Raw genomic sequence first — 53,651 nt, 5'->3', positions numbered from 1 at the left:
GAAGGCGGCGGTCAGCGGGGTACGGATCATACCCGGACAAATCGCGTTACTGCGTATCCCCTCCGCCCCCCACTCCGCGGCCAGTTGTTTCGACAGCAGCAGCACGCCGGACTTGCTGGCGCTGTAGGCCCCGCTGTGCGTCTGCGGGAACACCGCGGCGATGGAGGCGATGTGCACCAGGCTGCCACCCCCCTGTGCCAGCATCTGCGGCCGGAAGGCGCGCGCCACCAGCAGGTAGCCGGTCAGGTTCACCGCCAGCACCCGGTTCCAGTCGGCCAGCTCGACATCGGCCAGGCTGCCGGAACGCATCATGCCGGCATTGTTGACCACGCCATGACACGGCCCCAGCTCGCGCGCCACGCGCGCTGCCGCCGCCTGCACGCTGTCCTGATCGCTGGTATCGCAACCGATGGCCAGTGCAGTAAAGCCCTGATTTAGCAAACCATCTGCCACTTTTTCGGCTTTGTCGGCATCCAGGTCCAGCAGGGCAACCCGGGCGCCGGCTTGCGCCAGCGCGGTGGCCACCGCGGCACCGATGCCGCTGCCGGCCCCGGTCACCACGCAAACGCGGCCGGACAGGCCCAGCCAATGGGGAGCGAAATCCGCCATGAGAATCTCCTTCTGTGTGTGTGCTGTAATTACCGGTCGTCAAGGCCGGTTGCGTGCTGCCCAGCGGCCGCCCAAGGTTGGCCGCAGCGGGTGGCAAAGCCGGGCTGCGGCGCCAGGAGCGGGATGGGCGCGGTCGCTTGGTATGTGCAGCCGATTCTACGGTTCGACCCGTGGCACAGAAATTGACAATCCAAGCCATCATTCGGACAATTCGTGCATCTTTTCCGTGGGCCACAGCATGCAAAAGCACATTCCCAGCTATTCGCTGTATGGCGATCAGCCACTGTCGGCGTGGAACCACTATTTCAATTTCGAGTGGATTCCGGAGCGCTCCGGCCCCAACGACTGGCTGATCCAGCCGCACCGCCACAGCGGGCTGCTGCATATCCTGCTGCTGCAGCAAGGCGGCGGTGATATCCACATCGATAACGCCCGCTGGACGGTACAGGCGCCGTGCCTGATCCTGGTGCCGGCGCAAACCGTCCACGGTTTTCACTGGCTGCCGCATACCGACGGCCCGGTGGTGACCGCGGCGCAAAAACCGCTGGAATCGCTGGCCGGCATGCTGATGCCGGAGCTGCTGCAGATCATCCGCAAGCCGGCGGTGACCGAGCTGCCGGCGGCCTCGCCCCACAGCGACATGCTGATGCCGCTGTTCTATGCACTAGAAAGTGAATCGCGCATGCATGACACCGGCGAAAGCGCCGCCGGACTGTCGCTGATGACCGCCTTGCTGGTGAAGATTTCGCGCCTGCACCGCGAGCTGGCACCGGCGGTACAGGGCCAGTCGCGCCGCGCCGCACAACTGGAGCGCTTTCGCAGCCTAGTGGACGAGCAGTTCCGCCAGCGCCAGCCGCTGGATGTCTACGCGCGGGAACTGGGCATCACCGTCGGCCAGCTGTCGCGCTTGTGCCGCGAGGCGCTGGGCATGTCCAGCCTGGATGTGATCAACGCCCGCGTGATCCACGAGGCGCAGCGCGACCTGGTCTATACCTCCAAGAGCATCAAGCAGGTGGCCGCCGCACTGGGCTTTGACGACGAAGCCTACTTCGGCCGCTTCTTCCGCAAGCACACCGGCCTGACGCCCAGCGCGTTCCGCACCCAGGCCACCGCCGAACTGCAGACCCCGGATGGCCCCACCGCCCTGACGGACTAAAGCCGCAATCCGGTACAATCGCCCCCCTCGCCCGTTGCGGCCAACCTTTGCCAGGCTTCTTGCATGACTCACACGCCCCCCGCCTCCCACCGCGCCATCGTCATCGGCGGCGGCCCGGCTGGCCTGATGGCCGCCGAAGTGCTGCTGCAACACGGCCTGCAGGTCGAGCTGTTCGACGCCATGCCGTCGGTGGGGCGCAAGTTCCTGCTGGCCGGCGTCGGCGGCATGAACATCACCCACAGCGAGCCGCGCGCGCCGTTCCTGGCGCGCTACGGCCTGCGTGAAGCCGAGCTGACGCCCGTCATCGACGCTTTCGACGCCGACGCGCTGCGCAGCTGGGTGCACGGTCTGGGCATCGACACCTTCGTCGGCAGCTCCGGCAAGGTGTTTCCCACCGCGATGAAGGCAGCGCCGCTGCTGCGCGCCTGGCTGGCGCGGTTACGCGACGCCGGGCTGCAATTGCATGTGCGCCACCGCTGGCTGGGCTGGGATGACGCCGGACGCTTGCGCTTTGCCACGCCGCAAGGTGAAGTGCTGCGCGATGCCGCCCCCACCGTGCTGGCGCTGGGCGGCGGCAGCTGGGCCAAACTGGGATCGGATGGCCGCTGGCTGCCGCTGCTGGCGGCACGCGGCGTGGACCTGGCGCCGTTGCAGGCGGCCAACTGTGGCTTTGTCTGCGGCTGGAGCGAGCACTTTGCCGCCAAGTTCGCCGGCAGCCCGCTAAAGAACGTGGCGTTGAGCTTCGAGGACGTGCACGGCCAACCGCTGCGCCGCCGCGGCGAGATGGTGCTGACGCAAGATGGCATCGAGGGCAATCTGGTGTATGGCTTTGCCGCCGCCATCCGCGAGCGCATCAACCGCGACGGCAGCGCCACCATCCGGCTGGATCTGGCACCGGACCGCGATCTGGAGCGGCTGCGCAGCGAATTGCAGCGCGGCCGTGGTGCCGCCTCGCTGGCCAACCATCTGCGCAAGCAATGCGGCATCGACGGCGCCCGCGCCGGCCTGCTGCGCGAGCTACTGGACAAGGACAGCTTCAACGATATGGACAGTCTGGCCGCCGCCATCAAGGCACTGCCGCTGACGCTGCACGGCACGCGCCCGCTGGACGAGGCCATCAGCACCGCCGGCGGCGTGCGCTTCGAGGCGATGGACCAACAACTGATGCTGACCGCACTGCCCGGCGTGTTCTGTGCCGGCGAAATGCTGGATTGGGAAGCGCCGACCGGCGGTTATCTGCTCACCGCCTGCCTGGCCAGCGGCAGGGCCGCTGCCAGCGGCCTGCTGCACTGGTGGGACCGCCAGCGCTGAAAACGCGGTTCAGTGCGGCGCGGCCTGCAGCTGCGCCCAGCTGACGCGGAAATACTGCTGGTAGAACGCATCCAGCTCGCCGGTGGCCATCTTGCGCTCGGCCTCGCGCTCCAGCCCGGCACGTAGCCAGGCCAGCCCCGGCCGCAGGCTGAAGGTCTCGTGGTAGCTGCCCACCAGGCCATCCAGCCGCTTGACTCGTCCTCCCAGCTGGTGGGCGATATCCAGCGGCGTCTGATAGTCATCAAACACCACATCCACCCGCCCCCCTGCCAGCATGGTGAACGACGCCACGCTATCCGGCGCCGTCACCCGCTGCCAGCGCGTCTGCTGCACCAGCTGCCGCGGGTAGTCATAAGCGGGCACCCACGCCACCCGCAGGCCGCGGAACTGCTGCAGATCGCGATATTGCTGCTCGACTACCCCCGCGCGCACCCAGGCATACAGCGGCCAGTACACCATGGCCTTGCGGGTTTGCAGCCAGCCGGCCGGGCTTTCCGCAGCGGTGGCGAAGGCAATGATGTCGGTACGCCCCGCCGCCGCCTGCTTGTAACAGCCGCTCATCGCCAGAAACTGGTAGCGCAGTGCCGCGCCGCGCTCGCGGGCGGCACGCTCCAGTGCCTCCACCGCCAGCCCGCGCACCACGCCGTTGTCGGCGCGGTAGATAAACGGCACCCAGCGCTCGGCGCACACCGTCAGCGTCTGCGCCTGCACCGCGCCTGCCAGCAACATCGCCAGCCCGATGCTCCGCTTCAGTTTGCTCACTACCGTCACCATGCGTGTCAGGGTGGATACCGCATTATCGGTAGCGCGCGGGTATTGCTCAATAAATTACCGCCACGCTTGCCACGGGCGGTGCGGCACTCAGCGCAGCAGCCAGTCCACAGCGGCGGCGGCATGCAGCGCGGTGGTATCGAACAGCGGCAGCGGGCTGTCCGCCTGCGTCAGCAGCATGCCGATCTCGGTGCAGCCGAGGATCACCGCCTCGGCACCCGCCGCCTGCAGCTGGGCGATGATGGCCTGGTAGCGCAGCCGCGAGGCCGGCAGCACCTGCCCCAGGCACAGCTCGTCGAAGATCACCCGATACACCTCGGCGCGGCCTGCCTCGTCCGGCAGCTGCACCTGCAAACCGGCTGCGGCCAACCTGTCGCGGTAAAAATCCTGCTCCATGGTGAAGCGGGTGCCCAGCAGCCCGACGCGGCGCACGCCAGCCGCCTGCAGCGCGGCGATGGTGGGGTCGGCAATATGCAGCAGCGGCACGTCCACCGCTGCCGCCACCGCCGGCGCCACCTTGTGCATGGTGTTGCTGCACAGCAGCAGGCCGGCAGCCCCGGCCTGCACCAGGCCCTGGCCGGCGGCGGCCAGCTGCGCCCCCAGCACCGGCCAGTCGTCGGCACGCTGCCGCGCCGCCACCGGGGCAAAATCCACGCTATGCAGCAGCAGCGGCGCCGAATGCAGCCCGCCCAGCCGGTCGCGCACGCCCTGGTTGATCAGCTGGTAGTAATGCAGCGTCGATTCCCAGCTCATGCCGCCCAGCAAACCCAGATAACGCATCACCACACTCCCGAAATCGTCAGTTCATCCCACAGCAGATAGCCGGCAGTGGCCGCCATTGCCAGCGCCATCACGCCATTGAACAGCCGCCGTACCTCAGCACGCGCCAGGTGGTGGCGCAGCGCATCGCCCATGCCGGCCCACACTGCGATACAGGGCAGGTTGACCATGGCGCAGATGCCTGCCAGCAGCAGCGAATGCTGGGCGGTGGCATCGTGCGGCAGGAACAGCACACTGGTATTGACCACCATCACCCAGGCCTTGGGGTTCACCCACTGGAACGCCGCCGCGCCGATAAAGCCCAGCGGTCTGGCGCTCTGGCGCCCCTCCGGCGCACCGGCGCGCCACACCTGCCACGACAGCCAGAACAGATAGCTGCAGCCCGCCAGCGCCAGCCACAGCCGGCCATGCTGCAGCAGCGCCAGCACCCAGCCCAGCAGCAGCGACACCAGCAATATCTGCAGGCCGTGGCCACCGGAAATGCCCAGCATGTGCGGTACGGTGCGGCGCCAGCCGAAGTTGACCCCGGATGCGGCCAACATCAGGTTGTTGGGACCGGGGGTGATGGACATCAGCGCAACATAACTCATTAGCGGCCAGCTCAGCATGGCAGTCTCCTTGGACAGGTGGGGATAGAGACATGCTAGCCGCTGGACAACGCTGGTTACAGTCGCACAGATTTGCTATTGTCACGGTGACAGTCTGGCTGCTCATGCAACTGTCACCATCGTTTTTAGCCCACGCTGTCACGAGACGCCGATGAATACTGCCACGCTGTACCAGCAACTTGCCGACGACCTGTCCTCCGCCATCAATCTGGGCACCCTGCCGCCCGGATCACGCCTGCCGTCGGTGCGCAAGACCGCCAGCAGCCGCCAGTTGTCGCTCAACACCGTGGTGGCCGCCTACCGCGTACTGGAAGACCGCGGCCTGATCGAGGCGCGGCCGCAAAGCGGTTACTACGTACGCTCGCGGCTGCCGTCGCCGGCGCGCGGCGCCAGCCACCGTCCGGGCCCGGCACGCGGCACCGACGGCGCGGTGCTGGACCTGATCGGCGCGGCGCTGAAGGCGCAGCAGACCCCGGGCTACATCGACATGGCGCTGGCCTGCCCGCGCGGTGGCGACTTCTACCCGTCGGCCAAGCTGGCGCGGCTGATGGGCCAGGTGCTGCGCAAACAGCCAGGGCTGGTGGGCAACTACGCGCTGCCACCGGGCTCGGAGCGGCTGCGCACCCAGATCGCCCGCCGCGGGCTGGAGCTGGGCATGGCACTGCAAGCCGACAACATCATCCTCACCCACGGCGCCATGGAAGCGCTGCAGCTGGCACTGCGCGCCATCACCCGCCCCGGCGATACCGTGGGCATCGAATCGCCGACCTATTTCAACCTGCTGCCGCTGTTCAACAGCCTGGGGCTGAAGGCGGTGGAAATCCCCACCGACCCGCAGCACGGCCTGGCGCTGGACGCGCTGGAACTGCTGCTGCAGGAACAGCGCCTCAACGCCATCATCGCCATGCCGAACGTGCACAACCCGCTGGGCTGCAGCATGTCCACCGACAACAAGAAAAGGTTGGCCGCACTGGTCAACCGCCATCGCGTGCCGCTGATCGAGGACGCGCTGTACGCCGAGCTGCAGTTCGGCGACGCGCTGCAACCGGCGGTGAAAGCCTTCGACCAGGACGGCTGGGTGCTGGTCTGCGCCAGCTACACCAAGACGCTGGCGCCGGACTTCCGCGTCGGCTGGCTGGAAGGCGGCCGATTTGGCGAGGAGATCAAGAAGCTGAAGTTCGCCAGCTCCATCGCCGAGCCGCTGGTGCTGTGCGAAACGCTGGGCGCATTCCTGGAGTCCGGCGGCTACGACCACCACCTGCGCGCGCTCAAGCGCCGCTACGCGCTGCACGTGGACAAGGTACGCGCGCTGATCGCCGAGCACTTCCCGCCCGGCACCCACGCCACCAACCCCAGCGGCGGCTTCCTGATCTGGGTGGAATTGCCGGAAGACTACGACACCGTGGCGCTGTTCCACGCCGCCATCGCCGAGCGCATCAGCATCTCGCCCGGCCCGCTGTACTCGCCGGGCGGCCGCTACCGCAACGCGCTGCGGCTGTCCTGCTGCCAGCCGCTGGACGAACGCTACGTCGGCGCGCTGCAACGGCTGGGCGAGCTGGCACGCACGGTTGCGACCCGCCCCTGAGCGTGCCGGCAGCGGGTGGCACTTTTCGTCACGCCGCGATTAGCGCATAAAGACAACCATGCAGAGCAACCAAGCCAATAACGGCACGCCGGACAAGCGAGCCGAAGCGAGGGTCAACATGATCGCCAGCCTCACACCTGGCCCACAGCGGGAGCCACGTTCATGAACGCGTCGTTACTGCTGTGGGGCGTCGTCGTCAGTTCAGTCGGCTTCGGTTATTTCATCTACGGCAAAAAACAACGCACGCTGCTGCCGCTGCTGTGCGGCATCGCACTGATGGTCGTGCCCTATCTTATTGCCAGCAGCTGGCAGCTGGTCGCCGCTGGCGCGGCAATCGCGGCGATTCCATACTTTGTGAAAATGTGAGCGCCACGGCAGGGGCATACCTCAGCGATCCGCCCCACTTGGCGCGCCGTCACGCGGGCGCGACTCGTATGGAAAAACTGGCAGCCAAGCGCGATGGCCAGCCATGTCGTACCAGCCGGGCAAACGGCCCGAAATTCTTAGGAGATAAAAGCCGCTGGAATGCCGATTCCATAATCAGGGCAAGAATATGGCTTACTATGGCACCATCACCCGCTGGCTGGATGACAAGGGTTACGGCTTCATCCAGCGCCAGGACACCAAGGAAGAAGTCTTCTTTCACATCAGCGACTGCCCGGCCAGCGGCATCCGCCCGCAGCTGGGCTGGCTGGTCTCCTTCGAGCTGAAACAGGGACGGGACGGCAAAGCGGCAGCCTGCCAGATACAGGGCAAAGGTTTCGCTGCATCCCGACCCGGACGCCCTGCCCGCCAGCCCGCGCGCCCCAAAACCAGCTTCAGCCACATGCTGCTTGCTGCCGCAGTAGTCGCCGGACTTGGCTATTTCGGCTATCAGCGCTACCAGGCACACGTCGCGATAGCGGCAGCAGACGCCATCCTGTCACAGCAGACCAGCCCGCTCGAGCCAGTCAGCCAGCAACAATTCAGTTGTGACGGCCGCCAGCATTGCTCGGAAATGCGATCCAAAGAAGAGGCGTTGTACTTTATCCAGCACTGTCCAAACACCAAGATGGATGGTGACGGCGATGGAGATCCGTGCGAAAGGCAGTTCTAAGCACCGGAGCATGATGCTGCCAAGGTGAACGGCCCAGCGCCTGTTGTGCCAGTAGCGGCGCAAACGTTGGCCGCAGCTTGGCGTCACGCCCGGATGAGGCCTCCGCCCTAGCCTGCGGCCAAGCAACAAAAACGGCAGTCAACCGCATGCGGTGACCGCCGTTTGCCGACAAGCGCGTACTTACAGATAGCGTGCTTGCAAATGGGCGCGGAAATGCGCCGGGTTCAGCGCTTCGCCGGTGGCGCGCTGCACCAGCTCGGCGGTTTCCCAACGGCTGGCCTGCGACCAGATGTTGGCATCCAGCCAGTCCATTACCGGCGTCAGGTCGCCAGCGGCGATGCGCGCATCCAGGTCCGGCACGCTGCGGCGGATGGTGGCGAAGTATTGCGCCGCGTACATGGCGCCCAGGGTGTAGCTGGGGAAGTAGCCGAAGCTGCCGTCGGTCCAGTGGATGTCCTGCAGGCAGCCGTCGCGGTAGTTGCCGCGGGTGTCGACGCCGAGATAGGCCGTCATTTTTTCGTCCCACAGCGCCGGGATGTCTTCCGCCTCGATGTCGCCCTCGATCAGCGCGCGCTCGATCTCGTAGCGCAGGATCACGTGCGCCGGGTAGGTCAGCTCGTCGGCATCGACACGGATGAAGCCGGGGCGCACACGGGTGTACATGCGCGCCAGGTTGGCCGCATCGAAGGCGCCCTGCTCGCCCAGGTGTTTCTTCACCAGCGGCGCGATCAGCTGCAGGAAGGCCGGGCTGCGGCCCAGCTGCATTTCGAACGACAGGCTCTGGCTTTCGTGGATGCCCATCGAGCGCGCCTGTCCCACCGGCAGGTGTACCAGCTCGCGCGGCAGGCGCTGTTCGTAACGGGCGTGGCCGGTTTCGTGCACGATGCCCATCATGCTCTGCATGAAGTCGTCGTCGCGGTAGCGGGTGGTGATGCGCACGTCCTCGGCCACGCCGCCGCAGAACGGGTGCACCGACACATCCAGCCGGCCGGCATCGAAGTCGAAGCCGAGCAGGCCCATGATCTCCACCCCCAGCGCGCGCTGGCTGTCCACCGCAAACGGCCCCTGCGCCGTGAGCAGCTGTTCGCCGGCCTGCTTGTCCATCACCTGCCGGATCAGCCCCGGCAGCCAGGTCTTGACGTCGCCGAAGATGCGCTCCACTTCGGCGCTGTTCATCCCCGGCTCGTATTTGTCCAGCAGCGCGTCGTAGCGGCCCTTGCCGCTGGCGTCGGACAGCAGCTGCGCCTCTTCGCGCGACAGGCGCAGCACCTCGCGGAAGTTCTGCAGAAAGCCCTGCCAGTCGTTGGCCTTGCGCTGCTCGCGCCAGGCGTGCTCGCAGCGGCTGCCGGCCAGCGCCTTGGCTTCCACCAGCGACGCCGGCAGCAAGTTGGCGTGCTGCCAGCTGCGGCGCATTTCGCGCAGCGAGGCCTGCTGCGCGGCATCCAGCTCTTCCTGCCCGGCGCTGGCCAGCCAGGTATTGAGTTGCGGATCGGTCAGCGTGGCGTGCATCAGCACCGACAGCTCGGCCATGGCGGCGCCGCGGGCGTCGTTGCCCCCCGGCGGCATCATCGCCGCTTGATCCCAGCCGGCGATGGCGGCCAGATGCTGGTAGCGGTACAGGCGGGTAAACACGGATTCCAGCTGCTGATAGGCAGAAGCGCTCATGCGGTACTCCAGGTCAAGTCAAGGTTGGCCGCATGATGCCATTGGCAACGCCGGGGGCTCAATTGGCCATCAGGGCAGCTCAGAGCGGCTGGGCGGCACCGAACTGGCCACGTACGTCGGCATCGGGAAACGACAGCCAGTAGTAGAAGAATTCGCGGGCGATGGTGAGGAAGGTTTCGCTGGCGAAGCTGTCGGACAGATGCAGCAGCATGGCATCCACCGCCATGCGGTAGCTGTCCGGGTGATGCGGCTGGTCGTGCAGCAGGAACAGCAGCGGCTTGAGCAGCTCGCCGCGCTCGCCCAGCACGTCTTCTTCCGAACCCAGCTCGTACAGCTGCCCCAGGTACAGTTCCAGCGACGGCGGGAAGCTGTCGAAGCCGGCATCGCTCATGCGCTGCTGCAGGTCGTCGAACGAGGCCAGCACCGGCAGGCGCACGTGACGGGTGGTAAAGCCGGAGCGGGCGTTGAGCTCGGTAACCTTTTTGACGTCACCGATCCAGAAATAGTAGTACTCGCGCGCAGCGGTCATCGCCCCCGGGCGGTCTTCCGGCGCGCACAAGGACAGCAGTGCATCCACCGCCGAGCGGAAAATGGTGGTGGTGCGCGGCTGGCCACGCACGATCAGATTGAGCCGGGTCAGCACCCGACGGCGCAGCGCCAACACCTCGCTGTCCGCTCCCTTGCTCTCCAGCAGGCGCAGGTAGGCATCCAGTGCGTCCTGTGCATCCCCCTTTTCGCTTTTAGCGCTTTTTTCGGCTCTACTCATCCGTGGCCTTCTCCTGAGTGCAGACCGGCTGGTTCTGCGCGGTCTGCAGCATAGCGGTTCATGTGTTATCCGACAATTCGCCGGGCGCGCCAAGCGCGAAATCAGTCTGGCCGCGGACGCAGCGTCAGGCGCAGGTCGCGGCCAACCATGCGCAGCTCCAGCACCTCCAGCGCCAGCTTGTCGTCCAGCGACGTCAGCGCCGGCCAGGCAAACAGCCCGCGGGCAGCATCGCCGGCCAGGTACGGCGCCAGGTACAGCACCATCTCGTCCACCAGCCCGGCCTGCAGCAGCGCGCCATGCAGGCCGGCGCCGGCTTCCACCATCAACTCGTTGATGCCGGCGCTGGCCAGTTCGCGCAACAATTGCGCCAGATCGACATGGCCAGCTGGTGCCGGCAGTGCCAGCACCGTCACACCACGCGCGCGGTATGGCTGCAGGCGGGTTTCATCCGTCACCGTGGTGGCCAGCCATACCGGCGCCACGCCGGCATCGTAAATGCGGGCGGTGGGGGACGTCGCCAGCGCGCCGTCCAGCACCACGCGCGTAGGCTGGCGCAAGCAGGGTGTGTCGCGCACCGTCAGCTGCGGGTCATCGGCCAGCACGGTGCCGCTGCCGGTCAGGACGGCACAGTTGGCCGCCCGCAGCGCGTGCACGTCGCGGCGGGCATCGGCAGCGGTAATCCACTGGCTGACGCCGTTGAGCAAGGCAGTCTTGCCGTCCAGCGTCGCCGCCGCCTTGAGCGTGACCCACGGCCGCTGCCGGCTCACCCGCGACAGAAAGCCGCGATGCACGCGGCGGGCCTCGGCTTCCAGCAGGCCGGCCTCGGCCGGGATGCCGGCGGCCTGCAGCATGGCAATGCCGCGGCCGGCTACTTCGTGATACGGGTCGACCATGGCGGCCACTACCCGGCCGATTTTTTCTGTGATCAGCCGGCCGGCGCACGGCGGGGTGCGGCCGTGGTGGCTGCACGGTTCCAGCGTGACATAGGCGGTGGCGCCAGCCGGGCTCAGACCGCGGGCGTAGCAATCCTTGATCGCCTGGATCTCGGCATGATCGCCGCCCACCTGTAGCGTGGCGCCCTCGCCGATCACGGCACCGTCGCGCACCAGCACGCAGCCGACGCCCGGATTGGGCGCCGCGCGGCGGGTGGCGGTTTCAGCCAGGCGCAGCGCCTGCTGCATGTAGCGGTGATCGTCTGCGGAAAAGTTCATGGCGCCGCGTTCCATTCTGGCGCCAGCAGGCTGTAAATGCGGGCATCCCAGTGCCGACCGCGGATATACAGATAGCCGCGCAGCACGCCCTCCTGCTGGAAGCCCATGCGCTCGGCCACGGCGCAGCTGCGCAGGTTGGCCGCGGCGGTGATGATCTCGGTACGGTGCAGGCCCAGCTCCTGGTAGGCGATGGACAGCAGTTGCTGCAGCGCCTGCGGCAGGATGCCGCGGCCAACGTAGGCATCGGCCAGCCAGTAGCCGATGGCGGCGCGGCGGTCATGGTGGCTGATGCTGTGCAGATCGCACACCCCCACCGGCTGACCATCCATTTCGATCAGGCAGGTACGCGATGCGCCCAGGCGCCGCTCGCAGGCGCGCAGCTGCAGAAACTCACGCACCTGCGCCTCGGTCTGCGAGGTCTCGACCCACGGCAGCCACTGCCCGAGCGCATCGCGGCTGGCATTGACCAGCGCAAACAGCTGGGCCGCATGCTGCTCTTCGGCATCACGCAGGGTGATAGGGGAAGTCGTCATCTGCTGCCTCCACGCCCGCACCGGCCAGGGCGGCCGGCCGACAGGAGACTGCCCTGCCTGCGCGCCGCCGGCAGGCATCAGGGTTTTTTCTGGATTTCCTTGATGGCATCGCTGAACTCGGCGATGTCCTGAAAGCTCTTGTACACCGAGGCGAAGCGCACGTAGGCCACCTTGTCCAGCTTGGCCAGCTCGTTCATCACCATTTCGCCGATCTGGCGGCTGGACACTTCGCGCTCGCCCAGCTGCAACAGGCGCTGGCAGATGCGGTCGATGGCATCGTCCACCAGCGGGGTGGATACCGGCCGCTTGTGCAAGGCGCGCAGGAAGCTGGTACGCACCTTTTCCACATCGAACTCGGTGCGGTGGCCACCGGTCTTGACCACTTGCGGCATGCGCACATCGGCGGTCTCAAAGGTGGTAAAGCGCTTTTCACAGCCCAGACAGCGGCGGCGGCGGCGGATGGTGCTGCCATCGTCACTGACGCGGGAATCCACCACCTGAGTATCGATACCGCCGCAGAAAGGACATTTCATTGTTATACGTCTCGCTTGCTTGCCATAGCCGGATGTTATCAGCAAACCCATCGTCAATTTAAGCCTTGCCATCAAGGATGGCGGCAATTTGCCGCTTTCACGGCCGCGGACAGCAAAACGGGCTGCCCAAGGCAGCCCGTAAACGTGCTTGCGGCCAACTTGTGGCGGCTTAGCGGCTCATCAGCCAATCCACGTAGCGATCCACGCCCTGCTCGACGCTGAGCATGGCATCACCGTAGCCCGCTTCGCGCAGCTTGCCGATGTCGGCCTGGGTAAAGCTCTGGTACTTGCCCTTCAGCGCCTCCGGGAAGTCGATGTACTCCAGGATGCCCTGCTGCACCAGCTCGGCCAGCGTCAGCGCCGGCTTGCCTTCATGGCGGCGGCAGGCGTTGACGGTGGCCACCGCCACGTCGTTGAACGGCTGCGCGCGACCGGAGCCGAGGTTGAAGATGCCGTTCTGCTCCGGGTTGTCGAGGAAGTACAGGTTGACCTTCACCACGTCCTCCACCGACACGAAGTCGCGGCTCTGGGTGCCGTCGGCGTAGCCGTCGTAGCCGCCGAACAGCTTCACCTTGCCGGTGTCGCGGTACTGGTTGAAGTTGTGGAACGCTACCGAGGCCATGCGGCCCTTGTGCTGCTCCTGCGGCCCGTAGACGTTGAAGTAGCGGAAGCCGGCCACCTGCGCGGTGAGGCCCTCGCGCATGCGACGGCGCAGCACCTGGTCGAACAGGAACTTGGAGTAGCCGTAGACGTTGAGCGGGCCTTCGTGCTGGCGCTCTTCCTTGAACACGCTGCCCTTGCCGTAAGTGGCAGCGCTGGAGGCGTACAGCAGCGGCACTTCTTCGGCCTGACAGAATTCGAACAGCTCCAGTGTGTACTGGTAGTTGTTCTCCATCATGTACTTGCCGTCGTGATTCATGGTGTCCGAGCAGGCACCCTGATGCAGGATGGCGCGGATTTCGCCGTCGAAATCGCCACTGCCGATCAGGTTGATGAAGTCCTGCTTGTCCAGGTAGTCGCTGATTTCGCAATCCACCAGGTTGACGAACTTGTCGCCACGGGTGAGGTTGTCTACCGCCAGGATGTCGGTCTCGCCACGCGCATTCAGTGCCTTGACGATATTGGAGCCGATGAAACCGGCGGCGCCGGTGACGACGATGGTCATGTGTATTCCTTTTCAGGCGGGCCGGCCTCTGCGGCCAATCCGGTATCGATTCGATTAAAAGCTGCTGCCCGGTTGCTGCAGGAACGCCAGTTCCTCCGCCGTACTGGCCCGCCCCAACGCCGCATTGCGGTGCGGAAAACGGCCAAAGCGGGCGATGATGTCGCGGTGACGGCCGGCATAATCCACTACGCCGGCGTAGCCCGGGCTGTCTGGCGGCAAGGCAGAGAAGAGCCGCACACACTCGTCCTGATCTTCCAGCCGCTCGCTGTGCTCCAGTGGCAGATAGCAGAACCAGCGCGCCACCGGCGGCAACTGCTGGTCCAGCCCTGCGGCCAACATGCCGTGTGCCACCTGCTGCGCCAGCGCATCGCTGGCAAAGGCGCGCGCTTCGCCGCGGAACAGATTGCGCGGAAACTGGTCGGCGACCAGCAACCATGCCAGCGCCTGGCGGGCATCATCCGCCACCGGCAGCAATGTGCCGGTCTGCAGCGCCGTCACCAGCGCCAGGAAACGCTCGCGGATGATGCCGTCGAACACCGCATCCTTCTTGAACCAGGCATCGCGCGGGATGGCCAGCATCTCGTCGCTGCTGCCACCAAACCAGAACTGCAGGACTTCCTCGTGCCACAACATGCGTGCCTCGCTTTCCTGCTGCAAATGGGTGCTGCTTACAGAGCAAACAGCTCGCGCTGATGGCAGACGGCCGTGCCGAGCTTGGCCACCACGATGCCGGCGGCGGCATTGGCCAGACTCATGGCCAGCGGCATGTCCAGCCCGGCAGCCAGCATCAGGCCCAGAGTGCCGATCACGGTATCGCCGGCACCGGACACGTCGTACACCTCTTTCGCCAGCGTCGGTTCATGCACCGCGCCGTCGGCGCGGAACAAGGTCATACCTTCCTCGCTGCGGGTCACCAGCAAGGCGTCCAGCTGCAGCGCTGCGCGCAGCGCTTCGGCCTTGGCGCTGAGCTGCTCCTCGGTCTGCCAGCTGCCGGCGACCTGACGGAACTCGCTGCGGTTAGGCGTCAGCAGCGTGGCACCGGCGTACTTGCTGTAGTCGTCGCCTTTCGGGTCGATCAGCACCGGCTTGCCAGCCGCCCGCGCCAGCGCGATCATGCGCGCGACGTGGGTGAGGCCGCCCTTGCCGTAGTCGGACAGGATCACCACGTCGTGTTCGGCGACGATGGCGGCGTACTCGTCCAGCTTGTCGGCGAGGATTTCATGGCTCGGCGCGTCCTCGAAATCGAGGCGGATCAGCTGCTGCTGGCGCGCCACGACGCGCAGTTTTACCGTGGTGGAAATCTCCGGATCACGCTTGAGCGAGGCCTGGATGCCGTCGGCGGCCAGCAGGCGCGCCAGCGCGGTGGCGGCTTCGTCGTCGCCGACCACCGACAGGATGGTGGCCTGGCCACCTAGCCCGGCGATGTTGCGCGCCACGTTGGCCGCACCACCGGCGCGCTCTTCCATGCGGTTGATGCGCGCCACCGGCACCGGCGCTTCCGGCGAGATGCGGCTGACATCGCCGAACCAGTAACGATCCAGCATTACGTCGCCCACCACCAGCACGCGGCTGGCGGCCAACTTGCTACCCAGGGTTTCGGGCGCCAGGCCCAGTTGCTGCAACAGGCTCATGTTTGTCCTCCGCCCGTTCAGGCCTGGCTTAGCTGCCAGGCGCGGATATCGGCATTGATGCCGCTCAGCACCGCCAGCGGGTCCACCGCCTTGGTAATCGGACGGCCAATCACCAGGTAGTCGGCACCGGCCTGCAACGCGGCGACCGGGGTCATCACCCGGCGCTGGTCATCGGCGGCGCTGTCGGCCAGGCGGATACCCGGCGTCACCAGCTTGAAGTCCTGGCCAAGCTCGGCCTTCAGCAGCGGTGCTTCCTGCGCCGAGCACACCACGCCGTCGAAGCCGCTGTCGCGGGTGAGGCGCGCCAGACGCAGCACGTGCTCCTGCGGCGGCACGGTGATGCCGATTTCGGCCAGATCGGCGGCTTCCATGCTGGTGAGCACGGTAACGGCGATCAGCAGCGGACGCTGGCTGTAGTTGGCCAGCGCCTCGGCCGCGGCGCTCATCATGCGGCGGCCGCCGGAGGCATGCACGTTGACCATCCACACGCCGATGTCGGCCGCCATCTTGCAGGCATGCGCCACGGTGTTGGGGATGTCGTGGAATTTCAGGTCCAGGAACACCTGGAAGCCGCGTGCGGCCAACTGCTCCACCAGTTGCGGGCCGGCAGCGGTAAACAGCTCCTTACCCACTTTCAGCCGGCATTGGCTCGGGTCCAGGCGGGCGGCAAAGGCCAGCGCGGCATCGGCGGTGGAAAAGTCCAGTGCCACCAGCACCGGCGAGGCCACGTTGGCCGTGGCATTTTCAAGGATCAAAGGATTCATGCTTGGTCGTGTCGGTGAATTCAATTGGTTTCCGAGCGGTTGGGCGTAAAGCTTTCCCACTCGCCACAGGCCGGGCAGTGCCAGAAGAATGCCCGCGAGCGGAAGTTGCAGCGCTTGCAGCGGTGCACGGTCAGTTTCTGCGCGTGCTTCATCACCAGCGCGCGCGCCACTTCGGCATCCATGCGCCCTTCCGGGCTCAGCTCGTCCATCTGTGCTTCGATCAGGCGATACACGCCCAACAGGTTCGGCCGGGCGTGCACCGCCTCGCGCACCGCCTCCAGCGCCTTGGCTTCGCCTTCGTAGGTCGCCACTTTCTGGTACAGCAGATCGGTCAGCTCCAGCTGCGAGAAGGTACGCTGGTAGCCGCGCAGCAAGGCAATGCCTTCCTGCGACTTGCCCAGTGCCTCGTGGGCGTCGAACAGCCGCTCGGCCACCATGGCCAGGTATTCGTAGTTCTGCTTCTCGATTGCCTGCCACGCGGTGATGGCAGCCTCCAGCCGGCCTTCCGCCACTTCGATATCGCCCAGTAGAATGCTGGCGCGCACGCACTTGCGGTTGGCCGCAAACGCCTCTGCCACGTAATGACGGGCCTTGTCGTAATCGGACTGGTACAGCGCCGCCTGCGCCAGCTCGCAGAAAAACTGCGCTACTTCATGCTGGAAGGAATGCGCATCGCTGCGCAGCTCGCGCGCGGTGGCAATAGCCTTCTCCCAGTCGCGGTCCTGCTGGTAAATGCTCAGTAGCTGCTCGCGGGCCGACTTGCCCATGTGGTGGCTTTTCAGCAGGGTCAGCAGCAGCTCTTCGGCCCGATCCACCAGGCCGGCCTTGTGGAAGTCCTGCGACAGCTCGAAGCGCACCTGCGATTTTTGCTCTGCCGTCAGGTCCGGCAGCTCCAGCAGTTTCTGATGCAGGCGGATGGCGTGATCGTTCTCGCCGCGACGGCGATACAGCTTACCTAGGCTCAGCTGCACATCCAGCGAATCCGGGTGCGCGCGCGCCACTTCGGCCAGCGAGCGCGAGGCGACGTCGGTACGGTCATCGACCAGCGCATCCAGCCCCTTGTAAAACGCGGCCGGCACTTCCTTGGCCTGCTTCAATACGGCGCGCATGTCCACGCGCGCGGCCAGCCAGCCCAGGCCAAAGAAAGCCGGGAACAGCAACAGCCACCACAGATCTAGATCCAACATTCAACCTCGGATAGGGAAAACCGCCGGCTCAATCGGCCAGGGCATCGCTCGGATCAGTCACCACCTTGCTGGCGGCCTGACGGGAACGCAGTTCCTTCTTGAGCTGCGACAGCTCGCGACGAACGCGCAGGGAATAGGCAAACGTGGCCAGCAGGCCGATCACGGCGCCAGCAACGAAGAAAATCAGCAGCAACAGAATCAGCGGCACTTGCCAGCTGTGACCGAAGAACAACTTGAACTCGACCACGGTGCTGTTCTGCACAGTGACCGCAACCAGCAACACGAGCAGTAGCAGCTCAAACAAGCGGAACAGGTAACGCATGGGACTCTCACTTGGTTCGCAACACAGACAGGTTGCCGATGACATCATGCCAGCGACAAAACGACCAGCCTCGCAAGTTTAAACGAAAGCACGATGGCTCCCAAGCGCGCATGGCATAAAAAAACGCTGCGACCGGTGGTCGCAGCGTTTTGCTAGACAGACAACAAGCAACTTATTGGTCAGCGCCGTCCTCGAGATCAACTCGCTCGCGCAATTCCTTGCCTGCCTTGAAGTGAGGCACGTATTTCTCAGGAACGACAACGCTGCTGCCAGACTTGGGGTTGCGGCCAACCCGCGGCGGACGGTAGTTCAGATCGAAACTACCGAAGCCGCGAATCTCGATTCGCTGCCCTTTTGCCAGGCTGCCGGCCATCGCATCCAGAATGGTTTTGACGGCCAGCTCAGCATCTTTGGCGACCAACTGAGGATAACGCTCGGCAAGCCTCGCAATAAGCTCAGATTTGGTCATGTCCATAAATTACTCGTTGCCGCCGGACAGTTTGGCTTTCAGCAGCGCGCCCAGGCTGGTGGTACCAGCAGACACGTTGGCATCGGAGGATACGGCTGCCATGGCAGCTTTCTCTTCCTGCATGTCCTTGGCCTTGATGGACAGGCTGATGGAGCGGGACTTGCGATCCACAGCGATGATCACGGTTTCAACTTCATCACCCTCTTTAACGTGGGTGCGGATGTCTTCAACGCGGTCGCGGGATACTTCGGAAGCACGCAGGTAGCCTTCAACGTCGGCTTCCAGCTGGATCACGGCGCCCTTGGCATCAGCGGACTTAACGATGCCCTTCACCAGGGAACCCTTGTCGTTCATGGCAACGAAGTTGTTGAACGGATCACCTTCCATCTGCTTGATGCCCAGGGAGATGCGTTCTTTTTCCACGTCGATGGACAGAACCAGCGCTTCAACTTCGTCGCCCTTCTTGAACTTGCGCACGGCGTCTTCGCCGGTTTCGGTCCAGGACAGGTCGGACAGGTGCACCAGACCATCGATGCCGCCCGGCAGGCCAACGAACACGCCGAAGTCGGTAATGGACTTGATCGCGCCCTTCAGCTTGTCGCCCTTCTTGAAGTTGTCGGCGAATTCGTTCCACGGATTGGCCTGGCACTGTTTCATGCCCAGGCTGATACGACGACGCTCTTCGTCGATCTCCAGGATCATCACTTCAACTTCGTCACCCACCTGAACTACCTTGGACGGGTGTACGTTCTTGTTGGTCCAGTCCATTTCGGACACGTGTACCAGACCTTCGATGCCCTGCTCGATTTCCACGAACGCACCGTAGTCGGTCAGGTTGGTTACCTTGCCGAACAGACGGGTGCCGGACGGGTAGCGACGGGACAGGCCCACCCACGGATCTTCGCCCAGTTGCTTCAGACCCAGCGATACGCGGTTCTTCTCTTGGTCGAACTTCAGGACCTTGGCTTCTACTTCATCGCCAACAGCCAGCACTTCGGACGGGTGCTTCACACGACGCCATGCCAGGTCGGTGATGTGCAGCAGGCCATCGATACCGCCCAGGTCAACGAACGCACCGTAGTCGGTGATGTTCTTGACGATACCCTTGATCACTGCGCCCTCTTTCAGGGTTTCCAGCAGTGCCTTGCGCTCTTCGCCCAAGGTCTCTTCCAGCACGGCGCGGCGGGAAACAACAACGTTGTTACGCTTGCGATCCAGCTTGATAACCTTGAACTCGACTTCCTTGCCTTCGTACGGAGTGGTGTCTTTCACCGGACGCACGTCAACCAGGGAACCCGGCAGGAAGGCGCGGATGCCGTTAACCATAACGGTCAGACCACCCTTAACCTTGCCGCTGATAACGCCGGACAGAATCTTGCCAGCTTCCAGCGCTTCTTCCAGGTCAACCCAGGCAGCCAGACGCTTGGCTTTTTCACGGGACAGCTTGGTTTCGCCGAAACCGTTTTCCAGGGAGTCAATCGCTACGGTCACGAAGTCGCCGATTTGCACTTCCAGCAGACCGTTGTCGCTCTTGAATTCTTCAACCGGGATCAGGGATTCGGACTTCAGACCGGCGTTAACGGTCACGAAGTTGGAATCAACGCCAACCACTTCAGCGGTGATCACTTCACCAGCGCGCATTTCCTGCAGGGAGAGGCTTTCCTCAAACAGCGCGGCAAAGCTTTCCATTTCGAAGGTAGTCATTCGTATACTCACATAAGCGTGCCTTGCGTCACACGGGTCAAGTTGAAATACGCAGCCAGCGCAAGGAGTTACAAGCTGCGTTTACAAAAAATTAATGGCCGGGCCACGGCATTGCGGTCATCGCCGGCGGCCTGAAAAAATCAGACCGCGGCGAACCACGCCAGCACCTGATCGACCGCCTGGTCGATAGTCAGGGCCGAGGTGTCCAGCAAGCGGGCATCCGGCTCTTGTCGCAGCGGGGCAACCGGGCGCGCCGCATCACGTGCGTCACGCTCAGAAATATCCAGCTGAATCTGAACGAGATTAGCAGATTCCCCTTTTGCGATCAACTGCTTATAGCGTCGCTCCGCCCGAACTTCCGCGCTGGCGGTCAGGAAAACTTTCAGTTCGGCGCGCGGAAACACCACCGAACCCATGTCGCGGCCATCCGCCACCAGCCCCGGCGGCACCAGGAAGGTACGCTGGCGCGCCAGCAGCGCGGCGCGCACTTCCGGCAGCGCCGCCACCTTGGAGGCGCCCATGCCGATATCTTCGGCACGGATCGCCGCGCTGACATCGTGGCCATCCAGCCACACCTTGCCATCACGGAATGCCGCCGGCAGCTGTGCGGCCAACCTGGCCACACGCTGCGCATCTTCCCAGCTCACGCCCTCGCGCAGCGCATACAGCGCGGTCAAGCGATACAGCGCGCCGGAATCCAGGTAATGCAAGCCCAGCTTGTCCGCCACCAGCGCAGCCACGGTACCCTTGCCGGACGCGGACGGGCCATCGATGGTAATTACAGGTTTCAACGTAGGCATGTCACATCGCCTTGAATCAAAACCGAACATTGTAACGCAGCTGCCCTTGGCACTGCAGGTTTGCGTCGCAGTGCACAAAAACGGTACAGTCGCTGCACGAGATCACCCCGCGCGGCGCCCTGCCGCACGCCAAAAAGACAAGACCATGGAACAACTCACGCTACACCCGATTCCCCGCCTGGCCGGCACCGTGAAACTGCCGGGTTCGAAGAGCATTTCCAACCGCACCCTGCTGCTGGCCGCGCAGGCCGACGGCCCGACCCTGGTGCGCGACCTGCTGGATTCCGACGATATCCGCCGCATGCTGGAAGCCCTGACCACGCTGGGCGTGCAAGTGGAACAGCAGGGCGACAGCCGTGATTTTCTGGTGCATGGCACCGGCGGCGCGTTCGCGGTGAAGGACGCCGACCTGTTCCTCGGCAACGCAGGCACCGCCTTCCGCCCGCTCACGGCGGCACTGGCGCTGATGCAGGGCAACTATCACCTGCACGGCGTGGCGCGCATGCACGAGCGCCCGATCGGCGATCTGGTGGATGCGCTGCGCGTGGCTGGCGCCGATATCGCCTACCTGGGCAACGACGGCTTCCCGCCGCTGCAGATCAAGCCGGCCAGCATCAGCGCCGGCAAGGTGATTCCGGTGAAGGGCAATGTCTCCAGCCAGTTCCTTACCGCGCTATTGATGGCGCTGCCGCTGACCGGCGAGAGCGTCACCATCGAGGTGGTGGGCGAGCTGATTTCCAAGCCGTATATCGAGATCACCCTCAACCTGATGGCGCGCTTCGGCGTGAACGTGCAGCGCGACGGCTGGCAGCGTTTCAACATTGCCGGCGGCCAGCACTACCAGTCGCCGGGCGAAATCCACGTCGAGGGCGATGCCTCCAGCGCCTCCTATTTCCTGGCGGCCGGCGCGCTGGCCGGCGGCCCGGTACGGGTGGAAGGGGTTGGCCGCAGCAGCATCCAGGGCGATGTGAAGTTTGCCGACGCGCTGGCACTGATGGGCGCCGAGATCAGCATGGGCGACAACTGGATCGAGGCACGCGCGCCGCAAGGCGGGTTGAAGGCCATCGACGTGGACCTGAACCACATCCCAGACGCGGCGATGACCATCGCCGTGGCCGCGCTGGCCGCCAACGGCACCACCACCATCCGCAACGTGGAAAGCTGGCGGGTGAAGGAAACCGACCGTCTGGCGGCGATGGCCACCGAGCTGCGCAAGGTCGGCGCCACGGTGGTGGAAACCCAGGACAGCATCAGCGTCACCCCGCCGGCCACGCTGATTGCCAACGCCGAGATCGACACCTACGACGACCACCGCATGGCGATGTGCTTCTCGCTGGTGGCGCTACTGGGTACGCCGGTGATCATCAACGACCCCAAATGTGTGGCCAAGACTTTCCCGGATTACTTCGAAGTACTGGGCAAGCTGGCGGCCGGCTAAGCACTGCCGCCCGACCACCCTGGCCGCTGCCCTTGCAGCGGCTTTTTCATGCCCGCGGCTTGCCAAATGGCAAGGCTAAACACAAAATATTGCGACTTAATACACACAAAACACAAGATGAGCGATCCCTTCACCCTGCGCCGCGACTTCATGCAGCGCTTCGACATGCAGCTTCCCACCCAGCCGCAATATCACGCCGAGGCGCTGACCATGTGGCAGAACATGCTGCAGGAGGAGTGGCAGGAATTCATGACCGCGTTGCAGGACTACCAGCAACTGCCGCAGGCGGATGCGGCCGAACAGACCCGGTTGCGCGCCGAGCTGGCGGCCGAGGGCGTGGATGTGCTGAATGTGCTGATCGGCCTGCTGCTGTCGCAGGGCCTGCCGCTAGAAGACATGTTCGCCGCCATCCATGCGGCCAACTTGGCCAAATGCGTGGACGGCAAGGTGTTGCGCCGCACCGACGGCAAGATCCTGAAGCCGGCCGGCTGGCAACCGGCGGACAAGGAAGGCGTGATCCGCGCCAGCGGCGGTTGAGAGCCTGCTTACGATCTGCTGCGCGCCGGCGATACGGCATGAAAAACGGCTTCGGGACGCCCGTTTACCCTTAGTAACCCGTAACCCCTGCTTCCTCAGCCGTTTTCGCCTTGTTTCGCTCTAGCGCTGGAGCGCAGACAGACCCTAGGCAGCTGCGCTAACGTTTTGCGGCCAACTTGTGCAGCAGCTTGTCCAGCTGCGCAGCAAAAGCAGCGCGGTCGCGCTGACTGAAGGCGGATGGCCCGCCGGTCTGCACGCCGCTGTCGCGCAGCTCGGTCATGAAGTTACGCAGTGCCAGCGCCTCGCGGATGGTGGCATCGCTATACAGCTCGCCGCGCGGATTGAGCGCCAGCGCGCCCTTGGCCACCACCTGTGCCGCCAGCGGAATGTCCGCTGTCACCACGATGTCGCCTGGCTGCGCCTGCTGCGCGATGTGGTTATCGGCCACGTCGAAGCCGGCCGGCACCTGCAGCGCGCGGATATGTGGCGACGGTGGCACCCGCAGCAGCTGGTTGGCCACCAGCACCGTGGCGGTGGCGGTGCGCTCGGCGGCGCGAAACAGGATGTCCTTGATCACCGCCGGACAGGCATCGGCATCCACCCAGATAGTCATGTATTGCCCCGATTGAATTTCTGCTGCCAAGCCTGGCGGGCCAGCCGCGCCCGCTCGAAGCGGGTAGTCATCGCCGCCGCATCACCGGCGGCCAGTTCCGCCCGCAACGCGTCCAGCGTGTGCTGGAACGCGTCCAGCTCCACCAGCAGCGCGTCGCGGTTGGCCAGCGCGATGTCGCGCCACATTTCCGGATGGCTGCCGGCAATGCGGGTGAAGTCGCGAAAACCGGTAGCAGCAAAATCGAAACAGCGCTCGGCATCGGCCTTGCCGACAATGGTATCCACATAGGCAAACGCCAGCAGATGCGGCAAGTGGCTGACGGTGGCGAACACCGCATCGTGTTCGGTCGCGCTCATCTGGTACACACGGGCGCCGCAGGCCTGCCACAGCTCACGCACCAGCTCGGCGGCGGCGGTGGCGGTTTCCGGCAGCGGTGTCACCACGATGCGGCGGTTGTCGTACAGGCCATACTGTGCGGCGGCGGCGCCGGACAGGTCGGAACCGGCAATCGGGTGCGCCGGCACGCACTGCGCCAGGTGGGCAGGCAGATGCTGGCGCAGCAGCGCCACCACGTCGCTCTTGGTGCTGCCGCCGTCGGTCACCACGCAGTGGGCCGGCAGCTGCGGCGCGATCTCGGCAAACACCCGCCCCATCTGCCCCACCGGCGTGGCCACCAGTACGATATCGGCCTGACGCACCGCCTCGGCGGCGCTGTGGCTGGCGGCGTCGATCACCCCCAGCTCGACCGCCCGCTGCAGGTTGGCCGCAGAACGGCCGACACCGATCACCCGCGCCACCTTGCCGGCGCGCTTCAGCGCCAGCGCAAACGAACCGCCGATCAGGCCGACGCCGATCACCACCAGGGTCAAACCGCCCTCACCCACCTGCATGCTGCTGTCCCGTGCCATTAAAGAAGGAGCGGCTATCATAACCTTATTTTTGCGCTGCAAAAGGAACCGCCATGCCAGCTTCGCTATATGTGTACTACAGCGTGAGCGACAATTTTCTGCCAGCACAGCATGCCGTGATGGCACTAATGGAAGAAATTCAAGAAAAAACAGGAATTCAGGGCAGATTATTGCAACGTCGCGATGACACGCACACCTGGATGGAAATCTACGACGCCATCACCGATGCCGATGGCTTCAATGCCGCGCTGCACGCCGCCGTCGCCGCGCGACCAAGCTTGGCCGCCCTGCAGCGGCACGAGGAGTGGTTTGTCGCGCTGACCTAACCCGGCGCCGCTCAGCTGCCGCCCTGTAACGCCAGCTGCAGATGGCGAGTCAGCGGCCAGTCGTGCCAGTGCCGTGTGTGCAGCTGCCGCAGCGGCCAGATGCCGGCCAGGCTGTTGCAGACAAAGGCTTCATCCGCCGCCAGCACCTCGTCCGGCAGCAGCCGCACCACGCGCGCCGGGATAGCAAGGTTGGCCGCGGCATCCAGCACGCTGGCACGCATGGCGCCACTGACGCCGCAGCGGTCCAGCGGCGGGGTCAGCAGTTCGCCGCCACGCACGATGAACAGATTGCTCATGGTGCCTTCCACCACGCTGCCGGCCATGTCCAGCATCAGCCCTTCGGCAATGGCCGGGTCGCGCCACTCGCTGCGCGCGAACACGTTCTCCAGCCGGTTCAGGTGTTTCACCCCGGCCAACAGCGGCTGCAGCGCCAGCCGCGTGTCGCACCAGCGCGCCACGATGCCCTGCGCCGCGCGCTCGGCCGGGTAACCGCCCCAGGCGCTGGCGCTGACGATGCGCGTCGGGCTGCAGCCATCGGGCATGGCATAGCCGCGCTGGCCGCCGCCGCGGGTCAGCACGATCTTCACCACCGCGCGCTCAAGCTCGGCCGCAACGCTGGCGATCTCGCGCAGCAGCAGTGCCTCGTCCGGGCACGGCAGGCGTAGCTGCGCGCAGTCTGCGGCCAACCTTTGCCACTGCCAGTGCCACAGCAGCGGTGTGCCATGCCGGGCTTCCAGCGTGCGGTACAGGCCGTCACCATAGGCCAGGCCGCGGTCGCTGGCGCTGATGCTGTCGCCGGGCAGGCCGTTGATCAGCATCAGGCCTCCACGCCCAGCGCGCGCAGCAGGCCACGCGCCTTGTGACGGGTTTCCTGCAGCTCGCGCTGCGGATCGGAGTCGGCGACGATGCCGCCGCCGGCACGGAAGCGCAGTTGCTGCCCCTGCTGCATGAAGGTGCGGATCAGGATGTTCACATCCAGCGTGCCGTCGCGGTTGAGGTAGCCCAGGCTGCCGGTGTAGGCGCGGCGCGCGCTGTTTTCCAGCTCGCGGATGATCTGCATGGTGCGCACCTTGGGGCAGCCAGTGATGGTGCCGCCGGGGAACAGCGCGCGGAACACGTCCACCGTGTCCACGCCGGGGCGGATGCGGCCGCGGACATTGGACTCGATGTGATGCACGTAGGCATAGCTGGCCACCGCCATCAGCTCGTTGACTTCCACCGTGCCCGGCTGACAGATGCGGCCCAGGTCATTACGCTCCAGGTCGATCAGCATCACGTGCTCGGCGCGCTCCTTGATGCTGCTGATCAGCCGCTGCTTCAGCGCGGCATCCTCGGCGGCATCCGGCGAGCGCGGATGGGTGCCGGCGATCGGGCGGGTATCCGCCCAGCCGTCGTGCACGCGCACCAGCCGCTCCGGCGAGGAGCTGACGATGTGCGCATCGCCGAAATCGGCCAGCGCCGAGAACGGCGCCGGATTGGCGCGGCGCAGCGCGGCGAACAGGTCCACCGGGCGCACTTCCTCGCCCAGCGTGGCGCGCCAGCCGCGCGAGATGTTGACCTGGAACACATCACCTTCGTAGATGTAATCCTTCAGTTTCACCACCGCGTCGGTGTACCAGTGCGGCGGGTCTTCCTCCAGCCCTTGCAGCGTCACCGCGCGCGGGCTGAACGGCACGGCGGCCTGCAAGGCGGCCTTGAGCTCGGCCAGCTGCGCAGCGCTTTCCGCCAGCAGCCAGCTTTGCCTGCCGGCGCGGTCGTGGAGGATGGCGGCCGGAATACGCGTCAGCGCCGCCAACGGGAAGCTGTCGCTGATGGCCGCCGGCACGCTGGGTTCAAACTCGGACAGCAGGTCGTAACCCAGGTACACGAACCAGCCGCCGGTAAACGGCAGGCCATGCGGATTGGCCACCGCCTGCGGCGCCGGCAGCGCACGCACGTCGGCCAGAAAAGCGGCGCCTTCGCCCTCGCGGTAGATGCGCGTCGCTACGGGCAAGGCCATCAGGATGTCCCAGCCGATGTCGCCGGACGACTGCAGTAGGTAGGGAAAGCGCGCCCGGTCGGCGGCGTGCAGCGCCAGCAGGTCGGGGGTATGGTTCAGCAGTTCGAAATGCATGGGTTCCGCTCCAACGCGCAAAACGTTGGCCGCAAAAGAAAAAGACCGCGCGAGTTTATCGCAGCGGTCTTGGCTGTCAATGTCGCCTGCGCGACCGGACATGGCTTATACGCGCTTGAACACCAGGGTACCGTTGGTACCGCCGAAGCCGAACGAGTTGGAGATTGCCACATCGATCTGCATGTCGCGCGCGGTGTTGGCCACGTAGTCCAGATCGCAACCGGCCTCGAAGTCCTGATCGTGCAGGTTGATGGTCGGCGGCGCCACTTGGTTGTGCACGGCCAGGATGGAGTAGATCGCCTCCACGCCACCGGCGGCACCCAGCAGGTGACCGGTCATCGACTTGGTGGAGTTCACCGCCAGCTTCTTGGCGTGCTCGCCAAACGCCAGTTTCAGCGCATTGGTTTCGTTGGCATCACCCAGCGGGGTGGAGGTGCCGTGCGCGTTGACGTACTGCACCTGGTCGGCATTGATGCCGGCATCGCGCAGCGCGTTAGTGACGCCACGGGCTGGGCCTTCGGCGCTCGGTGCCGTGATGTGGTAGGCATCGGAGCTCATGCCGAAACCGATCAGCTCGGCGTAGATCTTGGCGCCACGTTTCACCGCGTGCTCGTACTCTTCCAGCACGATCACACCGGCACCTTCACCCATTACGAAACCGTCACGCCCCTTGTCCCACGGACGGGAGGCGGTGGCGGGGTCATCGTTACGGGTGGACAGCGCCTTCATGGCGGCAAAACCGCCTACTGCCAGCTTGGTGACCGCGCCTTCAGCGCCGCCAGCCACCATGATGTCAGCGTCGCCGTACTTGATCAGGCGCGCGGCATCGCCGATGCAGTGTGCACCGGTGGTGCAGGCGGACACGATGCCGTAGCTCGGCCCCTGGAAGCCCTTGAGAATGGACACGTGACCGGCGATCAGGTTGATCAGCGAGCCCGGGATGAAGAACGGGCCGATCTTGCGCACACCACCTTGTTGCAGTGCCACGCCGGTTTCCTCGATCAGCGGCAGGCCGCCGATACCGGAACCGATGTTGACGCCAACGCGGGTCTTGTCCAGACCGGGGATGTCATCCAGGCCGGCATCGGCCACGGCTTGCAGCGCAGCGGCAATGCCGTAATGAATGAACGCATCCATGCGGCGGGCATCTTTTGCCGGAATGTACTGGGTGATGTCGAAATCTTTGACTTCACCGGCGATCTGGCAAGCCACATCGCTGGCGTCAAAACGGGTAATGGCAGTGATGCCACTCTTGCCGGCAAGGAGATTGGCCCAGCCGCTGGCGACATCGTTACCGACCGGGGACACATGCCCAAGGCCGGTCACTACTACTCTGCGTGTAGACACAGGGTATCTCCGTGAAATGTGGGAGCCTGGCTCCCGTTAGCCCCGACGCGGGAAACAATGCTTTACAGCATTGAATCAAACACGCGTTTCAGAACTACTACAGCAAAAAACCTCTGCAGGCGCGTGTAGCCACACCGGCAGAGGTCCTGGTAAATCCAAAAAGGAATTACTTGTTCAGGTGAGCGGTAACGTAGTCTACAGCTTGCTGAACGGTAGTGATCTTCTCGGCTTCTTCATCCGGAATCTCGCACTCGAACTCTTCTTCCAGCGCCATTACCAGCTCAACGGTGTCCAGGGAGTCAGCGCCCAGATCGTCAACGAAGGAAGAGTCGATCTTCACTTCGGCTTCATTCACGCCCAGTTGCTCGGCAACGATCTTCTTTACGCGCGCTTCGATGTTTTCCATTTGTTTAAACCCTTTACCTTTCTGTGCTCGGGATAACAAAACCCCGCCATTCTACAAAAAAAAACCAGAGTAGCCTACCTAGAACACCCTTCATCACGGAAATGATGTCAGCCAGGTGGCTGTTTGTTGACAACTTGTTGCGGCCAACGTCTTACGGCATCAGCATGCCGCCGTTGACATGCAGGGTTTGACCGGTGATGTAGGCAGCCTTGTCAGACGCCAGGAACAGCACCGCATCAGCGATATCCTGCGCATCGCCCAGACGGCCCAGTGCAATCTGGCCCACCAGCATCTCGCGCTGCGCTTCCGGCAGCGCGCGGGTCATGTCGGTATCGATAAAGCCCGGAGCCACGCAGTTGACGGTAATGCCACGGCTGCCCACTTCGCGCGCCATCGACTTGGTAAAGCCGATAATGCCGGCCTTGGCGGCCGCGTAGTTGGTCTGGCCGGCATTGCCCATCACGCCCACCACCGAGGCGATGTTGATGATGCGGCCGACGCGGGCCTTCATCATGCTGCGCAGCACGGCCTTGGAGGCCTTGAATACCGACTTCAGATTGGTATCCATGATGGCGTCCCAGTCTTCATCCTTCATGCGCATCAACAGACCGTCGCGGGTGATGCCGGCGTTGTTGACCAGGATGGCCACATCGCCGTATTCCTTGGCGATGGTGTCGATCAGCGCATCGATGGCGCCCTCTTCACCCACGTTCAGCACCATGCCGACGCCGCCCCACTGCGCCAGGCGCTCGCCGATAGCAGCCGCGCCGCTGTCGGAGGTGGCAGTGCCGATCACCTTGGCGCCGGCCGCAGCCAGCGTATCGGCGATGGCAGCACCGATGCCGCGCGATGCGCCGGTCACCAGTGCGACTTTACCTTGCAAACTCATGTCGTTCTCCTGCAGTTGGCCGCATGCGGCCAACCTGTAATTCGTTACGCCAGCTCGGCGCGGGCCGCTTCCAGCTTGGCGGCATCGGTCAGCGCGTGGCAGTTGACGTTGCCGTCAATACGCTTGGCCAGACCAGCCAGCACCTTGCCTGGGCCGCACTCGGCCATCAGCACGATACCGTCGGCAGCCAGCTGCTGGATGGTTTCGGTCCAACGCACCGGGCAATACAGCTGACGGGTCAGCACATCACGAATCTGCGCCGGGTCGCTGTAGGCGGCCACGTCGGCGTTGTGCAGCACCGGCATCTGCGGTGACTTGATCTCCACCGCGCCCAGCGCAGCGGCCAGACGCTCGGCAGCCGGTTTCATCAGTGAGCAGTGCGACGGCACCGACACCGGCAGCGGCAGCGCGCGCTTGGCGCCCTTGGCCTTGCACAGCTCCATCGCACGCTCGACAGCAGCCTTGCTGCCGGCAATCACCACCTGCCCCGGCGAGTTGAAGTTCACCGGCTCCACCACCTCGCCCTGCGCGGCTTCGGCGCAGGCAGCACGGATGTCGTCATCGGACAGGTTGAGGATGGCGGCCATGGCACCTTCGCCCGCCGGCACGGCTTCCTGCATGGCTTGCGCACGCAGACGCACCAGTTTCACCGCGTCGGCGAAATCCAGCGCACCGGCAGCCACCAGCGCCGAGTATTCACCCAGGCTATGGCCGGCTACCGCGGCCGGTACCGCGCCACCTTGTGCCAGCCAGGCGCGGTAGGTGGCCACACCTGCGGCCAACATCAGCGGCTGGGTATTGACGGTGGCGTTGATTGCATCAGCGGATTCGGCCTGCAGCATCGCCCACAGGTCTTCGCCCAGGGCCGTGGAGGCTTCATCAAATGTCTGTTTTACTACCGGCAGGTCGGCAAAGCCGTCCATCATTTTCAGGCTCTGCGAGCCCTGGCCGGGAAAGAGAAAGGCAAACGCCATTGCGGGTCTCCTTTTTTAAACGGGGTGAATGATGACTGCTTGCCGGCATTAATGCAAAAAAACCCTCAAACACCCGTATGAACGGGACGTTTGCAGCAGTTAGCCGACAATACCGGAAATAAGCCAGAAAAACGGGCACGACACTGTCGCACCCGCCTGTGGTATCAGTAGCGCAGCAACACGGCACCCCAGGCGAAACCGCCGCCGATGCCTTCCAGCAGCACGGTCTGATCGCGCTGGATCTTGCCGTCGCGCACGGCGTGATCAAACGCCAGCGGGATGGATGCCGCCGAAGTATTGCCCTGCTGCGGCAAGGTGACGATCACCTTGTCCATGGACAGGCCAAGATGCTTGGCGGTGGATTCGATAATGCGCAGGTTGGCCTGATGCGGCACCAGCCAGTCCACTGCAGACTGTTCCACACCGGCTTCGGCCAGGGTTTTTTCGGCAATGTCGGACAGCGCCTTCACCGCGAACTTGAATACCGCTGGACCATCCATGTGCAGGTAGGGAATACCCTGAATCTTGCCGCCGGCGATCTGCGCCGGGGTATTCAGGATGCCCTGGTAACGGCCGTCCGCAGCCAGCTTGACGTGCATGATGCCCGGCGCGTCCGACTTGCCCACCACCATGGCGCCGGCACCATCGCCAAACAACACGCAGGTACGGCGATCGTCCCAGTCCAGCACGCGGCTCATTACTTCCGCGCCTACCACCAGCACCTGCTTGGCCATGCCGCTCTTGATGTAGCTGTCGGCGGTGGCCAGCGCGAACATGAAGCCGGCACACACCGCCTGCACGTCGAACGCCGGGATGCCGGGCACGTTCAGCTTTTCCTGCAGCAGGCAGGCGGCACTGGGAAACACCATGTCCGGCGTGGTGGTGGCGACGATGATCATGTCCAGATCGGTCGCGGCGATGCCGGCGCTTTCCAGCGCCTTGACCGATGCCTGATAGGCCAGGTCACTGGTCTTCTGGTCATCGGCGGCGATATGGCGCGCGTGGATACCCGTGCGGGAGACAATCCACTCGTCACTGGTTTCCACCCGCTCGGCCAGCATGGCATTGGTCAGGATGGTGTCCGGCAGATAGCTGCCGGTACCGAGAATGCGGGAATAGGTCATGAGCTAACTTTAAGCTTCAGACTCGGAGCGCTTGAGATTTTGTAATTGGGAAGCGACCCGGTCGGCGATGTGACCAATCACATTGGCGCGGACTTCCTCGCAAGCCTGCTCCAGTGCGATACGAAATCCCAGCGCGTCGGTGCCGCCATGGCTCTTCACCACGATCCCGCGCAGGCCCAGGAAACTGGCACCATTATAACGACGGGGATCAACGCGGGCCTTGAAGTGCTTGAGCACCGGCAGCGCGGCCAGTGCGCACAGCTTGGTCCACCACGTGCGGGCAAACTCTTCGCGCAGGAAGGTTGCAATCATGTGCGCCAGCCCCTCGGAGGCCTTCAGCGCCACGTTGCCGGTAAAGCCGTCGCAGACTACCACATCTACCGTTGCCTTGAAGATGTCGTTGCCTTCCACGTTACCGTAGAAATTCAGGCCGGAATCGCGCAGCAGCTCGGCGGCGCGCTTGATGTTCTCGGTGCCTTTGATGTCTTCGGAACCGATATTGAGCAGACCGACCGACGGGTTCGGCTTATGCAGCAGACTACCGGCCAGCTCGGCACCCATGATGCCGAACTGCAACAGCTGCTCGGGCGAGCAGTCTACGTTTGCACCCAAGTCCAGCACGCAGGTTTCGCCACCGGTACCCGGCATCATCTTGGCGATGGCAGGACGGTCGATACCCGGAATGGTCTTGAGCACGAATTTGGCGGTTGCCATCAGCGCACCGGTATTACCGGCGGAGACAGCGGCTTGAGCCTGGCCATCCTTGACCAGGTTGATCGCCACCCGCATCGACGAATCTTTCTTGTTCTTCAGCGCCGCCTGCGGCGATTCATCCATACCCACCACCTGAGTGGCATGCTGTACGGAGACGCGTGCGCGCAACTGCGCCGGCAATGCAACAAGCTCGGCTTCGATGCCGGCGCTATCGCCTACCAGAACCAGATTTACGTCGGGGGTGTCTTGCAGGAATCTGACAGATGCCGGGACGGTGACCTTGAGGCCAACGTCACCGCCCATGGCATCGATCGCTACAGTGATGGTCATTAACGTGGAACGGTAGTAGAACTACCTGTAGTTATGAGGGAGAGTAGCGATGAGGTGACGAGAATTACTCGCCCTTGGCCTTAACAACCTGACGACCACGGTAGAAGCCGTTCGGGCTGATGTGGTGACGCAGGTGGGTTTCACCGGTGGTCGGCTCTTTCGCCAGGGACGGAGCGGTCAGAAAATCGTGTGCACGATGCATGCCGCGCTTGGACGGGGACTTTTTGTTCTGTTGAACAGCCATGGTCGACTCCTAAGAAATACAAGTAAAAGTTCAGGACCCGGATTTCTTAAGCGTCGCCAGTACCGCAAACGGGTTAGGCTTATCAGCCTTGGCGCGCTCCAGATGCTCCGAACCGCAGTCGTCGTGTTTCGCCGACAGCGGCAAGCCCATAATGATTTCGTCTTCGATCAGTGCCAGCACGTCAAACTCGTCTTCGGCCATGATGGCGTCGAGTTCTTCGTCCTGCGCTACCGCGTCATTCAGCTTCGATTCGTTAACGAACAGTGTAATAACACCCTCGCTCACCACCTCGAACGGCATGATCCCCAGACAGCGCTGACAGCTCAGCTCGACGTTGGCCGTCAACGCATAGCGCAGCGAAGGGCGACGCAGGCGATCGACAAAACCAGCCAGCGACAATTTCACCGCGCCGGCAGTAGACGCCAGCACCTCGTGCACCCGTTCGTCCAGGTCGGCAATGGCCAGTTCTTTATCGAACTGGGCGCCGTCGCGGGCGAAAGCGAGCGGATCAATCAAAATCGGGTTAGACATAAACCTTGGATGATATAATCGCGGCAGGTAATTTGTCAAAACAATCAGGGTTTAGGCTGCATGTAGCCACTGCCGGGCGTGGCAAACAGCACGAAACGCCGCCGGCAAGGCTCGCAGCTTACCGCAAACGGAATTTTCATGCAGATCGTCCTCGCCTCCACCTCCCGTTACCGCCGCGAAATCGTTGAACGTCTGGGCCTGCCTGTCACCGCGGTGGCGCCGGTATGCGACGAAACCCCACTAGCTGGCGAATCCGCGCTCGACACCGCCGTGCGTCTGGCGCGCAGCAAGGCCATGTCGCTGGCCGAACGCTTTCCCGAGGCGCTGATCATCGGCGGTGACCAGGTGGCGCTACTGGATGGCCAGCAGATCGGCAAGCCGGGCAGCTTCGAAAACGGCGTAGAAATGCTGAAGTGGATGAGCGGCCGCACCGTAGTGTTCCACTCCGCCCTTGCCCTTTATAACAGCAAGAGCGGTCATATCCAGGAAGACGTTGGCATCACCAAAGTTACCCTGCGCCAGCTGACCGAACAGCAGATCCGCAACTATCTGACGCGCGAACCGGATGCGCTGCACTGCGCCGGCAGCGCCAAGAGCGAGACGCTGGGCGGCGCGCTGCTGCAAAAGGTGGAAGCCGACGACCCCAACGCACTGATCGGCGTACCGCTATTCGCGCTGGTGACCATGTTGCAGAACGAAGGCGTGGAGATCCTGTGATGGCCGGCACCCTGTATCTGATTCCCACCCCGCTGGGCGACGGCGACACCCCGTGGCTGCCGGAGGGCGAACGCGCCCGCGTCACCCACATCAGCCACTTTGTTGTGGAAGCGGAAAAAACCGCGCGCAAGCACCTGAAGCAGCTGGGCGTCAGCACGCCCATCCGCGAACTGGTGATGAATACGCTGAACGAGCACACCAAGCCGGCCGACGTGGCGGCGCTGCTGGCACCGTTGGCCGCAGGGCAGGACGTAGGACTGGTATCGGAAGCCGGCTGCCCGGCGGTGGCCGACCCCGGCGCGCAGCTGGTGGCACTGGCGCACGAGAAAGGCTACCGCGTCGAGCCGCTGATCGGCCCGTCGTCGATCCTGCTAGCGATGATGGCCAGCGGCGCCAACGGCCAGTGCTTCGCCTTCCACGGCTACCTGCCGGTGGACGCCGCCGAGCGCGCCAAGGCGATCAAGGCGCTGGAACTGCGCTCCAAGCAGAACAACGAAACCCAGCTGTTCATCGAAACGCCGTACCGCAACAACGCGCTGCTGCAACAGCTGCGCGAGACACTGGCGCCAGCCACCCGGCTGTGCGTGGCCGCCGACCTGACCGCGCCGACGCAGACCATCGTCAGCCGGCTGGTGAAAGACTGGCCACAGCAGGCGCCGGACTTTCACAAGCGCCCGGCGATCTTCGTGATTCACGCCAGCTAGGGCGACAAGCATGGCCGCCAGCGAACAGCTCTGCTTCTACCACCCCACTCTGCCCGAGCGCCGGGTGAGCAGCGGCTTCAACTGGCTGGCCTGCATTACCCCCACGCTGTGGGCATTGAGCGAAGGACTGGCCGGGCACGCGCGCTGGCTGTTGCTGTCCGAGTTTGTCTTTGCCGGCCTGCTGCTGGCCAGCAGACCAGTGGAAATTCCGCTGCTCTGCCTGCCGTACCTGGCGCGCAACATCTGGGTAGCACGCCTAGGTACGCAGTGGTTGATCGACAGCCTGTTGCGCCAGGGCTACCACCAGGCGCCGCCCAACCCCTTCAACCCACCACTCACTCCGCCCTGAGCACCGGCTGTAACGCCTGGGCCAGCATCGTTTGCGTCACCGCATCCAGCCGATCTGCGGCCAACGTTGCCGTCGCCCGCCCCAGTGCGCAGTACAGCGCATCGTCTGCGGTCAACAGCACCGCACGGTGTCTGGCCACGGTACCGGCGTCGCCACGCGCAATCGGCCCGGTGAGCGCCGCCTGCGGCCCCAGAGCCAGGGTGTTTTCCAGCGTCTGCCGCATCAGCCCACCCAGTACCGCAGCGGCCACTTCATCCGCCATGCCCGCCTGCGCCGCCACCCGCGCCGCCAGGTCGTGCAGCGTCACCAGATAATTCGAGGCGATCGACAGCGCGGCGTGATAAGCCGCCTTGCCCCCCGGCGCCAGATCAAACGGCACACCACCGATGGCGTGGGCGAAATCGCGCAATACCGGAAAGGCCGCCGCGTCGCCTTCCAGCGCGCAGCGGGTGCCGGCAAAACCCTGCGCCGCCCGCGCCGGCTCGGCAAAGGAAAACGCCGGATGCAGGCTGGCGCAGTGCACCCCAGCCGCGGCCAACGGTGCCAGCAACGCCGCCTCGCCCACGCCGCTGGCGTGAAATGCCACGCTGCCGGCGGCGAGTGTGCCGCTGGCAGCCAGCTCGGCGGCCACACTGGCGATAGCGCCATCCGGCACCGCCAGCAGGGTAAGGTTGGCCGCAGGCAGCGCCTGCACGCTGGCGCACGGTTGACCAGCGCCGATAAAGGCGCACGCCTGCTGCGCCGCCGGCAGGCTGCGGCACACTACCGCGCCGATACGGTACTGGCCGCTGCGCTGCGCCAGCTTCGCCAGCGTCTTGCCCAGGCGGCCGGCACCGATGATATTGAGGGTAAGCATGTTCAGTTCCTTATTCATGCCGCTGGCTTGACAGCGCGCCGACGGCACGACGACGATGGCGCCTCACCTCCCGGAGACCACCATGCCCTTGATCCTGTTTCTGGCCGCCTTTGCCGTGCTGTTTTTCTACGGCGTGGCACTGTACAACGGCCTGGTACGGCTGAAGCACGAAGTCAGCAAGAGCTGGGCCAATATCGATGTGCTGTTGAAACAGCGCCACGAGGAGCTGCCCAAGCTGGTGGACGTGTGCCGCCACTACAGCCAGTTCGAGCAAAGCACGCTCAGTCAGGTGATGGAGGCGCGCGCCATGCTGTCCGAAGCGGCACGTGCGGCCAACGTTGGCCGCATCGGCGAGCTGGAAGGCCAGCTGCGCAGCCTTACCGGCCAGATTTTCGCGGTGGCGGAAGCCTACCCGGAGCTGAAGGCCGACCAGCAGTTCCAGCACCTGATCGTGCGCATCAGCGAGCTGGAGGAAAGCATCGCCGACCGCCGCGAACTCTACAACGAAGCCGTCAACAACAACAATGTGCGCATCGAGCAGTTTCCGGACGTGCTGGTCGCCAACCTGTGCGGCTTTGCCGCCGCGCGGCCGCTACGCTTTGCCGAAGCCGAGAAGCGCGACATCGACGTGCACGAGCTGTTTACCCGCTGACATGCGCGCATTGCTGGAATACGGCTGGGGCACACTGCTGCTCTACCTGTTGCTGCTACTGATGTACTGGCGGCTGGGCAGCGCACCACTGCTGCCGTTTGTCGCCACCGCCTGCCTGGGCGGCATGCTGCTGTGGGCGTGGTTCTATCGCCACTACCGCCACGTGGCCGACACCCCCACTGCCACCACCCGCGCCGCCGCGCAGGGTTACACCGAATGCTACGGCGCCGCTGCCGCCCCCGGCGGCAAGCCGCTGCTCACCCCCTACGGCAAGATGCGCTGCCTGTGGTACCACGCCGAATGCCAGTACCAAGGCCGCGACCACCGCCACCGCCAGCGCGAATCGCACCGCAGCGACGATGCCTTCCGCTTGCTGGACAAGCGCGGCGAAGTGGTGGTGCTGCCGGATGGCGCGCTGGTAGACAGCCGCCACGTGCAGCGCTGGCGCGAAGGCGACTACTGCTACACCGAGCGCTGGATTGCCGCCGACGACCCGCTGTACGTGCTGGGCGAACTGCACAGCGCGAGCAACCGCCCGCAGCGGCAGGATTACCGCGACGACCTGCAGCTGACGCTGAATCAATGGAAAGACGACCCGCGCACGCTGCTGCGCCGCTTCGACAGCAACGGCGACGGGCAACTGTCGGCCGAGGAATGGGAACAGGCGCGTCAGGCAGCGCACGCGCAAGTACAGGATATGCATCGCGAGCTGGCTGCAGCGCCGCTGGGCAGCCAGCTGCAACGGCCGGCGGATGGCCGCCCCTTCATCATCAGCTGGCGCAGCCCGCACGACACCGCACGCCGTCTGCGCCGGCTGGCCTGGTGCCACGCCGGCCTGGCCACCCTGGCGGCCGTGCAGCTGGTCAAACTGCTGCTGCACTAGGCCCGCCGAGCCGCGGGGCGAGTACCGCGAGCCAGTGGGATTGGTATCACCGGTCGGCGAGACTAGTACACCACAGCCTGCGGCCAACGTTGGCCGCAACGACAAGGGCGTGACCGCCAACGGTCACGCCCTTGTGTCATCCTGCAGCGGCTACTGCACGCTGCGCATGCGGGCGATGGCCTCCGCCAGCCGCTCGATGCCGGTAGTGTAGGCCACCCGCACATACTGGCCAGCGCGGTGGCTGCCGAAATCCGCCCCTGGGGTGATCGCCACCTTCACCTCGTCCAGCATGCGCTGGCAGTAGGCAAAACTGTCGTCGGTCACCGCCGATACATCGGCATAGATGTAGAACGCGCCATCCGGCACCGAGTCGATCTTCCACCCCAGCTGCGGCAATGCCTGCAGCAGAAAATCCCGGCGACGCCCGAACTCGGCGCGACGGCTTTCCAGCACATCCAGTACCGCCGGCTGGAACGCCGCCAGCGCCGCATGCTGCGCCGCCGCCGGCGGACACAGGAACAGGTTCTGCGCCAGACGCAACGCCGGCTCCACGTAATCCGGCGGCACCACCAGCCAACCCAGGCGCCAGCCAGTCATCTGGAAATACTTGGAGAAGCTATTGATCACGAACACATCATCCGCCAGCGACAGCGCGCTGAACGAGTCAGCACCGTAGGTCAGCCCCTGGTAGATCTCGTCCACGATCAGCGCCCCGCCCTTGGCGCGACACAACGCCGCCAGATCGCTCACCTCGTCGCGGCTCAGCACCGTACCGGTCGGGTTGGCCGGGGTCGCCACCATGGTAGCCACGGTGTTGGCCTTCCAGTTGGCTGCCGCGTCTGCGGCCAACAGCTGGTAGCGGGTGGCGGCATCCACCGCCACCGTCTGCGGCACCCCGCCCAACAAACTGACAAAATGCCGATTGCACGGATAGGTAGGATCAGGCATCAACACGCCATCGCCCTGATCCACCAGCAGCGACAGCGCAATCTGCAGCGCGCCGGAAGCGCCGGGGGTGACGATGATGCGCTCCGGCGCCACCGCCACGCCGAAGCGGCTGCGGTAGAAATCGCTGATTGCCTGCCGCAGCTGCGGCAGGCCCTGCGCTGCGGTGTAGAAAGTATGCCCGGCCGCCAGCGCCGCGCGGCCGGCCTCCACGATCGCCTCCGGGGTGGCGAAATCCGGCTCGCCCACCTCCAGGTGAATCACGTCATGCCCGGCCGCCTGCAAGGCGCGTGCCTTTTCCAGAATCGCCATCACCTGAAACGGCGCAATCGCGGCCAACCTGTTCGATAGTTTCACTGCATCCCTTTCACTGGGCCGTCTGCGGCCTCTCACGCTTTGCAGTATGCCAGTAGTTGACAACGGCAAGGGGTACTTCTATACTGCGCAGCCTGTCGCGGAGAGGTGGCAGAGTGGTCGAATGTACCTGACTCGAAATCAGGCGTACGTGCGAGCGTACCGAGGGTTCGAATCCCTCCCTCTCCGCCAGACAGACCACGCAATCAAGCCCTTGAGAGATCAAGGGCTTTTTTGTTTTCAGCGCGCTCCGCAGCGGACGCGGCACCGCCGGGGCTGGCGACCAAACGCCGACTCCGGCGACAAAATCGACGCCGGGATCACGCGGCACCACGCCATTGCCACGCCGATGGCCATCAAAACCGCTGCCATGCCCCCCACAGCTGCGCATGCCACCTCGGTGTTGCCAGCCGGATGCGCATCACGACCGCCCCTTACTTGCCCCGTTTACCCCCTGCCTTGCCGCCGGCGGCATTGAGCGTCAGCGCCGCGCGGATCAGGGCCTTGAATGCCTCCGCGTCGATCTCTTCTCCCTGGTGGATGTCGATCGCCCGCCTGACCTTGCTGTCCAGGCTGGCGTTGAACAGCCGGACCGGGTCCGGTAGCGCCGCGCCCTTGGCAAAGGTCAGCTTCACCACCGCACGGTACGATTCGCCGGTGCAGAGGATGCCGCCGTGCGACCATACCGGCGTCTGCCACTTCCATTCCTCCACCACCTGCGGATCGGCTTCCTGGATCAGCTGCCGCATCCTGCGCAGCGTCTCGCCGCGCCAGTCGCCCAATTCGGCGATCCGCTGATCGATCAGCGCCGTCGCCGACGCCCCTGCCGACATATCCGACTGTGCCATGTTCACCTCCAAACCCGCTTGTCCCAAACCCCGCCCGGCCCCCGCAATCGCGCCTCAGGATGCCGCCGTCAGCGGCAGTTCCCCGCGCTTGTCCTTCAGCGTTTTCATCACGATGTAGGAGCAGATGTCGCGCATGCCCGGTAGTTTGTTGAGCTTCTCCACTACAAACGTGGAAAACGCCGGCAGACCGCGGGCGCGGATGTGCAGCACGTAGTTGCTGGCACCGCTGACCACATAGGCCGCCACCACTTCGTCAAAGGCATCGACCTGCTGCAGGAAGGCTTCGTGCCAGTCCGGATGGCTGTGATCCACGGTGACATGCACGATGGCCTCCAGCTCGAAGCCCAGCTGCACGGCGTCCAGCCGCGCGTGGTAGCCCTGGATCAGGCCGTTTTCTTCCAGCGTGCGCACCCGCCGCAGGCAGGCCGACGGCGACAGCGCCACCTTGTCGGCCAGGTCCTGATTGCTGAGCCGGCCGTTGTGCTGCAGCGCGGCCAGAATGCGCCAATCAATCGCGTCCAGTTGCATACGCAAGTTTCTTTCTTCAACAGCATGGATGATTGAATAGTCTGCGAAAAATTACTGCTCTACAAGCCAAGTTTGCAACCAGCGCCGCTGGCGCCGGTGCTACGATTTTGTGGTGGGGAGCCGCCGCAGCAGCGCCCCGATTGCCCACCGCCGGCCGTGCCGGCCCATCACGAAGGAAGACTGACATGCTGACCCGCGCCGACTGCCTGGCTGCCGATGCTCGCGACCCACTAGCTGCATTCAAGCAGCAATTCACCATTCCGGAAGGAGTGCTGTACCTGGATGGCAACTCGCTGGGCGTGCCACCCAAGACCGCCGCCGCCCGCTGCAGCAAAGTGGTGAGCCAGGAATGGGGCGTGGGCCTGATCCGCAGCTGGAACACGGCCGGCTGGTTCGAGCTGCCGGGCCGGCTGGGCAACAAGCTGGGCCAGCTGCTGGGTGCCAACGACAACGAAGTGGTGGTCACCGACACCACCTCGCTGAACCTGTTCAAGGCCCTGGCCGCGGCGATCCGCATCCAGCAGCAGGCGCCGCAGCGCCGCGTGATCGTGTCCGAGCGCGACAACTTCCCCACCGACCTGTACATGATCCAGGGCATGATCGACCTGCTGCAGCAGGGCTATGAGCTGCGCCTGACCGACGACACGCTGTCGCTAGAGCAGGCGCTGGACGACGATGTCGCCGTGCTGCTGCTGTCGCACGTCAACTACCGTACCGGCGCCATGTACGACATGGCCGCCACCACCGCGCTGGCGCACCGCCACGGCGCGCTGACCATCTGGGATCTGGCACATGCCGCCGGCGCGGTGCCACTGGACCTGAACGCCGCCGAGGCCGATTTCGCCGTCGGCTGCACCTACAAATACCTGAACGGCGGCCCGGGTTCCCCGGCCTTCATCTGGGTAGCGGCACGGCACCAGGATCGCTTCTGGCAGCCGCTGTCCGGTTGGTGGGGCCACAACCGCCCGTTCGACATGGACCCCAGCTACCAGCCGGCGCAGGGCATTCGCCGCTTCCTGTGCGGCACGCAGCCGATCACCTCGCTGGCGATGGTGGAGTGCGGGCTGGACGTGGCGCTGCAGGCCGACATGGCGGCAGTGCGCGCCAAGTCGCTGGCGCTGACCGACCTGTTCATCCAGCTGGTAGAACAGCGTTGCGGCCAACATCCGCTGACGCTGGTGACCCCGCGCGAGCATGCCCGCCGCGGCAGCCACGTCAGCTTCCGCCATCCGCACGGCTTTGCCGTGATGCAGGCACTGATCGCCCGCGGTGTGATCGGCGACTACCGCGAACCGGAAGTGCTGCGCTTCGGCATCACCCCGCTGTACCTGAGCCACGCCGACATCTGGGACGCGGTGGAAGTGCTGCGCGACATCCTGGACAGCGGCAGCTGGGATCGCCCGGCATTCCACCAGCGCGCGTCGGTGACCTGAGCCCTGCGGCCAACCTGGACGGCAAAACACCCCGGCGCGCCGGGGTGTTTGTGTTTGCAGCTGGCAAGGTTGCCGCTACTGCGCCTCCAGCTGCTGCAGCAGGCTCAGGTCGACGATGTCGATATCGCGGCCATTGACCGCGATGGCGCCCTGCTCCACCAGGCTGTGCAGCACGCGCGAGAAGGTTTCCGGGGTGATGTTCAAGCGCGAGGCGATCACGTTCTTGTTCACCGCCAGCCGCACCAGGCTGTCGTCGCGCTGGCGCTGCAATTGCAGCAAATAGCCGGCCACCCGCTGCAGCGAGTTCTCCACCGAGTAGCGCGCCACGTCGCGCATCAGGTTGTGCAGCCGCAGCGACAGCCCGGCCAGCATGCGCTGCGCAAAGCCGCTGTCGCTGGCGATGGCGGCCTGGATCGCCTGCACGCTGACATGCAGCAGCAGACCGTCCTCGATGAACTGCGCCATCACCGGAAACGCCTTGCCCAGGAACATGGCGGCCTCGCCGAAGCTCTGCCCCGGATGCAGGATCTCCACCACCTTTTCCACCCCGCCGTTGGAACACAGCGCCAGCTTGACCTTGCCGTACACCAGCAGATACATGCCGTCGCAAGTATCGCCGCGCTGGAAGATCACCTGCCCTTTTTGCCCGCGCACTTCGCGCGTGGCCGGCACCAGCGCCTGCAGCTGCTGCGGCGACAGCTGCTGGAACAGCGGCTGGTGGCTCAAAAATACCGCGACATCAATCGGCACCATGCTGGCTTCGTCCTATCGAAACAATGGAGGCAAGGCTACGCCGCCACCAGCCGGTGAACCATGCACCGGATGGTGGGGGCGGCTAACTCCTAATGACTAGTGCCGCCGGAGCGCGTCACCTTGTTGAACACATTGTATTTGCCGATCGGCTTCATCATCGGCAGCGCCGCCACTTCGCGGAAGTTGGCCGCATCCACCACCACCAGCTCGCCGGGCGTTTCCATGATGCTGACCAGCGCGTAGCGGCCGTCGCGGGTGAACTCGACGTGGGCATTGGTCTTGCCCGGCCGCAGTGTCAGCTCGCGCACCACCTTGAAACTGCGCTTGTCGATGATGGACAGCGTGTCGCGACGCGGCGACATCATCGCGTCCACCCAGGCATAGGGCGTGTTTTCGTGGCTGCGCAGGAAGAAACCCGGCCCCGGGGTGGCGATGTTGGCCGCCACCTGCCAGCGGTCCATGTCGATCACCGTCACGCGGCCGCCTTTCAGGTTCGGCGTCGCCATGTAGTGGTGGCCGTCCTGTACGAAGGTGATGCCGGAGCCCAGGTGCGGCATGCCGTCCAACGGCAGCTCCGCCACCTTGCTGCGCGAGTCCAGGTTGATCACCTGCGCGTGGCCGTCACGCGAGGCGGCCATCACGTGGCGATAACGGTCGTCAAAGAAGAAATCGTCCAGCACCATCTCCAGCGGCGTCACCCGCGGGTTGAGGTAGCCGGGCACGGCCAGGCCCTCGCCCATCTGGTAGTCGTGCACATAGCCGGGGTAGATCGCTGCGGCCTTGGGGTCGTAGGAGATTTCCCACAGCTCGGCAGCGTCTTTCAGCGCCACGATGAAGCTGTGTCGCGGCGCAGCGTCGTACACCGCCGACACCCGCGACGGCTTGCCGCCGCGGTCGGTTACCGCAAAGGTCTTCACCGGTTTCAGGCCATTGGCGTCGAGCAGCACCAGCGTTTCCGGCAGCGTGTTGCCGGCCAGCACCCAGCGCCCATCGCCGGATACCGCCACGTTGCGCGTATTCAGCCCGACGCGGATCTCCGCCACCGGCTGCAGCGTGTACAGGTCGTACTGCGTCACCCAGCCATCGCGGCTGGCAAAGTACACAAAACGTCCGTCCGGCGAGAACTTCGGCCCGCCGTGCAGCGCAAAGCGGCTCTGGAAACGCGTCACCGGCTGGAAGCGGTCGCCATCCAGCACCGTGACATGATGATCGCCGGCCTCCACCACCACGAACAGGTTGCGCGGGTCGATGCTGGCGGCAAAGGTTGGCCGCAGCGGCAGCTTGGCCGGATCGAGATACTGGATGCGCGAGGCGGCGGTATCCGCCTCGCGCCACACTGGCGGCGTTGCCGGCGGGGTGGCCAGCCACGCCGCCAGCTCGCGGATGTCGGCATCGGCCAGCTTGCCGGCAAAGCCGGCCATCTGCGTGGCGGCGCGGCCATCGCGGATGGTGCGCAGCACCTCGTCCGGCTTCAGCCGCTCCAGGCTTTGCGGCAGCAGCGCCGGCGCCATCGCGCCCATGCGCTGCGCGCCGTGGCAACTCAGGCACTGCTGCTGGTACAGCGCGGCGGGGTCGGCGGCGGCCGCAATCAACGGCGCCAATGCCAGCAACAAACTGCTGAGCAGGGCTTTCATGGCTGGGCCTCCGCCGCGGCACTGCCGCGCTGCCACGGCGTCAGCGGCGGCATGCTGTGCGCGCCTGCCGCCACGCCGATCTCGGCATCGGACAGGTAGCAGGCCGGGTCGGCGGCCCAGTAGTCGCCGGTCAGCTGCCAGGCGCGCACGCGGGTATTGCCGTTGCAGATCGCCAGCTGGCTACAGGCGGCGCAACGGCCGTGCACCGGCCGCGGGCGCTGCTTCAGCCCGGCCATCAGCGGGTGCGCGGTGTCCGGCCAGATGGCGGAAAACGGCCGCTGGCGCACATTGCCCAGCGTCACCTGCCACCACATGGTGTCCGGGTGCACATTGCCGAGGTTGTCGATATTGGCGACGTTGACGCCGCTGGCATTGCCGCCCCACTGCTGCAGGCGCTGGCGCAGCACATCGACCTGCGCCGGGTAATGTCGGGCCGCCCATTGCAGCAGATAGACGCCGTCGGCATCGTTGTTGCCGGTGACGTAATCGCGCTGCTCGCCGGCCTGCAGCTGCGCGTGGCAGGTGTCCAGCAGCAAGTCCATCGCCCAGCGCGTGCGGGCGTGGCGCGCGTCGCTGTCGCGGTGCTTGTTGCCACGGCCGGCGTAGTTGAGGTGTGAGAAGTAGAACTTGTCGATGCCTTCGTCCGCCACCAGCTGCAACAGCGCCGGCAGGTCGTGGGCGTTGTCCTCGGTCATGGTGTAGCGCACGCCGACCTTCATGCCGGCATCGCGCGCCAGGCGGATACCGCCCAGCGCCAGCGCGAAGCCGCCGTCCAGGCGGCGGAACTTGTCATGGGTGGCGCCGATGCCGTCCAGGCTGACGCCGACGTAATCAAAACCCACCTCGGCGATGCGGCCAACGTTGGCCGCATCGATCAGCGTGCCGTTGCTGGACAGGCCGACGTAGAAGCCCATCGCCTTGGCGCGGCGGCCGATGTCGTAGATGTCCGGCCGCAGCAGCGGCTCGCCGCCGGACAGGATCAGCACCCGCACGCCACAGGCGTACAGGTCATCCATCACCGTAAACACTTCGGCGCTGGACAGTTCGCCCGGAAAATCCTTGTCGGCGGAGATGGAATAGCAGTGCTGGCAGGTCAGGTTGCAGCGGCGGATCAGGTTCCAGATCACCACCGGACCGGACGGCGCACGCGGCGGCGCCAGCGGCGCCGGGTGCAGCAGGGTGTGCAGGTAATGGCTCAGGCGCAGCATGGCAGCCTCCGGCGATGACAATGACGTCATCGTCGGCGCTGCGCCGCACAATCTCATTGACTGCAGTCAAGCGCCTGCAAAGCCGGCCGCCGGCCGGCGCGCGGCGGCACTTAATGCAGGTGCGGATGGTGCTGCTGGTACCAGTGCTGCAAATAGCGGCCGCCGCGGCCGATGGCGATTACCACCGCCGCGCCGCCCATGGCGGCCAACAGCAGCAATGGTATCCACGGCTGCGCCATGAACAGCACGATTGCCAGCACCGCCGTCACCATATAGGCGCCGCTGTACCAACCCTGTTGCTTGCGTCTGGAAGTCATGATGCCCCTCCTTGCCGGCCGCTGGCCGCAGCCCCGGCCGGCATCAACCGATGCGCGCCTTGCGGCGCCATTTTCATTTTAGTGCCCGCCGGCGCGCTGTGCTGTGCGCCGGCGGCACAGCGGCCAGTTCCCAAGCCGGGATGGCTGCCCTATCATCGCTGCCCCGTTTACTCGTGGCGCCTGACCCATGCCTTACCTGCTTATCGTGACCGTCCTGTGGGCGTTTTCCTTCAGCCTGATCGGCCAGTACCTGGCCGCGCAGGTGGACAGCGACTTTGCCGTGCTGCTGCGCGTGCTGATCGCCGCCGCGGTGTTCCTACCGTTTACCGTGTGGCGCGGTCTGCCGCAGCGGCTGCTGGCCGGCTTCTGGCTGGCCGGCGCGCTGCAGTACGGCATTACCTATCTGTGCCTGTACCGCAGCTTTGCCGTGCTGACGGTGCCGGAGGTGCTGCTGTTCACCGTGCTGACGCCGATCTACGTGGTGCTGCTGGACGATGCGCTGCAGCGCCGCCTCAACCGCTGGGCGCTGCTGGCCGCGGCGGTGGCAGTGGGCGGCGGCGTCATCATCCGTTTTCAGCCGCTGCAGGGTGACTACCTGCTGGGCTTTGTGCTGCTGCAAGTGGCCAACCTCACCTTTGCCGCCGGCCAGGTGCTGTGCCGCCGCCTGCTGCAGCGCTACCCGGTATCGCTGCCGCTGTACCGTTACTTCGGCCACTTCTTCCTCGGGGCGCTGCTGCTGGCGCTGCCGTCCTTCCTGCTGTTCGGCAACCCGGAGCGCCTGCCGCAGACCGGCATGCAGTGGGGGGTACTGGTGTATATGGGGCTGTTCGCCACCGCGCTGGGCATGTACTGGTGGGTAAAAGGCAGCGTGGCGGTCAGCGCCGGTACGCTGGCGATCATGAACGAGTTGCACGTGCCGGCCGGCCTGCTGGTGAATGTGCTGATCTGGAACCGCAACGCCGACCTGCCGCGGCTGGCGCTGGGCGGCGCAGTGATCCTGGCCTCGCTGTACATCAACCGCCTGGGGCGGCGCGCGGCGCTGGCCGGCCAGACCGGCTGACGCCAGACCCGCAGCCTTCAGACAGACAAACACCGCCGCTGCGGCCTGCCCGCACGGCGGTGTTGTTTTGCGGCTGACAACCGCTGGCGCTGCGGCCAACCTTGGACAGCTAATGCGGCAGCCGGTAGTGCTGCACGATGGCGGCCAGCTGGCCGGATTGCTGCAGTTCCGCCAGCCGGCGGTCGATCAGCGTGCGCACCGGCTCCGGCAGGCTGCGGTCGTACATCAAGTGGATATCCACTATCGGTATCACCGCGGACAGATCGTAGAAACGGAAATCCGCCGGCGACAGCCCCTGCTGGCGCAGGTTGTACACCAGCCGCATATCGGTATCCACCAGGCCGATGCCGCGCCGTGCCTGCAGCATGCGGATAGCGCTGCCCTGGCTCAGTGCGCGCTGGTCGCTGATGCGGCCGACCCCGGACTTGCTGCGCAGATACTTGTCCAGCCCCGGGTAGTCATAGCCATTCATCAGGATCAGCGGCTTGCCGAACAGGTCGCTCAGCTTGCGATAGCGGAACGGGCTGCTCTTTGGCACCGCCAGCACATGGCGCCAGCTGAACAGCGCCCGCTGCGACAGCTGCCAGCCCGGCTGCAACCACGGCGTGGCGCCGTAACTCAGCCAGTTGGGCAGCTGGCCGTTGCTGCGCATGGCGTCCAGCCGCGGGGCCGGCGCCACCACCGGATGCAACTGGTACTGGCTGCCCTGGAACACCTGGCGCACAATCTCGGTCACCACGCCGCCGTGCAGCGGGTTGTCCTGCGTCGCAATCTGGAACGGCTCCACCTGCTCGATCACCATATAGCTGATGTCCTCCGCCATCGCTGGCGCCAGCATACTGCCGCACAGCCACAGCGCCACCATCAGGCACACCCGGTTCCAATTCATAGCTCCCCTTTAACCGCCTCGCCGGCAGGCTTGAGTGCGCTACGTTAAAAGGCTTGCCGGCTGCCAGCAAGTGCCGACTGGCAAGCTATGCAAACGGCAAGCAAATGGCGGCAACCGGCAAGGACGGCGCCAGCCCGGGCCACGGCAGAGCCAGACGCGGCGGCGCGGCCGCGCACGGCAGCCGCGCCGGTGATCAGGCCAGCATGGGAATCAGATGCGCAGGCCGCTTTTTTTCAGGATACGGCTGGAAAACAGCACTTCATGCCGGCGGCAGGCGGCCCCCAGCTGCTGGCGCACCGTGGCCACCTGCGCCAGCACTTCATCGCGGCTGCTGCCGTGGCACATGGCAAACAGGTTGTACGGCCACACCGGCTGGCGCCGCAGACGGCGGTAGCAATGGCTGACAAACGGCAGCGCCCCCACCTGCGGCCCGAGGTCATCCACCAGTGCGTCGTCGACATCGAACACCGCCATACCGTTGGCCGCATAGCCGATGGCGTAGTGGTTGGGCACCGCGCCGATGCGGCGAATGACGCCGGACTGCACCATGACGGCCAAGCGGGCGCACACCTCTCCCTCGGTCAGCCCCAGCTCGGTCGCCAGTTGCTGCCACGGCTCCGCCACCAGCGGCAGGCCGCCCTGGGTGGCGCGGATCAGCCGCCAGTCGAGATCGTCCAGCGTCACGATGCCATCGTCGCCGGCGGCCAACTCGCGCCGCCCCACCGGCGCCCTGCCGCCGACGGCAAACTGCATGCCCACGTAGTACTCGCGCAGTTTGGGAAAGTCGTACACCTGCAGGCCGGTGGCGTCCTCGATATCGAAAATGGCATCGGCGATGCGCCCCGGCGTGCTGGTGGCCAGCACGAACCACATATTGAAATCGTGCTCGCGGCGGTAGTTGTGCGCCACCGCCGGCAACGCGTTCACCTGCGCCGCCACCGCGTCGTAGCGCGCCTCCGGCACCGCCAGCGCCGCCAGCACAAAGGCGCCGCCCATGCGTTCGATCTGGTACATCGGCCCGAAGCGCGTCAGCACCCGGCGATCCAGCAGCGATTGCAGCCGCTGGCACAGGCCGGCGGCCGACAGTCCCAGCTCGGCCTCCAGCATGGCAAATGGCGCCGGCTGCAGCGGGAAGCCGCCTTGCAGGCGGTCGATGATCAGGCTGTCGATGGCATCCAGCGGCATGGCGGCATTCATGGTGTTACTCCGGGTGGTAGCGGGCGCCGCGCTGGGTGTAGCGGCGGGTGGAAATCAGCAGCGCCTGCGGCAGCGCAGCCAGACCATATTGCTGTGACAGCCGCTGTGCTTCGCGGCGCACGGCGGCGGCGTCGCGGGCGTGGATCATGCAGAACAGGTTGTAGGGCCAAGCCTCGCCGCGCGGCAGCCGGGCATAGCACAGCGTCACCGCGGCATCGGTGGCCAACCGCTCACCCAGCGCATCGCGCAGCTCCGCCGGCACCTGCCACACGCACATGGCGTTGGCGCGGAAACCCAGCTCGTGGTGGCGCAGTACAAAGCCGAAGCGGCGAATCACGCCATCCACCACCCAGCACTGCAGCCGCTGGCGCACCTCGACCTCCGCCAGGCCGCTGGCCGCGGCCAACGGCAGGAACGGGCACGGCAGCAGCGGCAGGCCGTCGCTCAGCGCCGCCACCAGCCGGCGGTCGGCCGCGTCCAGTTGCGGCGCAGCCGGACTGCGGGTTGGCCGCCGCACCGGACCACTGTCGCCCAGCGCAAAGCCCAGGTCGATGTGGTATTCGCGCTCCAGTGGCAGATCCAGCGGCAGCAGCCCGGTGTCGGCGGCAATCTGCGCCAGCACGGCGTCGATCTCGGCGCGGTTGGCGGCGGTGAGCACGAACCACAGGTTGTAGTGGTGATCGCGCGCGTAATTGTGGTTGACCTGCGGCAGGCGGCTGACCTGCGCCGCCACCTGGTCCAGCCGTGCCGGCGGCACCGCCAGCGCCGCCAGCGTGCTGGCACCGACGGTATTGGGCGCGAATACCGCGCCGATACGACTGAGCAGGCCGCTGTCGCGCGCCTGCTGCAGCCGCAGCAGCAGCGTGGTTTCCGTCAGCCCGCATTCGGCGGCCAGCAAGGCAAACGGGGCGGACTGCAGCGGGAAATCGCGCTGGTAGCGGTCCAGCAGGCGCAGTAGCGGATCCTGCAACGGCAGATTCATGTCACATCCCCATGCGGCCGGCACGCCAGCTGAAAAAGATGCCGGAAGGGTTGGCCGCCGGCAGCTCGGCCACGGTGGCAAAGCTTTGCGTGTCGATCACCACCAGCTTGTCGTCGTCGCGGCTGGACAGCCATACCGCGTCGCCACGGGCGGTGAATTCCATGTGCAGGATGGCGCGGCCCGGCTTCAGCGTCTTGATTACCTGCATCGTCGGTACGTCGATCACCTGCACGGTGTCGTTGTGTGGAAAGGCAAAATTCACCCACACCCGTCGCCCGGATGGCTCCGCCATCACGAACACCGGCTGGCCGTATACCGGCACCCGCGCCGCTTCCTGCCAGCTGCGGCTGTCCGCCACCAGCACGGTGTTGTGGCCGATGGCCGGCAGGAAGGCGTAGTCACCGGCCAGGCTCCAGCCGCGCAGATGCGGCATCTTGTACACCGGCTGCTTGTCCTGCCCCTGGCCGTAGCCGGGCAGGATGCGGCGCACGCCGGCGTCCGGGTGCCAGTTGTCCAGCAGCGCCAGGCCGTCCTCGCCGTACAGGCCGGCGATGTAGTAGCGGCCATCGCCGCTGGCCAGGCCGTCATACGGCTGGCGGCCAACGTTGCGATACTTGGTGACCACCGGCGCGCGCGGGTTGGCCGCATCCAGCAGCCAGATCTCGCCGGCCTCGAACAGGCTGAAGGCGAAGCGGTTGCCCGGCAGATCCGCCAGTCCCACCACCTTGGACGGCTGGCCGTTGTCGTCCAGCGCCGGAATGTCGGCCAGCGGCGCCAGGGTCTCGGCATCGAACAGCTTCACCCCGCCCGGGCTGTAGTTCTGCGCCGCCACGATGCGGCCATCGCTGGAGATGGCACCGCCGATGCTGTTGCCGGCCTGCAGCACCCGCGCCACCAGCTTGCCGGCCAGGATGTCGACCTTGCTGATGCCGCCATCGCGGCCGAACACGTACACATAGCGCGCATCACGGCTGTACACCAGCGAGGCGTGCGACAGATCACCCAGCCCCTGCACCCGCGACAGCGGCGTCAGGTGGCTGTTGTCCACCACCTGCACACTGCCGTTGGCGCGCTCGATCACCACCCCCAGGTCGCCGCTGCCGCGCAGCGCCGGGCTGGCGCAGCCGGCCAGCAGCAGCATGGCGGCCGCCGCTGCGGCCAACGTTTTGATGCGGTTCATGGTGCCTCTCCTTGTTGCAATTGCCGGATCAGCCAGCGGGCTTCGTCTTCGCTGATGAACGGCCGCCACGGCGGCATCGCGCTGCCTGGGCGGCCATCCAGCAAGGTGGCGACCAGGCTGTCGGCCGGCTTGTCGGCCAGGGCGCGCGCGGTAAGCGGGCTGCCCAGCCCGCCCTGCAACGTCAGGCCGTGGCAGGCGCCGCAATCCTGGCGCAGCAGGTGGCGCAGCTCGGCGGCACGGGCGGGTTGCGGGACGGTCAGCAGAGGGTCGGCGTGGGCGGCTTCGTATAAAAACAGTGCGCTACAGGCGAGCAGCAACAGGCATTTGAGGGTGAGCCGCGACGGGCTGGCAGGCGGTGGTTTCATGACATGGTTCCGGCAAAGGCTTGCGGCAGCAGGCAATACCCGCTGGCGCAAGCCGTCGCGCGCGGCGGCCAACCTTGCCGGTCGGCCGCGACGCTGGCGAGCTTACTGTGCCAGCACCCACTTCACCAGCTGCTTCACTTCGGCATCCGGCACTTGCGGGTTGGGCGACATCGGCACCGGGCCGAAGCTGCCGGCACCGCCTTTTTTCACTTTTTCTTCCAGCTTGGCCTGCACGTTCTGGCCCTTGTACTTGCTGGCGATGTCCTTGAATGCCGGGCCGACCACTTTTTTATCCACGCTGTGACAGGCCAGACAGTTGTTCTTTTTCGCCAGATCCAGCGAGGCATTGGCCGAACCGGCCAGCAGCAGGCCACCGGCCAGCAGGCAGGCGCTCAGTAGTTGCTTGTTCATGTCGAGTCTCCATGGGCGGCAAGCCGCCGTTGATTGCGCACCGGCGACGGCATCCGGCGTGCCGGATGCCGTGGGCACGGTCAGTAAATATCGTGCTGGGTGTTGAACACGTTGAACTTGCCGGTCGGGGTGATCAGGCGCTTGTCCTTGATGACCGCCTTGCAGCTGCGGGTCTTGTCGTCCACCACCACGATGGCGGATTCCTTGTTCTTGGCGCTCCACACCGAGAACCACACCTCGTCACCGGCCTTGTTGAATTCTGGCTGCACCACGCGCTTGGCACCATCGTCAGCCAGCTTGGCGCAGGCGGCCACGTCCACGATCTGCGGGCCTTTGGCCAGATTGTCGATGTCGTACACCGCCACGCTCTGGCTGACCTTGGCATCCGGGTTCAGCGGGGTATCCACCCACAGGTTGTGCGATTTCGGATGGGTCTTGATGAACAGCGAACCGCCGCCCTGGCCCTTGAAGGTGGCCACCGCTTTCCACGCGTACTGTGGGTGTTTCAGCGGATCGGTGCCGATCAGCGTCACGTCGTCACTACCCAGGTGCGAGGTGCTCCACACCGGGCCGAACTTGGGATGCACAAAGTTGGCGCCACGGCCCGGGTGCGGGGTCTTGCCCACGTCCACCAGCGCCGCCAGCTTGTCGAGCTTGGTATCCACCACCGCGATCTTGTTGGAGGCGTTGGCCGCCACCAGGAAGTAACGGCCGCTGCTGTCGAAGCCGCCGTCGTGCAGGAACTTGGCGGAATCGATGGTGGTGGTCTTCAGGTTATTCAGGTCCGAGTAATCCACCATCATGATCTTGCCGGTCTCCTTGGCATTGATCACGAACTCCGGCTTGTAATGGCTGGCCACGATAGAGGCCACGCGCGGTTCCGGGTGGTACTCGTTGTCCACGGTCATGCCGCGGGTGGAGACGATCTTGCGCGGCTTCAGCGTATCGCCATCCATGATCACGAACTGCGGCGGCCAGTAGGTGCCGGCCACGGCGATCTTGTCTTCCCAGCCCTTGAACTTGGAGGTTTCCACCGAACGTGCTTCCAGCCCCACCTTCACCTCGGCGACGTTGTCCGGCTTGGCCATCCACAGGTCGATGAGGTTGATCTTGGCGTCGCGGCCGATCACGTACAGATAGCGGCCGGAGCTGGACAGGCGCGAGATGTGCACCGCGTAGCCGGTCTTGACGATGTTGACGATCTGCTTGCTGTCGCCGTCGATCAGCGCCACTTCGCCGCTGTCACGCAGCGTCACCGAGAACAGGTTGTCCAGGTTGTAGTTGTTCATCTTGCGCGTCGGGCGCTTGTCCACCGGGATCAGCACCTTGCGCGAGTTTTCGATGTCGGCCAGCGAGTATTCCGGCGGTGTCGGCGGCTCTTGCTGGATGTAGCGCGCCATCAGGTCCACGTCCTGCTCGCTCATCTCGCCCGAGGTCTGCCAGTTGGGCATGCCGGCCGGGCTACCGTAGGCGATGAAGATCTTCAGGTAGTCGGTGCCCTTGCCCAGGGTGATGTCCGGCGTCAGCGGCTTGCCGGTGGCGCCCTTGCGCAGCACGCCGTGACAGCCGGCGCAGCGCTCGAAGTAGATCTGCTTGGCGCGGGCGAACTCCGCCTTGGTCATCGGCGGCGCTTTGGGGTTGATGTTCTGGTGCATCTCCTCGCCGGCCAGCGGCGAACCGCCGGCCTGGTAGGCGACTTCCGGTTGGCTAACCGGTTTGTTTGCAGCGTCGGCCCAGGCCAACGATGCGGCCAACGGCAGGCTGGCCAGCAACACGCCCTGTGCGAGCGCGCTCATCCTCGGGAATTTCATGATGTTCTCCACCACGCTATGAAGGAATCGATGCGCGCATCTTCCGCCCGCGCTCAGGACGGCAGCATTGATTCGTATCAACGCTTTCCAGACACGCCGGCAGGGTTTTCTTCCGGCACATCCAGGCCCCAGTCGCCGTGCAGATACCAGTCGTCGCCCAGCACTTCGGCCGGATGCTGGGTACGGCCGGAACCGTTGCCGCATTGCAACGATCCGGCCGGGCAGTACTTGTCGCAGCCCCAGCACACGCGCTCCGGGTGGGCCGGGTGGATGGGGAATTTCTTGGCCATGGCGGCCTCCTTGTCTGACGGCCAAGGTTGGCCGCATGGCTTGTGCCGCGGATGCGGCCAACCTTGGCGCCGTCGCAGCTCAGGTTTTGCAGCGCCGCGGATAGAGCACCCGAAACGCGGTAAGC

61 protein-coding genes and 1 tRNA gene (1 of these 62 cut by a window edge) are annotated in these 53,651 nt (G+C 65.2%); 16 read left to right on the top strand and 46 right to left on the bottom strand.

Annotation, left to right across the window (positions count from 1 at the left end):
- Positions 1–609, bottom strand: partial view of an SDR family NAD(P)-dependent oxidoreductase gene (locus ABNW52_RS00845; protein ID WP_349582702.1) — the 5' portion only. 222 nt of this gene lie to the left of the window's left edge; the window shows 609 of its 831 coding nt (coding positions 1–609); it begins with the start codon at positions 607–609; the stop codon falls past the left edge of the window.
- Positions 610–847: 238 nt separating this feature from the next.
- Between ABNW52_RS00845 and ABNW52_RS00840 the strand changes: the two genes are divergently transcribed.
- Entirely contained in the window at positions 848–1,765 is a 918-nt protein-coding gene (locus ABNW52_RS00840) for a helix-turn-helix domain-containing protein (RefSeq protein WP_349582699.1), read from the top strand.
- 63 nt (positions 1,766–1,828) lie between these two features.
- Positions 1,829–3,076 (top strand): TIGR03862 family flavoprotein, encoded by a 1,248-nt coding sequence (locus ABNW52_RS00835; protein ID WP_349582696.1) that lies wholly within the window; start codon positions 1,829–1,831, stop codon positions 3,074–3,076.
- Positions 3,077–3,085: 9 nt separating this feature from the next.
- Here the strand turns inward: ABNW52_RS00835 and ABNW52_RS00830 are convergent, their stop codons facing one another.
- The 3 genes from ABNW52_RS00830 to ABNW52_RS00820 all read right to left on the bottom strand — a co-directional run bounded on the left by ABNW52_RS00830 (position 3,086) and on the right by ABNW52_RS00820 (position 5,235).
- Complete coding sequence (locus tag ABNW52_RS00830; RefSeq protein ID WP_349582693.1) at positions 3,086–3,838, bottom strand: substrate-binding periplasmic protein; 753 nt, start codon at positions 3,836–3,838, stop codon at positions 3,086–3,088.
- 99 nt (positions 3,839–3,937) lie between these two features.
- A complete protein-coding gene (locus tag ABNW52_RS00825; protein WP_349582690.1) occupies positions 3,938–4,627 on the bottom strand; it encodes an aspartate/glutamate racemase family protein in 690 nt (229 codons plus the stop codon).
- Positions 4,627–5,235: a LysE family translocator gene (locus tag ABNW52_RS00820; protein WP_349582687.1), complete on the bottom strand. Its 609-nt coding sequence runs from the start codon at positions 5,233–5,235 to the stop codon at positions 4,627–4,629. Before ABNW52_RS00820 ends, ABNW52_RS00825 begins: the two co-directional genes overlap by 1 nt.
- A gap of 151 nt (positions 5,236–5,386) precedes the next feature.
- Between ABNW52_RS00820 and ABNW52_RS00815 the strand changes: the two genes are divergently transcribed.
- The 3 genes from ABNW52_RS00815 to ABNW52_RS00805 all read left to right on the top strand — a co-directional run bounded on the left by ABNW52_RS00815 (position 5,387) and on the right by ABNW52_RS00805 (position 7,916).
- Positions 5,387–6,820 (top strand): aminotransferase-like domain-containing protein, encoded by a 1,434-nt coding sequence (locus ABNW52_RS00815; RefSeq protein ID WP_349582684.1) that lies wholly within the window; start codon positions 5,387–5,389, stop codon positions 6,818–6,820.
- A gap of 162 nt (positions 6,821–6,982) precedes the next feature.
- The gene (locus ABNW52_RS00810) at positions 6,983–7,186 is read left to right on the top strand and encodes a hypothetical protein (RefSeq protein WP_349582681.1); all 204 of its coding nucleotides are present in this window, start codon (positions 6,983–6,985) and stop codon (positions 7,184–7,186) included.
- Positions 7,187–7,373: 187 nt separating this feature from the next.
- The gene (locus ABNW52_RS00805; RefSeq protein WP_349582678.1) at positions 7,374–7,916 is read left to right on the top strand and encodes a cold shock domain-containing protein; all 543 of its coding nucleotides are present in this window, start codon (positions 7,374–7,376) and stop codon (positions 7,914–7,916) included.
- 180 nt (positions 7,917–8,096) lie between these two features.
- Here the strand turns inward: ABNW52_RS00805 and ABNW52_RS00800 are convergent, their stop codons facing one another.
- The 14 genes from ABNW52_RS00800 to cmk all read right to left on the bottom strand — a co-directional run bounded on the left by ABNW52_RS00800 (position 8,097) and on the right by cmk (position 20,666).
- Positions 8,097–9,581 carry a carboxypeptidase M32 gene (locus ABNW52_RS00800; protein WP_349582676.1) on the bottom strand — a complete coding sequence of 495 codons (1,485 nt, stop codon included), beginning with the start codon at positions 9,579–9,581 and terminating at the stop codon, positions 8,097–8,099.
- 79 nt (positions 9,582–9,660) lie between these two features.
- The gene (locus tag ABNW52_RS00795; RefSeq protein WP_349582673.1) at positions 9,661–10,347 is read right to left on the bottom strand and encodes a hypothetical protein; all 687 of its coding nucleotides are present in this window, start codon (positions 10,345–10,347) and stop codon (positions 9,661–9,663) included.
- Positions 10,348–10,448: 101 nt separating this feature from the next.
- Positions 10,449–11,558: a bifunctional diaminohydroxyphosphoribosylaminopyrimidine deaminase/5-amino-6-(5-phosphoribosylamino)uracil reductase RibD gene (gene ribD / locus ABNW52_RS00790; protein ID WP_349582670.1), complete on the bottom strand. Its 1,110-nt coding sequence runs from the start codon at positions 11,556–11,558 to the stop codon at positions 10,449–10,451.
- Positions 11,555–12,091, bottom strand: coding sequence for a GNAT family N-acetyltransferase (locus ABNW52_RS00785; RefSeq protein ID WP_349582667.1), 537 nt, complete (start codon positions 12,089–12,091; stop codon positions 11,555–11,557). The genes ribD and ABNW52_RS00785 overlap by 4 nt, the downstream gene beginning before the upstream one ends.
- A 77-nt stretch (positions 12,092–12,168) precedes the next feature.
- Positions 12,169–12,624 carry a transcriptional regulator NrdR gene (gene nrdR, locus ABNW52_RS00780; RefSeq protein ID WP_174874949.1) on the bottom strand — a complete coding sequence of 152 codons (456 nt, stop codon included), beginning with the start codon at positions 12,622–12,624 and terminating at the stop codon, positions 12,169–12,171.
- A gap of 169 nt (positions 12,625–12,793) precedes the next feature.
- Positions 12,794–13,789 carry an ADP-glyceromanno-heptose 6-epimerase gene (gene rfaD / locus ABNW52_RS00775; RefSeq protein WP_349582664.1) on the bottom strand — a complete coding sequence of 332 codons (996 nt, stop codon included), beginning with the start codon at positions 13,787–13,789 and terminating at the stop codon, positions 12,794–12,796.
- Between the two features lie 54 nt (positions 13,790–13,843).
- Positions 13,844–14,422 (bottom strand): DUF924 family protein, encoded by a 579-nt coding sequence (locus tag ABNW52_RS00770; RefSeq protein ID WP_349582661.1) that lies wholly within the window; start codon positions 14,420–14,422, stop codon positions 13,844–13,846.
- A 35-nt stretch (positions 14,423–14,457) separates the two neighbouring features.
- Entirely contained in the window at positions 14,458–15,420 is a 963-nt protein-coding gene (gene rfaE1 / locus ABNW52_RS00765; RefSeq protein ID WP_349582658.1) for a D-glycero-beta-D-manno-heptose-7-phosphate kinase, read from the bottom strand.
- Positions 15,421–15,437: 17 nt separating this feature from the next.
- Positions 15,438–16,184, bottom strand: a complete 747-nt coding sequence (pyrF, locus tag ABNW52_RS00760; protein WP_349582655.1) for an orotidine-5'-phosphate decarboxylase — start codon at positions 16,182–16,184, stop codon at positions 15,438–15,440.
- Between the two features lie 20 nt (positions 16,185–16,204).
- Entirely contained in the window at positions 16,205–17,371 is a 1,167-nt protein-coding gene (lapB, locus tag ABNW52_RS00755) for a lipopolysaccharide assembly protein LapB (RefSeq protein WP_349582652.1), read from the bottom strand.
- A 28-nt stretch (positions 17,372–17,399) separates the two neighbouring features.
- A complete protein-coding gene (locus ABNW52_RS00750) occupies positions 17,400–17,693 on the bottom strand; it encodes a LapA family protein (RefSeq protein WP_349582649.1) in 294 nt (97 codons plus the stop codon).
- Positions 17,694–17,865: 172 nt separating this feature from the next.
- Positions 17,866–18,162 carry an integration host factor subunit beta gene (locus ABNW52_RS00745; protein ID WP_174874999.1) on the bottom strand — a complete coding sequence of 99 codons (297 nt, stop codon included), beginning with the start codon at positions 18,160–18,162 and terminating at the stop codon, positions 17,866–17,868.
- Between the two features lie 9 nt (positions 18,163–18,171).
- Positions 18,172–19,851, bottom strand: a complete 1,680-nt coding sequence (rpsA, locus tag ABNW52_RS00740; RefSeq protein ID WP_349583647.1) for a 30S ribosomal protein S1 — start codon at positions 19,849–19,851, stop codon at positions 18,172–18,174.
- A gap of 155 nt (positions 19,852–20,006) precedes the next feature.
- Positions 20,007–20,666 carry a (d)CMP kinase gene (cmk, locus tag ABNW52_RS00735; RefSeq protein WP_349582646.1) on the bottom strand — a complete coding sequence of 220 codons (660 nt, stop codon included), beginning with the start codon at positions 20,664–20,666 and terminating at the stop codon, positions 20,007–20,009.
- Positions 20,667–20,811: 145 nt separating this feature from the next.
- Between cmk and aroA the strand changes: the two genes are divergently transcribed.
- Both aroA and ABNW52_RS00725 read left to right on the top strand, forming a co-directional pair.
- Entirely contained in the window at positions 20,812–22,104 is a 1,293-nt protein-coding gene (gene aroA / locus ABNW52_RS00730) for a 3-phosphoshikimate 1-carboxyvinyltransferase (protein WP_349582643.1), read from the top strand.
- 117 nt (positions 22,105–22,221) lie between these two features.
- Positions 22,222–22,641: a nucleoside triphosphate pyrophosphohydrolase family protein gene (locus tag ABNW52_RS00725; protein ID WP_349582640.1), complete on the top strand. Its 420-nt coding sequence runs from the start codon at positions 22,222–22,224 to the stop codon at positions 22,639–22,641.
- Between the two features lie 157 nt (positions 22,642–22,798).
- Here the strand turns inward: ABNW52_RS00725 and ABNW52_RS00720 are convergent, their stop codons facing one another.
- Together ABNW52_RS00720 and ABNW52_RS00715 are read right to left on the bottom strand one after the other, a co-directional pair.
- Positions 22,799–23,254 (bottom strand): YaiI/YqxD family protein, encoded by a 456-nt coding sequence (locus tag ABNW52_RS00720; RefSeq protein ID WP_349582637.1) that lies wholly within the window; start codon positions 23,252–23,254, stop codon positions 22,799–22,801.
- A complete protein-coding gene (locus ABNW52_RS00715; RefSeq protein WP_349582636.1) occupies positions 23,251–24,144 on the bottom strand; it encodes a prephenate dehydrogenase in 894 nt (297 codons plus the stop codon). Before ABNW52_RS00715 ends, ABNW52_RS00720 begins: the two co-directional genes overlap by 4 nt.
- 71 nt (positions 24,145–24,215) lie before the next feature.
- Between ABNW52_RS00715 and ABNW52_RS00710 the strand changes: the two genes are divergently transcribed.
- Entirely contained in the window at positions 24,216–24,488 is a 273-nt protein-coding gene (locus ABNW52_RS00710) for a DUF4936 family protein (protein WP_349582633.1), read from the top strand.
- 11 nt (positions 24,489–24,499) lie between these two features.
- On the opposite strand, the gene pabC is transcribed toward ABNW52_RS00710, so the two are convergent.
- The 10 genes from pabC to ABNW52_RS00660 all read right to left on the bottom strand — a co-directional run bounded on the left by pabC (position 24,500) and on the right by ABNW52_RS00660 (position 33,160).
- The gene (pabC, locus tag ABNW52_RS00705; RefSeq protein ID WP_349582631.1) at positions 24,500–25,306 is read right to left on the bottom strand and encodes an aminodeoxychorismate lyase; all 807 of its coding nucleotides are present in this window, start codon (positions 25,304–25,306) and stop codon (positions 24,500–24,502) included.
- Positions 25,306–26,601 (bottom strand): aminodeoxychorismate synthase component I, encoded by a 1,296-nt coding sequence (locus ABNW52_RS00700; RefSeq protein WP_349582629.1) that lies wholly within the window; start codon positions 26,599–26,601, stop codon positions 25,306–25,308. Before ABNW52_RS00700 ends, pabC begins: the two co-directional genes overlap by 1 nt.
- Before the next feature lie 105 nt (positions 26,602–26,706).
- Complete coding sequence (gene fabF / locus ABNW52_RS00695; protein ID WP_349582626.1) at positions 26,707–27,948, bottom strand: beta-ketoacyl-ACP synthase II; 1,242 nt, start codon at positions 27,946–27,948, stop codon at positions 26,707–26,709.
- A gap of 166 nt (positions 27,949–28,114) precedes the next feature.
- A complete protein-coding gene (gene acpP, locus ABNW52_RS00690) occupies positions 28,115–28,354 on the bottom strand; it encodes an acyl carrier protein (RefSeq protein ID WP_047965576.1) in 240 nt (79 codons plus the stop codon).
- A gap of 151 nt (positions 28,355–28,505) precedes the next feature.
- Positions 28,506–29,243: a 3-oxoacyl-ACP reductase FabG gene (fabG, locus tag ABNW52_RS00685; protein WP_349582623.1), complete on the bottom strand. Its 738-nt coding sequence runs from the start codon at positions 29,241–29,243 to the stop codon at positions 28,506–28,508.
- A 44-nt stretch (positions 29,244–29,287) separates the two neighbouring features.
- Positions 29,288–30,217 carry an ACP S-malonyltransferase gene (gene fabD, locus ABNW52_RS00680; protein WP_349582620.1) on the bottom strand — a complete coding sequence of 310 codons (930 nt, stop codon included), beginning with the start codon at positions 30,215–30,217 and terminating at the stop codon, positions 29,288–29,290.
- Positions 30,218–30,381: 164 nt separating this feature from the next.
- A complete protein-coding gene (locus ABNW52_RS00675; protein ID WP_349582617.1) occupies positions 30,382–31,341 on the bottom strand; it encodes a beta-ketoacyl-ACP synthase III in 960 nt (319 codons plus the stop codon).
- Between the two features lie 9 nt (positions 31,342–31,350).
- Positions 31,351–32,385 (bottom strand): phosphate acyltransferase PlsX, encoded by a 1,035-nt coding sequence (plsX, locus tag ABNW52_RS00670; protein WP_349582614.1) that lies wholly within the window; start codon positions 32,383–32,385, stop codon positions 31,351–31,353.
- Between the two features lie 64 nt (positions 32,386–32,449).
- A complete protein-coding gene (gene rpmF / locus ABNW52_RS00665) occupies positions 32,450–32,629 on the bottom strand; it encodes a 50S ribosomal protein L32 (RefSeq protein WP_017509929.1) in 180 nt (59 codons plus the stop codon).
- Between the two features lie 30 nt (positions 32,630–32,659).
- The gene (locus ABNW52_RS00660; protein WP_349582610.1) at positions 32,660–33,160 is read right to left on the bottom strand and encodes a YceD family protein; all 501 of its coding nucleotides are present in this window, start codon (positions 33,158–33,160) and stop codon (positions 32,660–32,662) included.
- Positions 33,161–33,298: 138 nt separating this feature from the next.
- Here ABNW52_RS00660 and ABNW52_RS00655 point away from each other — a divergent pair, with 138 nt between their 5' ends.
- From ABNW52_RS00655 to ABNW52_RS00645, 3 genes are read left to right on the top strand one after another with little or no spacing between them, the layout of a single operon-like run.
- Complete coding sequence (locus ABNW52_RS00655) at positions 33,299–33,877, top strand: Maf family nucleotide pyrophosphatase (protein ID WP_349582607.1); 579 nt, start codon at positions 33,299–33,301, stop codon at positions 33,875–33,877.
- Positions 33,877–34,581 carry an SAM-dependent methyltransferase gene (locus ABNW52_RS00650; RefSeq protein WP_349582605.1) on the top strand — a complete coding sequence of 235 codons (705 nt, stop codon included), beginning with the start codon at positions 33,877–33,879 and terminating at the stop codon, positions 34,579–34,581. The genes ABNW52_RS00655 and ABNW52_RS00650 overlap by 1 nt, the downstream gene beginning before the upstream one ends.
- Before the next feature lie 10 nt (positions 34,582–34,591).
- On the top strand, positions 34,592–34,930 hold the full coding sequence (locus ABNW52_RS00645) for a hypothetical protein (protein ID WP_349582602.1): 339 nt from the start codon (positions 34,592–34,594) through the stop codon (positions 34,928–34,930).
- Here ABNW52_RS00645 and ABNW52_RS00640 read toward each other — a convergent pair.
- Positions 34,917–35,786: a Rossmann-like and DUF2520 domain-containing protein gene (locus ABNW52_RS00640; RefSeq protein ID WP_349582600.1), complete on the bottom strand. Its 870-nt coding sequence runs from the start codon at positions 35,784–35,786 to the stop codon at positions 34,917–34,919. The genes ABNW52_RS00645 and ABNW52_RS00640 overlap by 14 nt on opposite strands.
- An 82-nt stretch (positions 35,787–35,868) precedes the next feature.
- Here ABNW52_RS00640 and ABNW52_RS00635 point away from each other — a divergent pair, with 82 nt between their 5' ends.
- Together ABNW52_RS00635 and ABNW52_RS00630 are read left to right on the top strand one after the other, a co-directional pair.
- Positions 35,869–36,438, top strand: coding sequence for a LemA family protein (locus tag ABNW52_RS00635; protein ID WP_349582598.1), 570 nt, complete (start codon positions 35,869–35,871; stop codon positions 36,436–36,438).
- A gap of 1 nt (position 36,439) precedes the next feature.
- Entirely contained in the window at positions 36,440–37,321 is an 882-nt protein-coding gene (locus ABNW52_RS00630) for an EF-hand domain-containing protein (protein ID WP_349582595.1), read from the top strand.
- 150 nt (positions 37,322–37,471) lie between these two features.
- On the opposite strand, the gene ABNW52_RS00625 is transcribed toward ABNW52_RS00630, so the two are convergent.
- Complete coding sequence (locus ABNW52_RS00625) at positions 37,472–38,623, bottom strand: pyridoxal phosphate-dependent aminotransferase (RefSeq protein ID WP_349582592.1); 1,152 nt, start codon at positions 38,621–38,623, stop codon at positions 37,472–37,474.
- A 99-nt stretch (positions 38,624–38,722) separates the two neighbouring features.
- Here ABNW52_RS00625 and ABNW52_RS00620 point away from each other — a divergent pair.
- A tRNA-Ser gene (locus tag ABNW52_RS00620) sits at positions 38,723–38,812 on the top strand.
- Between the two features lie 242 nt (positions 38,813–39,054).
- On the opposite strand, the gene ABNW52_RS00615 is transcribed toward ABNW52_RS00620, so the two are convergent.
- Positions 39,055–39,468, bottom strand: coding sequence for a DUF1801 domain-containing protein (locus ABNW52_RS00615; RefSeq protein ID WP_349582589.1), 414 nt, complete (start codon positions 39,466–39,468; stop codon positions 39,055–39,057).
- A gap of 54 nt (positions 39,469–39,522) precedes the next feature.
- Entirely contained in the window at positions 39,523–39,996 is a 474-nt protein-coding gene (locus ABNW52_RS00610; RefSeq protein ID WP_349582586.1) for an Lrp/AsnC family transcriptional regulator, read from the bottom strand.
- Between the two features lie 185 nt (positions 39,997–40,181).
- On the opposite strand from ABNW52_RS00610, the gene kynU reads away from it, so the two are divergent.
- On the top strand, positions 40,182–41,429 hold the full coding sequence (gene kynU, locus ABNW52_RS00605; RefSeq protein ID WP_349582583.1) for a kynureninase: 1,248 nt from the start codon (positions 40,182–40,184) through the stop codon (positions 41,427–41,429).
- A gap of 75 nt (positions 41,430–41,504) precedes the next feature.
- Here kynU and ABNW52_RS00600 read toward each other — a convergent pair whose 3' ends face one another.
- From ABNW52_RS00600 to ABNW52_RS00585, 4 genes are all read right to left on the bottom strand, one after another.
- Positions 41,505–42,182, bottom strand: a complete 678-nt coding sequence (locus ABNW52_RS00600) for a Crp/Fnr family transcriptional regulator (protein WP_349582580.1) — start codon at positions 42,180–42,182, stop codon at positions 41,505–41,507.
- An 89-nt stretch (positions 42,183–42,271) separates the two neighbouring features.
- Positions 42,272–43,816, bottom strand: coding sequence for a cytochrome D1 domain-containing protein (locus tag ABNW52_RS00595; protein ID WP_349582577.1), 1,545 nt, complete (start codon positions 43,814–43,816; stop codon positions 42,272–42,274).
- Entirely contained in the window at positions 43,813–45,024 is a 1,212-nt protein-coding gene (gene nirJ / locus ABNW52_RS00590) for a heme d1 biosynthesis radical SAM protein NirJ (RefSeq protein WP_349582574.1), read from the bottom strand. The genes ABNW52_RS00595 and nirJ overlap by 4 nt, the downstream gene beginning before the upstream one ends.
- 110 nt (positions 45,025–45,134) lie before the next feature.
- On the bottom strand, positions 45,135–45,341 hold the full coding sequence (locus tag ABNW52_RS00585; protein WP_349582571.1) for a hypothetical protein: 207 nt from the start codon (positions 45,339–45,341) through the stop codon (positions 45,135–45,137).
- A gap of 187 nt (positions 45,342–45,528) precedes the next feature.
- On the opposite strand from ABNW52_RS00585, the gene ABNW52_RS00580 reads away from it, so the two are divergent.
- A complete protein-coding gene (locus ABNW52_RS00580; protein ID WP_349582568.1) occupies positions 45,529–46,401 on the top strand; it encodes an EamA family transporter in 873 nt (290 codons plus the stop codon).
- A 109-nt stretch (positions 46,402–46,510) separates the two neighbouring features.
- On the opposite strand, the gene ABNW52_RS00575 is transcribed toward ABNW52_RS00580, so the two are convergent.
- The 8 genes from ABNW52_RS00575 to ABNW52_RS00540 form a co-directional block, all read right to left on the bottom strand.
- The gene (locus ABNW52_RS00575) at positions 46,511–47,290 is read right to left on the bottom strand and encodes a hypothetical protein (protein ID WP_349582565.1); all 780 of its coding nucleotides are present in this window, start codon (positions 47,288–47,290) and stop codon (positions 46,511–46,513) included.
- Between the two features lie 210 nt (positions 47,291–47,500).
- The gene (gene ahbB / locus ABNW52_RS00570; protein WP_349582562.1) at positions 47,501–48,487 is read right to left on the bottom strand and encodes a siroheme decarboxylase subunit beta; all 987 of its coding nucleotides are present in this window, start codon (positions 48,485–48,487) and stop codon (positions 47,501–47,503) included.
- Between the two features lie 4 nt (positions 48,488–48,491).
- Positions 48,492–49,469 carry a siroheme decarboxylase subunit beta gene (gene ahbB, locus ABNW52_RS00565; RefSeq protein ID WP_349582560.1) on the bottom strand — a complete coding sequence of 326 codons (978 nt, stop codon included), beginning with the start codon at positions 49,467–49,469 and terminating at the stop codon, positions 48,492–48,494.
- Position 49,470: 1 nt separating this feature from the next.
- A complete protein-coding gene (locus tag ABNW52_RS00560) occupies positions 49,471–50,649 on the bottom strand; it encodes a cytochrome D1 domain-containing protein (RefSeq protein WP_349582557.1) in 1,179 nt (392 codons plus the stop codon).
- The gene (locus ABNW52_RS00555) at positions 50,646–51,014 is read right to left on the bottom strand and encodes a c-type cytochrome (protein WP_349582555.1); all 369 of its coding nucleotides are present in this window, start codon (positions 51,012–51,014) and stop codon (positions 50,646–50,648) included. The genes ABNW52_RS00560 and ABNW52_RS00555 overlap by 4 nt, the downstream gene beginning before the upstream one ends.
- A gap of 102 nt (positions 51,015–51,116) precedes the next feature.
- Entirely contained in the window at positions 51,117–51,425 is a 309-nt protein-coding gene (locus ABNW52_RS00550; RefSeq protein ID WP_349582552.1) for a c-type cytochrome, read from the bottom strand.
- An 80-nt stretch (positions 51,426–51,505) separates the two neighbouring features.
- Positions 51,506–53,236 (bottom strand): cytochrome D1 domain-containing protein, encoded by a 1,731-nt coding sequence (locus tag ABNW52_RS00545; protein ID WP_349582549.1) that lies wholly within the window; start codon positions 53,234–53,236, stop codon positions 51,506–51,508.
- Positions 53,237–53,313: 77 nt separating this feature from the next.
- Positions 53,314–53,526, bottom strand: coding sequence for a DUF3079 domain-containing protein (locus ABNW52_RS00540; protein WP_349582546.1), 213 nt, complete (start codon positions 53,524–53,526; stop codon positions 53,314–53,316).
- Positions 53,527–53,651 lie beyond the last annotated feature (125 nt).

This window comes from Vogesella oryzagri (assembly GCF_040148885.1).
Lineage (GTDB): Bacteria > Pseudomonadota > Gammaproteobacteria > Burkholderiales > Chromobacteriaceae > Vogesella > Vogesella oryzagri.
This window is presented reverse-complemented; position numbering and strand designations above follow the sequence as displayed.

Bases quoted from the DNA above. Each gene is read 5' to 3' on its own strand.
- ABNW52_RS00785 (WP_349582667.1), bottom strand. From the start codon at position 12,091: ATGACGACTTCCCCTATCACCCTGCGTGATGCCGAAGAGCAGCATGCG.
- ABNW52_RS00575 (WP_349582565.1), bottom strand. From the start codon at position 47,290: ATGAATTGGAACCGGGTGTGCCTGATGGTGGCGCTGTGGCTGTGCGGC.
- ABNW52_RS00835 (WP_349582696.1), top strand. From the start codon at position 1,829: ATGACTCACACGCCCCCCGCCTCCCACCGCGCCATCGTCATCGGCGGC.
- ABNW52_RS00745 (WP_174874999.1), bottom strand. From the start codon at position 18,162: ATGACCAAATCTGAGCTTATTGCGAGGCTTGCCGAGCGTTATCCTCAG.
- ABNW52_RS00660 (WP_349582610.1), bottom strand. From the start codon at position 33,160: ATGTCTAACCCGATTTTGATTGATCCGCTCGCTTTCGCCCGCGACGGC.
- cmk (WP_349582646.1), bottom strand. From the start codon at position 20,666: ATGCCTACGTTGAAACCTGTAATTACCATCGATGGCCCGTCCGCGTCC.
- rfaD (WP_349582664.1), bottom strand. From the start codon at position 13,789: ATGACCATCGTCGTCACCGGCGCCGCCGGTTTCATCGGCTCCAATATC.
- ABNW52_RS00675 (WP_349582617.1), bottom strand. From the start codon at position 31,341: ATGACCTATTCCCGCATTCTCGGTACCGGCAGCTATCTGCCGGACACC.
- fabG (WP_349582623.1), bottom strand. From the start codon at position 29,243: ATGAGTTTGCAAGGTAAAGTCGCACTGGTGACCGGCGCATCGCGCGGC.
- pyrF (WP_349582655.1), bottom strand. From the start codon at position 16,184: ATGAATCCTTTGATCCTTGAAAATGCCACGGCCAACGTGGCCTCGCCG.
- ABNW52_RS00655 (WP_349582607.1), top strand. From the start codon at position 33,299: ATGCAGATCGTCCTCGCCTCCACCTCCCGTTACCGCCGCGAAATCGTT.
- ahbB (WP_349582562.1), bottom strand. From the start codon at position 48,487: ATGAATGCCGCCATGCCGCTGGATGCCATCGACAGCCTGATCATCGAC.
- ABNW52_RS00640 (WP_349582600.1), bottom strand. From the start codon at position 35,786: ATGCTTACCCTCAATATCATCGGTGCCGGCCGCCTGGGCAAGACGCTG.
- ABNW52_RS00560 (WP_349582557.1), bottom strand. From the start codon at position 50,649: ATGAACCGCATCAAAACGTTGGCCGCAGCGGCGGCCGCCATGCTGCTG.
- ABNW52_RS00795 (WP_349582673.1), bottom strand. From the start codon at position 10,347: ATGAGTAGAGCCGAAAAAAGCGCTAAAAGCGAAAAGGGGGATGCACAG.
- ABNW52_RS00825 (WP_349582690.1), bottom strand. From the start codon at position 4,627: ATGCGTTATCTGGGTTTGCTGGGCGGCATGAGCTGGGAATCGACGCTG.
- ABNW52_RS00820 (WP_349582687.1), bottom strand. From the start codon at position 5,235: ATGCTGAGCTGGCCGCTAATGAGTTATGTTGCGCTGATGTCCATCACC.
- ABNW52_RS00710 (WP_349582633.1), top strand. From the start codon at position 24,216: ATGCCAGCTTCGCTATATGTGTACTACAGCGTGAGCGACAATTTTCTG.
- ABNW52_RS00815 (WP_349582684.1), top strand. From the start codon at position 5,387: ATGAATACTGCCACGCTGTACCAGCAACTTGCCGACGACCTGTCCTCC.
- ABNW52_RS00840 (WP_349582699.1), top strand. From the start codon at position 848: ATGCAAAAGCACATTCCCAGCTATTCGCTGTATGGCGATCAGCCACTG.
- ABNW52_RS00545 (WP_349582549.1), bottom strand. From the start codon at position 53,236: ATGAAATTCCCGAGGATGAGCGCGCTCGCACAGGGCGTGTTGCTGGCC.
- ABNW52_RS00635 (WP_349582598.1), top strand. From the start codon at position 35,869: ATGCCCTTGATCCTGTTTCTGGCCGCCTTTGCCGTGCTGTTTTTCTAC.
- rpsA (WP_349583647.1), bottom strand. From the start codon at position 19,851: ATGGAAAGCTTTGCCGCGCTGTTTGAGGAAAGCCTCTCCCTGCAGGAA.
- ABNW52_RS00650 (WP_349582605.1), top strand. From the start codon at position 33,877: ATGGCCGGCACCCTGTATCTGATTCCCACCCCGCTGGGCGACGGCGAC.
- rfaE1 (WP_349582658.1), bottom strand. From the start codon at position 15,420: ATGAGCCTGTTGCAGCAACTGGGCCTGGCGCCCGAAACCCTGGGTAGC.
- fabD (WP_349582620.1), bottom strand. From the start codon at position 30,217: ATGGCGTTTGCCTTTCTCTTTCCCGGCCAGGGCTCGCAGAGCCTGAAA.
- ABNW52_RS00600 (WP_349582580.1), bottom strand. From the start codon at position 42,182: ATGGTGCCGATTGATGTCGCGGTATTTTTGAGCCACCAGCCGCTGTTC.
- ABNW52_RS00800 (WP_349582676.1), bottom strand. From the start codon at position 9,581: ATGAGCGCTTCTGCCTATCAGCAGCTGGAATCCGTGTTTACCCGCCTG.
- ABNW52_RS00610 (WP_349582586.1), bottom strand. From the start codon at position 39,996: ATGCAACTGGACGCGATTGATTGGCGCATTCTGGCCGCGCTGCAGCAC.
- pabC (WP_349582631.1), bottom strand. From the start codon at position 25,306: ATGCTGATCAACGGCCTGCCCGGCGACAGCATCAGCGCCAGCGACCGC.
- ABNW52_RS00715 (WP_349582636.1), bottom strand. From the start codon at position 24,144: ATGCAGGTGGGTGAGGGCGGTTTGACCCTGGTGGTGATCGGCGTCGGC.
- ahbB (WP_349582560.1), bottom strand. From the start codon at position 49,469: ATGAATCTGCCGTTGCAGGATCCGCTACTGCGCCTGCTGGACCGCTAC.
- rpmF (WP_017509929.1), bottom strand. From the start codon at position 32,629: ATGGCTGTTCAACAGAACAAAAAGTCCCCGTCCAAGCGCGGCATGCAT.
- ABNW52_RS00810 (WP_349582681.1), top strand. From the start codon at position 6,983: ATGAACGCGTCGTTACTGCTGTGGGGCGTCGTCGTCAGTTCAGTCGGC.
- nrdR (WP_174874949.1), bottom strand. From the start codon at position 12,624: ATGAAATGTCCTTTCTGCGGCGGTATCGATACTCAGGTGGTGGATTCC.
- nirJ (WP_349582574.1), bottom strand. From the start codon at position 45,024: ATGCTGCGCCTGAGCCATTACCTGCACACCCTGCTGCACCCGGCGCCG.
- ABNW52_RS00805 (WP_349582678.1), top strand. From the start codon at position 7,374: ATGGCTTACTATGGCACCATCACCCGCTGGCTGGATGACAAGGGTTAC.
- ABNW52_RS00750 (WP_349582649.1), bottom strand. From the start codon at position 17,693: ATGCGTTACCTGTTCCGCTTGTTTGAGCTGCTACTGCTCGTGTTGCTG.
- kynU (WP_349582583.1), top strand. From the start codon at position 40,182: ATGCTGACCCGCGCCGACTGCCTGGCTGCCGATGCTCGCGACCCACTA.
- ABNW52_RS00615 (WP_349582589.1), bottom strand. From the start codon at position 39,468: ATGGCACAGTCGGATATGTCGGCAGGGGCGTCGGCGACGGCGCTGATC.
- ABNW52_RS00555 (WP_349582555.1), bottom strand. From the start codon at position 51,014: ATGAAACCACCGCCTGCCAGCCCGTCGCGGCTCACCCTCAAATGCCTG.
- ABNW52_RS00550 (WP_349582552.1), bottom strand. From the start codon at position 51,425: ATGAACAAGCAACTACTGAGCGCCTGCCTGCTGGCCGGTGGCCTGCTG.
- ABNW52_RS00540 (WP_349582546.1), bottom strand. From the start codon at position 53,526: ATGGCCAAGAAATTCCCCATCCACCCGGCCCACCCGGAGCGCGTGTGC.
- ABNW52_RS00585 (WP_349582571.1), bottom strand. From the start codon at position 45,341: ATGACTTCCAGACGCAAGCAACAGGGTTGGTACAGCGGCGCCTATATG.
- ABNW52_RS00700 (WP_349582629.1), bottom strand. From the start codon at position 26,601: ATGCATTTCGAACTGCTGAACCATACCCCCGACCTGCTGGCGCTGCAC.
- ABNW52_RS00630 (WP_349582595.1), top strand. From the start codon at position 36,440: ATGCGCGCATTGCTGGAATACGGCTGGGGCACACTGCTGCTCTACCTG.
- acpP (WP_047965576.1), bottom strand. From the start codon at position 28,354: ATGGAAAACATCGAAGCGCGCGTAAAGAAGATCGTTGCCGAGCAACTG.
- lapB (WP_349582652.1), bottom strand. From the start codon at position 17,371: ATGTTGGATCTAGATCTGTGGTGGCTGTTGCTGTTCCCGGCTTTCTTT.
- ABNW52_RS00770 (WP_349582661.1), bottom strand. From the start codon at position 14,422: ATGTTGTGGCACGAGGAAGTCCTGCAGTTCTGGTTTGGTGGCAGCAGC.
- ABNW52_RS00645 (WP_349582602.1), top strand. From the start codon at position 34,592: ATGGCCGCCAGCGAACAGCTCTGCTTCTACCACCCCACTCTGCCCGAG.
- ABNW52_RS00595 (WP_349582577.1), bottom strand. From the start codon at position 43,816: ATGAAAGCCCTGCTCAGCAGTTTGTTGCTGGCATTGGCGCCGTTGATT.
- ABNW52_RS00580 (WP_349582568.1), top strand. From the start codon at position 45,529: ATGCCTTACCTGCTTATCGTGACCGTCCTGTGGGCGTTTTCCTTCAGC.
- ABNW52_RS00720 (WP_349582637.1), bottom strand. From the start codon at position 23,254: ATGACTATCTGGGTGGATGCCGATGCCTGTCCGGCGGTGATCAAGGAC.
- aroA (WP_349582643.1), top strand. From the start codon at position 20,812: ATGGAACAACTCACGCTACACCCGATTCCCCGCCTGGCCGGCACCGTG.
- ribD (WP_349582670.1), bottom strand. From the start codon at position 11,558: ATGAACTTTTCCGCAGACGATCACCGCTACATGCAGCAGGCGCTGCGC.
- plsX (WP_349582614.1), bottom strand. From the start codon at position 32,385: ATGACCATCACTGTAGCGATCGATGCCATGGGCGGTGACGTTGGCCTC.
- ABNW52_RS00725 (WP_349582640.1), top strand. From the start codon at position 22,222: ATGAGCGATCCCTTCACCCTGCGCCGCGACTTCATGCAGCGCTTCGAC.